General features: G+C 72.0%; 49 protein-coding genes, 4 pseudogenes and 1 riboswitch (2 of these 54 only partly in view). Of the genes and pseudogenes, 26 read left to right on the plus strand and 27 right to left on the minus strand.

The features are described 5' to 3' along the window. A protein-coding gene (locus tag IEZ19_RS14185; RefSeq protein ID WP_189311499.1) for a helix-turn-helix domain-containing protein crosses the window boundary here: on the plus strand, nt 1-845 show its 3' portion. Its footprint begins 499 nt before the window's first position; only the last 845 of its 1,344 coding nucleotides appear in the window; its start codon lies beyond the left edge, outside the window; it ends in the stop codon at nt 843-845. A gap of 6 nt (nt 846-851) precedes the next feature. Here the strand turns inward: IEZ19_RS14185 and IEZ19_RS14190 are convergent, their stop codons facing one another. After that, on the minus strand, nt 852-1,619 hold the full coding sequence (locus IEZ19_RS14190; protein WP_189311500.1) for a hypothetical protein: 768 nt from the start codon (nt 1,617-1,619) through the stop codon (nt 852-854). A 350-nt stretch (nt 1,620-1,969) separates the two neighbouring features. Here IEZ19_RS14190 and thrS point away from each other — a divergent pair, with 350 nt between their 5' ends. Next, nucleotides 1,970-3,184, plus strand: coding sequence for a threonine--tRNA ligase (thrS, locus tag IEZ19_RS14195; protein WP_189311501.1), 1,215 nt, complete (start codon nt 1,970-1,972; stop codon nt 3,182-3,184). 58 nt (nt 3,185-3,242) lie between these two features. Further along, entirely contained in the window at nt 3,243-4,223 is a 981-nt protein-coding gene (locus IEZ19_RS14200; RefSeq protein ID WP_189311502.1) for a nucleoside hydrolase, read from the plus strand. Here the strand turns inward: IEZ19_RS14200 and nicT are convergent. Further along, nucleotides 4,220-5,317, minus strand: coding sequence for a Nickel transporter NicT (gene nicT, locus IEZ19_RS14205; RefSeq protein WP_189311578.1), 1,098 nt, complete (start codon nt 5,315-5,317; stop codon nt 4,220-4,222). The two genes, IEZ19_RS14200 and nicT, sit on opposite strands and share 4 nt — an antisense overlap. A 29-nt stretch (nt 5,318-5,346) precedes the next feature. Further along, nucleotides 5,347-5,539, minus strand: a riboswitch (cobalamin riboswitch). An 83-nt stretch (nt 5,540-5,622) separates the two neighbouring features. Further along, a complete protein-coding gene (locus tag IEZ19_RS14210; protein ID WP_229840312.1) occupies nt 5,623-6,390 on the minus strand; it encodes a DUF4142 domain-containing protein in 768 nt (255 codons plus the stop codon). A 185-nt stretch (nt 6,391-6,575) separates the two neighbouring features. On the opposite strand from IEZ19_RS14210, the pseudogene IEZ19_RS14215 reads away from it, so the two are divergent. Next, nucleotides 6,576-7,047 (plus strand): annotated as a pseudogene (locus IEZ19_RS14215) (DUF6445 family protein). Here IEZ19_RS14215 and IEZ19_RS14220 read toward each other — a convergent pair. Beyond that, on the minus strand, nt 6,987-7,556 hold the full coding sequence (locus IEZ19_RS14220) for an SDR family NAD(P)-dependent oxidoreductase (protein ID WP_189311503.1): 570 nt from the start codon (nt 7,554-7,556) through the stop codon (nt 6,987-6,989). The pseudogene IEZ19_RS14215 and the gene IEZ19_RS14220 sit on opposite strands and share 61 nt — an antisense overlap. A 370-nt stretch (nt 7,557-7,926) precedes the next feature. On the opposite strand from IEZ19_RS14220, the gene IEZ19_RS14225 reads away from it, so the two are divergent. The 5 genes from IEZ19_RS14225 (at nt 7,927) to IEZ19_RS14245 (ending at nt 12,256) form a co-directional block, all read left to right on the plus strand. After that, entirely contained in the window at nt 7,927-9,384 is a 1,458-nt protein-coding gene (locus IEZ19_RS14225; RefSeq protein ID WP_189311504.1) for a dihydrolipoyl dehydrogenase family protein, read from the plus strand. 91 nt (nt 9,385-9,475) lie between these two features. Continuing rightward, nucleotides 9,476-10,177, plus strand: coding sequence for a DUF4328 domain-containing protein (locus IEZ19_RS14230; RefSeq protein WP_229840314.1), 702 nt, complete (start codon nt 9,476-9,478; stop codon nt 10,175-10,177). Nucleotides 10,178-10,225: 48 nt separating this feature from the next. Further along, on the plus strand, nt 10,226-10,891 hold the full coding sequence (locus IEZ19_RS14235; protein ID WP_189311505.1) for an SDR family NAD(P)-dependent oxidoreductase: 666 nt from the start codon (nt 10,226-10,228) through the stop codon (nt 10,889-10,891). Nucleotides 10,892-10,900: 9 nt separating this feature from the next. Beyond that, on the plus strand, nt 10,901-11,215 hold the full coding sequence (locus IEZ19_RS14240; RefSeq protein WP_189311506.1) for a hypothetical protein: 315 nt from the start codon (nt 10,901-10,903) through the stop codon (nt 11,213-11,215). A gap of 93 nt (nt 11,216-11,308) precedes the next feature. Next, on the plus strand, nt 11,309-12,256 hold the full coding sequence (locus tag IEZ19_RS14245) for an MIP/aquaporin family protein (protein ID WP_189311507.1): 948 nt from the start codon (nt 11,309-11,311) through the stop codon (nt 12,254-12,256). A gap of 17 nt (nt 12,257-12,273) precedes the next feature. Here IEZ19_RS14245 and IEZ19_RS14250 read toward each other — a convergent pair whose 3' ends face one another. Both IEZ19_RS14250 and IEZ19_RS14255 read right to left on the minus strand, forming a co-directional pair. Continuing rightward, complete coding sequence (locus tag IEZ19_RS14250) at nt 12,274-13,827, minus strand: LCP family protein (protein ID WP_189311508.1); 1,554 nt, start codon at nt 13,825-13,827, stop codon at nt 12,274-12,276. Between the two features lie 188 nt (nt 13,828-14,015). Beyond that, nucleotides 14,016-14,249, minus strand: coding sequence for a hypothetical protein (locus tag IEZ19_RS14255; protein WP_229840315.1), 234 nt, complete (start codon nt 14,247-14,249; stop codon nt 14,016-14,018). Nucleotides 14,250-14,446: 197 nt separating this feature from the next. Here IEZ19_RS14255 and IEZ19_RS14260 point away from each other — a divergent pair, with 197 nt between their 5' ends. Next, complete coding sequence (locus IEZ19_RS14260) at nt 14,447-17,089, plus strand: beta propeller repeat protein (RefSeq protein ID WP_189311509.1); 2,643 nt, start codon at nt 14,447-14,449, stop codon at nt 17,087-17,089. A gap of 38 nt (nt 17,090-17,127) precedes the next feature. Here the strand turns inward: IEZ19_RS14260 and IEZ19_RS14265 are convergent, their stop codons facing one another. Both IEZ19_RS14265 and IEZ19_RS14270 read right to left on the minus strand, forming a co-directional pair. Continuing rightward, complete coding sequence (locus IEZ19_RS14265) at nt 17,128-17,553, minus strand: acetyl-CoA synthetase (RefSeq protein ID WP_229840317.1); 426 nt, start codon at nt 17,551-17,553, stop codon at nt 17,128-17,130. 47 nt (nt 17,554-17,600) lie between these two features. Beyond that, on the minus strand, nt 17,601-18,992 hold the full coding sequence (locus tag IEZ19_RS14270) for a glycosyltransferase family protein (protein WP_189311510.1): 1,392 nt from the start codon (nt 18,990-18,992) through the stop codon (nt 17,601-17,603). Nucleotides 18,993-19,105: 113 nt separating this feature from the next. Here IEZ19_RS14270 and IEZ19_RS14275 point away from each other — a divergent pair, with 113 nt between their 5' ends. Together IEZ19_RS14275 and IEZ19_RS50635 are read left to right on the plus strand one after the other, a co-directional pair. Next, the gene (locus IEZ19_RS14275) at nt 19,106-20,341 is read left to right on the plus strand and encodes a molybdopterin-dependent oxidoreductase (RefSeq protein ID WP_229840319.1); all 1,236 of its coding nucleotides are present in this window, start codon (nt 19,106-19,108) and stop codon (nt 20,339-20,341) included. Between the two features lie 2 nt (nt 20,342-20,343). Further along, nucleotides 20,344-20,841 carry a hypothetical protein gene (locus IEZ19_RS50635; RefSeq protein WP_373296970.1) on the plus strand — a complete coding sequence of 166 codons (498 nt, stop codon included), beginning with the start codon at nt 20,344-20,346 and terminating at the stop codon, nt 20,839-20,841. 140 nt (nt 20,842-20,981) lie between these two features. On the opposite strand, the pseudogene IEZ19_RS50640 reads toward IEZ19_RS50635, so the two are convergent. The 3 genes and pseudogenes from IEZ19_RS50640 to IEZ19_RS14290 all read right to left on the minus strand — a co-directional run. Further along, a pseudogene (locus IEZ19_RS50640) lies at nt 20,982-21,554 on the minus strand (class I SAM-dependent methyltransferase); the annotation flags it as partial. Beyond that, complete coding sequence (locus tag IEZ19_RS14285; RefSeq protein ID WP_189311513.1) at nt 21,551-22,168, minus strand: TIGR04282 family arsenosugar biosynthesis glycosyltransferase; 618 nt, start codon at nt 22,166-22,168, stop codon at nt 21,551-21,553. The gene IEZ19_RS14285 and the pseudogene IEZ19_RS50640, both read right to left, overlap by 4 nt. After that, nucleotides 22,165-22,863 (minus strand): glycosyltransferase family 2 protein, encoded by a 699-nt coding sequence (locus tag IEZ19_RS14290; RefSeq protein WP_189311514.1) that lies wholly within the window; start codon nt 22,861-22,863, stop codon nt 22,165-22,167. Before IEZ19_RS14290 ends, IEZ19_RS14285 begins: the two co-directional genes overlap by 4 nt. Before the next feature lie 160 nt (nt 22,864-23,023). Here IEZ19_RS14290 and IEZ19_RS14295 point away from each other — a divergent pair, with 160 nt between their 5' ends. After that, complete coding sequence (locus IEZ19_RS14295) at nt 23,024-23,746, plus strand: response regulator transcription factor (protein ID WP_189311515.1); 723 nt, start codon at nt 23,024-23,026, stop codon at nt 23,744-23,746. 5 nt (nt 23,747-23,751) lie between these two features. After that, nucleotides 23,752-24,852 carry a sensor histidine kinase gene (locus tag IEZ19_RS14300; protein WP_373296972.1) on the plus strand — a complete coding sequence of 367 codons (1,101 nt, stop codon included), beginning with the start codon at nt 23,752-23,754 and terminating at the stop codon, nt 24,850-24,852. 5 nt (nt 24,853-24,857) lie between these two features. On the opposite strand, the gene IEZ19_RS14305 is transcribed toward IEZ19_RS14300, so the two are convergent. The 4 genes from IEZ19_RS14305 to IEZ19_RS14320 all read right to left on the minus strand — a co-directional run bounded on the left by IEZ19_RS14305 (nt 24,858) and on the right by IEZ19_RS14320 (nt 31,038). Continuing rightward, entirely contained in the window at nt 24,858-25,847 is a 990-nt protein-coding gene (locus tag IEZ19_RS14305; protein WP_189311517.1) for an NAD-dependent epimerase/dehydratase family protein, read from the minus strand. Between the two features lie 77 nt (nt 25,848-25,924). Continuing rightward, complete coding sequence (locus IEZ19_RS14310) at nt 25,925-27,907, minus strand: N-acetylmuramoyl-L-alanine amidase (protein WP_444545191.1); 1,983 nt, start codon at nt 27,905-27,907, stop codon at nt 25,925-25,927. 195 nt (nt 27,908-28,102) lie between these two features. Then, nucleotides 28,103-29,662, minus strand: a complete 1,560-nt coding sequence (locus IEZ19_RS14315) for a M1 family metallopeptidase (RefSeq protein ID WP_229840322.1) — start codon at nt 29,660-29,662, stop codon at nt 28,103-28,105. A 95-nt stretch (nt 29,663-29,757) separates the two neighbouring features. Then, nucleotides 29,758-31,038 carry an SCO2400 family protein gene (locus IEZ19_RS14320; protein WP_189311591.1) on the minus strand — a complete coding sequence of 427 codons (1,281 nt, stop codon included), beginning with the start codon at nt 31,036-31,038 and terminating at the stop codon, nt 29,758-29,760. Between the two features lie 297 nt (nt 31,039-31,335). On the opposite strand from IEZ19_RS14320, the gene IEZ19_RS14325 reads away from it, so the two are divergent. From IEZ19_RS14325 to IEZ19_RS14335, 3 genes are all read left to right on the plus strand, one after another. After that, nucleotides 31,336-32,109 carry a VOC family protein gene (locus tag IEZ19_RS14325; protein WP_189311518.1) on the plus strand — a complete coding sequence of 258 codons (774 nt, stop codon included), beginning with the start codon at nt 31,336-31,338 and terminating at the stop codon, nt 32,107-32,109. 272 nt (nt 32,110-32,381) lie between these two features. Continuing rightward, nucleotides 32,382-33,842: an FG-GAP-like repeat-containing protein gene (locus IEZ19_RS14330; RefSeq protein WP_189311519.1), complete on the plus strand. Its 1,461-nt coding sequence runs from the start codon at nt 32,382-32,384 to the stop codon at nt 33,840-33,842. A gap of 239 nt (nt 33,843-34,081) precedes the next feature. Further along, on the plus strand, nt 34,082-36,343 hold the full coding sequence (locus IEZ19_RS14335) for a peptidoglycan recognition protein family protein (RefSeq protein WP_189311585.1): 2,262 nt from the start codon (nt 34,082-34,084) through the stop codon (nt 36,341-36,343). Between the two features lie 84 nt (nt 36,344-36,427). Here IEZ19_RS14335 and IEZ19_RS14340 read toward each other — a convergent pair. Then, a pseudogene (locus IEZ19_RS14340) lies at nt 36,428-36,574 on the minus strand (ATP-binding cassette domain-containing protein); the annotation flags it as partial. A gap of 15 nt (nt 36,575-36,589) precedes the next feature. Next, nucleotides 36,590-37,609, minus strand: a complete 1,020-nt coding sequence (locus IEZ19_RS14345; RefSeq protein ID WP_189311520.1) for a hypothetical protein — start codon at nt 37,607-37,609, stop codon at nt 36,590-36,592. Nucleotides 37,610-37,749: 140 nt separating this feature from the next. Between IEZ19_RS14345 and IEZ19_RS14350 the strand changes: the two genes are divergently transcribed. Beyond that, nucleotides 37,750-39,105: an FG-GAP-like repeat-containing protein gene (locus IEZ19_RS14350; RefSeq protein ID WP_189311521.1), complete on the plus strand. Its 1,356-nt coding sequence runs from the start codon at nt 37,750-37,752 to the stop codon at nt 39,103-39,105. Between the two features lie 58 nt (nt 39,106-39,163). On the opposite strand, the gene IEZ19_RS14355 is transcribed toward IEZ19_RS14350, so the two are convergent. The 3 genes from IEZ19_RS14355 to IEZ19_RS53045 all read right to left on the minus strand — a co-directional run bounded on the left by IEZ19_RS14355 (nt 39,164) and on the right by IEZ19_RS53045 (nt 40,748). Then, entirely contained in the window at nt 39,164-40,132 is a 969-nt protein-coding gene (locus IEZ19_RS14355) for an alpha/beta hydrolase (RefSeq protein ID WP_189311522.1), read from the minus strand. 299 nt (nt 40,133-40,431) lie between these two features. Next, nucleotides 40,432-40,560 (minus strand): hypothetical protein, encoded by a 129-nt coding sequence (locus IEZ19_RS53040; protein ID WP_308428963.1) that lies wholly within the window; start codon nt 40,558-40,560, stop codon nt 40,432-40,434. Further along, on the minus strand, nt 40,560-40,748 hold the full coding sequence (locus IEZ19_RS53045) for a hypothetical protein (RefSeq protein ID WP_189311523.1): 189 nt from the start codon (nt 40,746-40,748) through the stop codon (nt 40,560-40,562). The genes IEZ19_RS53040 and IEZ19_RS53045 overlap by 1 nt, the downstream gene beginning before the upstream one ends. A gap of 352 nt (nt 40,749-41,100) precedes the next feature. On the opposite strand from IEZ19_RS53045, the gene IEZ19_RS14365 reads away from it, so the two are divergent. Then, complete coding sequence (locus IEZ19_RS14365; protein ID WP_189311524.1) at nt 41,101-42,300, plus strand: acyltransferase family protein; 1,200 nt, start codon at nt 41,101-41,103, stop codon at nt 42,298-42,300. A 4-nt stretch (nt 42,301-42,304) separates the two neighbouring features. On the opposite strand, the gene IEZ19_RS14370 is transcribed toward IEZ19_RS14365, so the two are convergent. The 6 genes from IEZ19_RS14370 to IEZ19_RS14395 all read right to left on the minus strand — a co-directional run bounded on the left by IEZ19_RS14370 (nt 42,305) and on the right by IEZ19_RS14395 (nt 47,037). After that, complete coding sequence (locus IEZ19_RS14370; RefSeq protein ID WP_189311525.1) at nt 42,305-42,592, minus strand: SCO5918 family protein; 288 nt, start codon at nt 42,590-42,592, stop codon at nt 42,305-42,307. A gap of 260 nt (nt 42,593-42,852) precedes the next feature. Next, nucleotides 42,853-44,475 (minus strand): DEAD/DEAH box helicase, encoded by a 1,623-nt coding sequence (locus IEZ19_RS14375; RefSeq protein ID WP_189311526.1) that lies wholly within the window; start codon nt 44,473-44,475, stop codon nt 42,853-42,855. A gap of 245 nt (nt 44,476-44,720) precedes the next feature. Further along, nucleotides 44,721-44,924 (minus strand): cold-shock protein, encoded by a 204-nt coding sequence (locus IEZ19_RS14380; RefSeq protein WP_007383480.1) that lies wholly within the window; start codon nt 44,922-44,924, stop codon nt 44,721-44,723. 230 nt (nt 44,925-45,154) lie between these two features. Beyond that, nucleotides 45,155-45,493, minus strand: coding sequence for a MerR family transcriptional regulator (locus IEZ19_RS14385; protein WP_189311527.1), 339 nt, complete (start codon nt 45,491-45,493; stop codon nt 45,155-45,157). Nucleotides 45,494-45,714: 221 nt separating this feature from the next. Continuing rightward, complete coding sequence (locus IEZ19_RS14390) at nt 45,715-46,647, minus strand: M56 family metallopeptidase (protein WP_189311528.1); 933 nt, start codon at nt 46,645-46,647, stop codon at nt 45,715-45,717. A gap of 6 nt (nt 46,648-46,653) precedes the next feature. Next, complete coding sequence (locus IEZ19_RS14395) at nt 46,654-47,037, minus strand: BlaI/MecI/CopY family transcriptional regulator (RefSeq protein ID WP_189311529.1); 384 nt, start codon at nt 47,035-47,037, stop codon at nt 46,654-46,656. Nucleotides 47,038-47,222: 185 nt separating this feature from the next. Between IEZ19_RS14395 and IEZ19_RS14400 the strand changes: the two genes are divergently transcribed. The 5 genes and pseudogenes from IEZ19_RS14400 (at nt 47,223) to IEZ19_RS14420 (ending at nt 53,499) form a co-directional block, all read left to right on the plus strand. Continuing rightward, nucleotides 47,223-47,585 (plus strand): ArsR/SmtB family transcription factor, encoded by a 363-nt coding sequence (locus IEZ19_RS14400; protein WP_189311530.1) that lies wholly within the window; start codon nt 47,223-47,225, stop codon nt 47,583-47,585. Further along, complete coding sequence (gene mgtA / locus IEZ19_RS14405; RefSeq protein WP_229840325.1) at nt 47,578-50,280, plus strand: magnesium-translocating P-type ATPase; 2,703 nt, start codon at nt 47,578-47,580, stop codon at nt 50,278-50,280. The genes IEZ19_RS14400 and mgtA overlap by 8 nt, the downstream gene beginning before the upstream one ends. Nucleotides 50,281-50,388: 108 nt before the next feature. Continuing rightward, on the plus strand, nt 50,389-52,101 hold the full coding sequence (locus tag IEZ19_RS14410) for an LCP family protein (protein WP_229840327.1): 1,713 nt from the start codon (nt 50,389-50,391) through the stop codon (nt 52,099-52,101). 61 nt (nt 52,102-52,162) lie between these two features. Then, nucleotides 52,163-52,324 (plus strand): annotated as a pseudogene (tatA, locus tag IEZ19_RS14415) (Sec-independent protein translocase subunit TatA); the annotation flags it as partial. 68 nt (nt 52,325-52,392) lie between these two features. Further along, the gene (locus IEZ19_RS14420) at nt 52,393-53,499 is read left to right on the plus strand and encodes an acyltransferase family protein (protein ID WP_189311531.1); all 1,107 of its coding nucleotides are present in this window, start codon (nt 52,393-52,395) and stop codon (nt 53,497-53,499) included. Here IEZ19_RS14420 and IEZ19_RS14425 read toward each other — a convergent pair. Further along, the gene (locus IEZ19_RS14425) at nt 53,483-54,862 is read right to left on the minus strand and encodes a helix-turn-helix domain-containing protein (protein WP_189311532.1); all 1,380 of its coding nucleotides are present in this window, start codon (nt 54,860-54,862) and stop codon (nt 53,483-53,485) included. The genes IEZ19_RS14420 and IEZ19_RS14425 overlap by 17 nt on opposite strands. A 186-nt stretch (nt 54,863-55,048) precedes the next feature. Between IEZ19_RS14425 and IEZ19_RS14430 the strand changes: the two genes are divergently transcribed. Further along, a complete protein-coding gene (locus tag IEZ19_RS14430) occupies nt 55,049-55,753 on the plus strand; it encodes a DUF4232 domain-containing protein (protein ID WP_189311533.1) in 705 nt (234 codons plus the stop codon). Between the two features lie 200 nt (nt 55,754-55,953). Next, on the plus strand, nt 55,954-56,275 hold the beginning of the coding sequence (locus IEZ19_RS14435) for an ABC transporter ATP-binding protein (RefSeq protein WP_189311534.1). It continues 617 nt past the right edge of the window; 322 of the gene's 939 nt are visible here — the first part of the coding sequence; its start codon is at nt 55,954-55,956; its stop codon lies off the right edge, out of view.

The following is a 56,275-nucleotide window of genomic DNA, read 5'->3' on the forward strand; positions in this document are numbered from 1 at the left end:
CGCACTATCTCGCGGGTGAACTCCGGTACGCCGTCTACCTGCTGGAGTCCACGCTCGACGAGCTGAACCGCGGCGGGCTGCACGACCCCGACGCCCTCCTGCTGCTCTACGCCAGCATCATCGGCCCCTACATGGACATGGGTGCCCACGCCCGCGCCGCCCAGGCCGCCGAGTTCGCACTGGCCCTCGCCCCGCAGGCCGGCGACCCCGCGCTGATCGCCCGCATGCACCGGTCCGTCGCCCGCACCCTGCTCGCCGAGGGCCGGGTCGCCGAGGCCGACGCCTCGCTCGCCAAGGCCGCCGAGCTGTACCGCCAGCTCCAGCTGCGCACCGAACTCGCCAACTGCCACTGGATGCGCGGCTACGTCTACGCCCAGGACGGCGAACTGGAGCGCGCCGAGGCCGAGATGCGCGAGGCCCTCGCCATGCTCTCCGCGACCCGCGCCGCCCTCTACAGCAGTCAGGTCGCCGTCGAGCTCGCCGACGTGCTGCACCGGCGCGGCAAGTCCGGGGAGGCCGCCGAGCTGCTGCAGGGTGTCCTCGGGGACCTCTCCTCCGAGCGCGGCGCCGTCCACTCGGCCGCCGCGCACCGCCTCCTCGGGATCATCGCCGAGGACGCCCGGGACACGGAGGCCGCCGAGGAGCACTATGTCCGCGCGCTGAGCCTGCTGGAGCGGGCCGGTGCCGCCGGCGACCTCGCCGACCTGTGCCGGCTGCTCGGCGACCTGCTGCGCCGTACCGGGCGGGTGGAGGCGGCGCTGGATGCCTACCGCACGGGCCTCGGACACCGTACGGCCCCCGGCACGACGACCCTCGGACCGGCGCCCGCACAGCCCCCGCTGTGACGCCTGTCAGGCCTGCACCCGGGTCTGCCGGCGGACCTGTGTGAGGCGCTGGACGCCGACTTCCAGGGCCTGGCGGGTGACGTCCGAGGGTTCCGTGCCGAGGGCTCCGTTGGTGAGGGCGATCGTGTCGTCGCCGACGCGGACGGCGGCGACGTCCAGGGTGAGCGTGACGGGGTCGTAGCCGTCGTTCGTGGTCTGCCCGGTGAGCGTGACGCGCAGGCCCTGGCGGGCGTCGCCGACCACGGGCAGTTCGGCGTTGGTGACCTGCACGTACTGCAGTCCCGCCGCGGTGGTGGCCGCCGTGAACTGCTCGCACCTCTGCGGGAGCGTGCGCATCCAGGCCAGCGTGCGGTCCACGTCCGCCGGGTGCCGGGTGGCGACCTGGTAGCGGAGCTGAGCCTGGTCGTCGCCGTCGTCGAGGGCGACCACGGCGGGCGTCGTCGACTGGTCGCCGAGCAGCTCGTCGGAGTAGAGGACGTCCAGGAGACGCTGGCAGTCGGGCACGTTCGTGGTCGCCTTCAGCAGCCCGTCCCGCCAGGTCGCGGTGCCCTCCGTCGGTGTCCACGGTCCCCCCAGATCCGTCTCGGTGATCAGCGCGGACTGGGCCTGCGCGGCGGTGAGGGCGGGTGCGGCGGCGGAGCCGGGGCCGGTCGAGGGCGCGTCGGTGCCGGTGCCGTTCGCGCGGTCCGGCTCCCGGCTCAGACAGCCGGAGACGGTGAGCAGCGCGGCGGCGGCCAGGGCGGCGGCCAGGAGGCGGGCCGGTGGGAGGGGCATGGCGGGGCTCCTGGGAGGTGCCGTGACGGACACGGATACGGATAGCGACACGTGCCTCTCACGGCACCACCGCCCCGGCGGGTCCACCAGCGAGACGAGCCGTACGGGTGAGGGGTCGTAGGCGAAACGGCGGACCCCTGGCCGGCCGTGTGCCGAAAAAGCGTCGCCCGCCGCACCACCCCCCTGTTACGGTCGCCCCATGCAGCGCGCCCAGTCGTACCCCTTCCTCACGACGACGCCGGAGAGTGTCCCGGCGCGCTGACAGCTGATGCAGTCCGAAGCCCCGGGGCGAGTGCCCCGGGGCTTCTGCGTGCTGCGGGGTGTTCGCCTCCCTCCCCGAGGAGACCACCATGTACGACCACCGCAGGCTCGGCCGTGAGCTCGACCTGTTCGACACCGACCCGCTGATGGGCGCGGGGCTGCCGTACTGGCTGCCCGACGGGGCCGTCGTACGGCACACCCTGGAGGAGTACGTCCGGGACGCGGAGCGCGCGGCCGGGTACCGGCACGTGTACTCGCCCGTGCTCGGCAAGCGCGAGCTGTACGAGATCTCGGGACACTGGGACCACTACAGCGACGACATGTACCCGCCCATGGACATGGGCGCGGAGCAGGTCGTCCTGCGTCCCAGCCTGTGCCCCCACCATGCCCTCATCTACCGCTCCCGCTCCCACAGCTACCGCGAACTGCCGCTTCGGATGGCCGAGTTGGGCGCGATGTACCGCTCCGAACTCTCCGGTGTGCTCGGCGGACTGACCCGTGTACGGGCCATCCAGCTCAACGACGCGCACATCTTCTGCACCCTGGAGCAGGCCGTCGACGAGGCCCGCGGCGCCCTGGAGCTGATCGCCCGCGCCTACGCCGACCTCGGCATCCGCGCCGCCCGCTACCGCCTCTCCCTGCCCGGCGAGGGCGGCAAGTACGTGGCCGACCCGGGGCTGTGGCAGCGGGCCACCGCGCTGCTGAAGGAAGTGCTGGCGGAGTCCGGCGTCGCGTACGAGGAGGCGGCGGGCGAGGCCGCCTTCTACGGCCCCAAGATCGACGTGCAGATCGCGGACGGGGCCGGTCGCGAGGCCACCCTGTCCACCGTCCAGATCGACTTCCACCAACCGGAGCGCTTCGACCTGCACTACGTCGGCGCCGACGGGGCGAAACACCGGCCGGTGATGGTGCACCGCAGCGTCATCGGCAGCGTGGAACGGGCCGTGGCCCATCTCGTGGAGGAGCACGGCGGCGCGTTCCCGGCCTGGCTGGCGCCCGTGCACCTCGTCGTCCTGCCGGTCGCCGAGGAGCAGTACGAGCGTGCCCGGGCCGTGGTGGACGCGGCCCGCGGACGCGGGCTGCGGGCCGAACTCGCCGGTCCCGAACAGGGCAGCCTCGGCGCCCGGATCCGCGCGGCACGCCTCGTGCCGTACCAGGCGGTCGTGGGCGCGCGCGAGGCCGAGGGCGGGCTGGTGGCGGTACGACTGCGGGACGGCCGCAGGCCCGGCACCCTGAAGGCAGACGACCTGCTGCGGCGCATCGCGGACCGGGTCGCCGCCCGGGGCACCGCGCTGTGGGAATGACGGCCGCATAGGGTCGTCACCCCGTGGACTTCTACGGCCCCGTGAAAGGAGCCCCGCAGTGACCGACGCTCCGGCCACCCGCATCCCCGTCATCATCGACTGCGACACCGGTGTCGACGACGCCCTCGCCCTGCTGTTCGCCGTCCGGCACCCGGGGCTCGACCTGCGCGCGGTCACCTGCGTCGCCGGGAACACCGACGTGGACGGCGTGGTCCGCAACACGCTGACCGTGCTGGAGCGGGCGGGCGCGGGCGACATTCCGGTCGCGCGCGGGGCCGAGCGGCCGCTGATCGAGCCCGCCCGCTCGGCCCGGCACGTGCACGGCGCGGACGGGATGGGTGACCTCGGTCTGCCCGCGCCGATCCGTACCCCGGCCGACGTGGACGCGGTGACCCTGCTGCGCCGCGAGATCCTCGCCTCCCCGCGGCCGGTCACCCTGATCCCCACCGCGCCTTTGACCAACATCGCCCTGCTGCTGCGCACCCACCCGGAGGTGACCGGCAACATCGAGCGGATCGTGTTCATGGGCGGCGCGGTGGCCACCGGGAACGCCACGGCGGTGGCCGAGTTCAACGTCTGGCACGACCCGGAGGCCGCCGCGATCCTGCTCACCGCCGGGGTGCCGGTCACCATGTACGGCCTCGACGTGTTCACCCGGGTCGTCGTCCCGGGCCCGGACATACGGCGGCTGCGCGCGAGCGCGGAACCCGGCGCACGTCTCGCCGGCGACCTGCTGGCCCACCGCCCGGCCTCCCCCGACACCGACGGCGACGACCCGGCGGGCGGTCTCGGCGACGCGGGCGCGGTGTGCGCGGTCGCCGACCCGGCGGGCATCAGCACCCGCCTGCTGCCCGTCGAGGTCTCGCTGGCCCCCGGTCCGGCGCGCGGCCAGACGGTCGTGGACCGCCGTCCTCGCCCCGGCGAGTCCGAGATCCACGACGGCGCACGCGAACAGGCCCTGGTGGACGTGGCGTTGGACGTGGACGTGGAGCGGTACGTGAAGCTGTACCTGGAGACGGTCGAGGCAGGCAGGGGCTAGTCGGCGGCGTCGGCGGGACGTACCGTCCAGCGCTGCTCCACCTTCGCGACCTTCCAGTACACGACCGCCGCCGCCCACACCACCACGAACAGGCCGACGATCACGTACCCCACGTGGTCGAGATCGAGACCGGCGATCCAGCCGGTGACGTCGTCGCGCAGGTCGAGCTTGTCGTGCAGGACGCCGACCAGTTCGATCGTGCCGATGAAGAAGGCGACCGCGATGGACAGTCCGGTGATGGTGAGGTTGTAGAACACCTTGCGCACCGGGTGGGAGAACGCCCACTGGTAGGCGAAGTTCATGAAGGTGCCGTCGAGTGTGTCGAACAGGCTCATCCCGGCCGCGAACAGGAGCGGCAGGCACAGGATCGCGTACCAGGGCAGGCCCGCCGCCGCGCCCGAGCCCGCCATCACCATCAGGGTCACTTCGGTCGCCGTGTCGAAGCCGAGGCCGAACAGGAAGCCCAGCGGGTACATCTGGCCGGGCCGGCTGACCGACCTGGTGAGCCGGCCCAGGATCTGGTTCATGAACCCCCGGGAATCCAGGTGCTGTTCGAGCTCCCGCTCGTCGTACGTCCCCGCCCGCATCGCCCGGAAGACCCTCAGGATGCCGAACAGGGCGACCAGGTTGAGGGCGGCGATGAGGTAGAGGAACGTACCGGAGATCGTCGTCCCCATGAAGCCGAGCACCTGGTGGGTCGTCGACTCCTCGTTCATCACCTTTCCGGCGAGCCGGGTGCCGCCCGCGATCAGCAGGGCGAGCAGGACGACCACGCTGGAGTGGCCCAGCGCGAACCAGAAGCCCACCGACACCGGGCGCTTGCCGTCGGCCATCAGCTTGCGGGTGGTGTTGTCGATCGCGGCGATGTGGTCGGCGTCGAAGGCGTGCCGCATGCCGAGGGTGTACGCGGTGACGCCGAGGCCGATACCGAAGGCCTTGGAGCCGATCTCGTAGTGCTCGGGGACGACGAGCAGGAACAGGATCCCGAAGGCGACGACGTGCAGAGCGACGATCACCACCAACAGCCCCGCGGTCCTGAGAGTGTCCTCGCGCCGCCATGCGAAGGGGGTTCGGGCAGGGGTGGGCAGGGCCATCCGGTTCACGCTCCAGCACCTCGTGGATCACTTCGTGAGATGCCGTGGCCGGTCTCCTGGCTTACGGGTCGTACGTCCCCGGATTCCGCCTTCCCGGCCTTCCGGCCAGTGGCTGTCCCGTGCGGAACGACGGGACGTGGAACGGGAACTCCCCGGTCACAGTGGCGAGGGCCGCGTCGACTTCGCATCGACTTCCCGAGCACCACGGCCTGTTCACCCTAGGCGGGTGGGTGGGGTGCTGCACAGCCGGGCACAGCCGCAGGTAGCGAAGATCACGTACGGCGAAGTCCCGCGCAGGTGTCGCCTCACCCGATGGTGGGACTGGGACTGGGAACCGGACTGGAGCCGGGGGTGTCCGCCGGCGGATCACCAGGGTCACCACCCGCCGGCGGGGTGAGAACCACCTGTGGCCGGCCGGGGGCCGGTGCGGGCGGGGTCATGTCCTTGGCGGACAGCTTCGGCGGGGTGGTCTCCTGGAACAGCACCTGGCCGAAGTCGACCAGACCCGTCTTCTCCATGACCGTGATGTGGTCGAGGACGGTGGTGTTGGCTTGGTCGGCCAGGGCCCGCACCAGCGTGTTCTGCGTGGTGGAGCGGATCTTCGCGACGGTGTTGAAGATCTGCCCGTGCGTGACGCGCAGGATGTTGGCGAAGTCGGTGTCGAACTTCTTGCCGCTGTCCGCGTTCAGCGTGCTGATGAACCCCTGCTGCTGCGGGCTGGGCTGGTTCGGGATGGCAATGTTCAGCTGCGGGGCGATCTTCCGGCAGGTGGCGTCGAGGGCGGCGTGCCCCGAGACCAGATGCTGCCCGGCGACGAGAACGCCCTTGCTGGTCCCCTTCTTGAGGGCCATCTGCCCCACCGGGTACTCCCACAGCCCGGCCGCCCGCACCTTCACCACGAAGTCCCGGTCCGCCTCCGTCAACGGCCCCCACCGCGTCTGGGCGATGACCCGCGAGGGTGAACTCGAAACGGTGGTCAGCCCCAGCATGCTCGGGTAGGCGAGCGATGCGAGGGTCAGCGTCAGGGCACCGCCGACGAACAGAGTCCCCGCAACGTTCCGCGAAAACCGCACTGTGCCTCCTGCCCGGTCGTACATCCCGCCCGAGAGCGGTTCGGCCACCGACAGGTACGGACGGGGAAGCGGGAGTTGTCTCTGGTTTTGGTAAAGAACTGCAACGACTGCGGTCTGGGGGTTCGTTGGGGAAACGTCGACCGGTTCGCGGGAGAGTTCCCCCCAGAGGTTCTGCCGCGCTGCCCGTGTTGCCGTATCGCAAGCCCACCAAGGGGCGGGACTACTGGGTGTTCGATGGCGTCCTGGGCGACGAGAAGGAGCCGGGCGGCGGCACCCTCACTCACAACTGCGTGCAGGCCGTGGGTGAGGGGGAGAGCGAGCCCCGGCCGCACCGACCCGCGCGCCCGGTGCCGGTACGCCGCCGTGCTCTACCTCGACCCCGCCGTACCCAAGGACTGCGGGACCAGCTTCTACCGGCAGTCCCTGCCCGGCGGGCGGCTCGGCGGCAACGTCGTCCAGGCCCCGCACGACAACCTCGTCGACGCCCTCGGGACGCGGTTCGTGGTGCCCGACGCCTTCGAGGAGGACGTACGGGTTCCGCACAGGTACAGCCGGCTCCTCCTCTGCAACGCCAACCTCGTGCACAGCGCCACCGGTTACTCAGGTACGACGCTGGAGGAGAAGCGGATGACCGCCGTCTTCTTCTGGATGACGTGATCGGGCTCCGGGTTCAGCGCGGCCTTGCTGGAGGCGTACAGGGCCATCCCGGCGACGCCGTACGTCGCGACCATCGTGCTGACGTTCACGATCGCCCCGTGCCCGCGCTCGGCCATGCCCGGCGCCAGCTCGGCCACCAGGTGGAACGGGGCCTTCACGGTCAGGTCGTAGACGGCGTCCACGTCACCCTGCGGCGTCTCCTCCGTCGGCCCGAACGGGAAGACACCCGCGTTGTTGACGAGGATGTCCACGTGGCCGCCGCCCGGTGCGACGGCCTCCCGGGCCAGCCGCCGCACCGACTCCGCCTCACTCAGGTCGGCGGCGACGAAGTCCGCCTTGCCGCCGCGCTCGCGGACGACGGAGACCACCGCCTCGCCGCGGTCGGCGTCGCGCCCCGCGACCAGGACGTGCGCGCCCCGCTCGGCGAGCAGCGTCGCGGTCGCGGAGCCGATGCCGCTGGTCGCTCCGGTCACCAGGGCCACGCGTCCGGTCAGGTCGACAGAAGTCATGAGGATCGTCCTCCAGGTCGAAAGATCTTGAGAGATGCCGAAAGATGTTGAGAGGTGTCGATCGGTATCCAGATGGGTGGTGACGTCACCTCGTTCGCGAGGTGACGGATGTCCGAAGAGCCGTCGGCGGGCCGGGATTCCGGTCGCGCCATAGGCGGTTCCGAGGGCCGCCATAAGCGCGGGGGCGTCTGGTACTCGGGGGCGCGCGGTCGGGGCGTGCCGCGTGGACACACAGGCCGTGGCGGGTGCGCGGCGGAAGGCCGCGCTTATGGCCGACTTCCGGGAAACGAATGGCTGGACCGCGATCCACGGCGGGAGTCCTGCGGTTGTACGACACGGACCGCACGTCGATCACGAGGTGAGGGAAACGATGAGCGAAGCACACGAAACACACGAGAACGGCGTCTACGACCTGATCGTCCTCGGCGCGGGCCCGGTCGGCCAGAACGTCGCCGACCGCGCCCGCGCGGCCGGTCTCTCCGTCGCCGTCGTGGAGCGGGAGCTGGTGGGCGGCGAGTGCTCCTACTGGGCCTGCGTCCCCAGCAAGGCCCTGCTCCGCCCGGTCATCGCGGCCTCCGAGGCCCGCCGGGTGGACGGCGCCCGGCAGGCCGTCACCGGTCCGCTCGACGCGGAGGCGGTCTTCGCCCGCCGCGACCGGTACGTCACCGAGTGGGACGACAGCGGCCAGGCCCTGTGGGTGAAGGGCATCGGCGCCGACCTGTACCGCGGGCACGGCCGGATCGACGGTCCCCGCACGGTCACCGTCACCCGGGACGACGGCGGCCGGCAGACCCTCACCGCCCGGCACGCGGTGGCCCTCGCCACGGGCAGCAAGCCGGTGCTGCCCGATGTGCCAGGCATCGAGGAGGCCCGTCCCTGGACGAACCGGCACGGCACCGACTCCTCCGCCGTGCCCGCCCGGCTCGCGGTCGTCGGCGGCGGAGGGGTCGGCGTCGAGATGGCCACCCTCTGGCAGGGCCTCGGCTCGCACGTCACGCTGCTCGCCCGCCGCGCCCTGCTGCCCCGCATGGAACCCTTCGCCGGCGAACTGGTCGCCCAGGGTCTGACCGAGGCGGGCGCGGACGTGCGTACCGGTGTACGGGTGACCGCCGTACGCCGCCCGGACCCCGCCGGGCCGGTCACCCTCACCCTCGACGACGGCGGCGAACTGGAGGCCGACGAGGCGCTGTTCGCCACCGGCCGCAGGCCCGCCACCGACGACCTCGGCCTCGACACGGTCGGCCTCACGCCAGGCGCCTGGCTGGACGTGGACACCACCGGCCTGGTCCAGGGCGTCGACGGCGACTGGCTGTACGCCCTCGGCGACATCAACCACCGCGCCCTGCTCACCCACCAGGGCAAGTACCAGGCGCGGACGGCGGGCGACGCCATCGCCGCGCGGGCCGCCGGCCGGCCCCTGGACGACGGGCCCTGGGGCGACCACGCCACCACCGCCGACCAGCACGCCGTACCGCAGGTCTTCTTCACCGACCCCGAGGCGGCCGCCGTGGGCCTGAGCGCTGAGCAGGCCGAGGCCGCCGGGCACCGCGTGCGGACCGTCGACCTCGACATGAACGCGGCCCAGGGTGCCAACCTCTTCGCCGACGGCTACCCGGGCCACGCCCGCCTGGTGATCGACAGCGACCGGGACGTCCTGCTCGGGGCGACGTTCGTCGGACCGGGGGTGGGAGATCTGCTGCACTCGGCGACGATCGCGGTCGTCGGCGAGGTGCCGATCAAGCGGCTGCGGCACGCGGTCGCCTCGTTCCCGACGGTCAGCGAGATCTGGGTGTTCCTCGTGGCGGCGGCACGGGGCGCCGGGCACTGAGCGCGGCGCCGGTGTCCTGACTTCCGTGATGCGACCATGACACGGCGTGGCTCTCTGGCGCGGGCGGCGCCAGGTGGGTGAGGATGCGTGGGTGAACGATCACATAGCGCGCAACGTCACCCTCCGCCCGGTCGCGTCGGCCGCCCGGATCGCTGTCGTCATGCTGCTGCTCGCCGGCGCTGTCTGGGTCGTGCGGGCGGTGTGGGAGATCCGGCTCGCGGTGGCCGGGGAACCGGCCTCCGGCCCGCCCGACCAGGGCGGCGGCACGTACCGGCCACCGACCGCGCTGGAGGACTCGTACGACCTGGTCCTGTCCATCGGCGGCGGCGTGGTGCTGCTCTGCGCGGTCGCGTTCCTGTCGTGGCTGTGGCGGGTCCGGGACAACGCGCGTGTGCTGTCGGGGCAGAAGCCGAAGTACCTCGGCTTCTGGGTCTACCTCGGCTGGATCGTGCCGATCGCGAACCTGTGGGTGCCGCGCGGACTCGTCGTGGACGTCCACCGGGCGAGCGACCCGGAGCGGCCCGCGCCCCTCCTGCTGAACGTGTGGTGGGTCCTGTGGCTCATCGGCACGTTCAGCGGCGTCGGCATGATCTACGAAGACGGCAAGGACCAGGTCATCGCGCGCGCCTACTCCGACATCGGGACCCTGCTCGCCTCCGACGCGGCCCTGATCGGCGCCGCCGTCGCCGGTGCCCTCATGGTCCGCAGGGTCACCGAGGCCCAGCGGCGTCGGGCGGCGACCTGGACTCCGCCCGCGGCCGACGTCCGGGCGTCGGAGCCGGTGCGACCGTAACGTGCGGGGGGACAGCCGGCGGCAGACGGACGAGGTACGGGACCCATCATGACCACCATCGCCATCATCGGGGCGGGTCCCGGCCTGGGGTCCGCCGTCGCGCGCCGGTTCGGGCGGGAGGGGTACGACGTCGCCCTCGTCGCCCGTGACCGGGCGCGGCTCGACGCGCTGGCCGCGGAGCTGGCCGCGGAGGGTGTCACGGCGCGCGGGTTCAGCGCCGACGTGCGCGACCCGGAGTCGCTGGGGGCCGCGCTGGACGAGGCGGCCGCCGCCCTCGGCACGATCGAAGTGCTGCAGTACAGTCCGGTCCCGCACCGGGACTTCATGCGCCCGGTCCTTCGGACCACGCACCGGGACCTGGTCGGACCGGTCGAGTTCTCGGTCTACGGCCCCGTCGTCGCCGTACAGCGGGTCCTGCCCGGTATGCGCGAGCTGGGCCGCGGCACGATCCTGTTCGTCAACGGCGGCACCGCCGTCGTCCCGCACCCCGATCGCGCGGGCACGTCGATCGCGTTCGCCGCCGAGAGCGCGTACGGCCACCTGCTGCACGACGCGCTCGCCGCCGAGGGCATCCACGTCGCCCAGCTCGTCATCCCCGGCGCGATCGTCCCCGGGCACGTGCGCAAGGATCCCGCCGTGCTCGCGGACACCCTGTGGGACCTGCACCGCACCCGGCACGGCTTCCGCCACTACGCCGACGACCTCGACGGCTGAGGGCGCGGCATGACGTCCGAGGGGGGCCTGGAGGAGGGGCTGGGGGACATACCGCGTGGGAAGGAACTCGCCGTCTGGTTCGGCGGGGCGTCCGTCGGGGTCTGGTTGTGCTGTCCGTTCTGGACGCTGACCTGCTTCGTCGCGCTGCCGCTCGGCCTGATCGGCCTGGTGTGCGCCCGGATCGAGTACCTGGAGGCGCTGGACGGCCGCGCGCACCGGCGCCGGGCCGTCACCGGAGGCGTGCTGTCCCTGGTGGGTACCGCGGCCGCCATCGTCTACCTGGTCTTCCTCGTCTCACACCCGGACCTGCCCGCCCAGGGCTGAGACCCCGGCCCCCACGGCACTCGCGGTGGCGGAACGCCGGTTCTGCGTCACGATGGTGATGTTGACCGGAATGCACCCTGCAAGGGGGTCAAGATGGCTGTGGAAATACCTCCCCTGGTCAAGCCCTCCGTGCTGAGGCGTCGCGCCGGTCTCCTGGGGGAATGCCTGGCGGAGTTCCTGGGGACGTTCGTTCTCATCTCCTTCGGCTGCGGTTCGGTCGCGATGGCGGTGGCGGCGCTGCCGGGATCGGGCCGTACGGCGGGACCCACGACGTTCTTCCTCGGCGCGGGCGACTGGCTGCTGATCACCTGGGGCTGGGCCATGGCCGTCGTCTTCGGCGTCTACGTGGCAGGCGGCGTCAGCGGGGCGCACATCAACCCCGCGGTCACGCTGGCGTTCGCGGCGCGCCGCAAGTTCCCGTGGATCAAGGTCCTCCCTTACTGGATCTCGCAGGTCATCGGCGCGTTCGCGGGCGCGGCACTCGTGTACCTCGTCTACCACGACGCGATCAACACCTTCGACGCGGCGATGAAGGGACCGAAGACGGGCGGGCACACGGTCGCGTCGTTCTCGATCTTCGCGACGTTCCCGGCGGCGTACTTCCACGGCGGGATCTGGGGCCCGCTCATCGACCAGATCGTCGGCACCGCGTTCCTGCTGATGTTCATCGTGGCCGTCATCGACCTGCGCAACACGGCGGTGAAGGCGAACCTCGGCCCGCTGGTCGTCGGCTTCGCGGTCGCCGCGATCGGCATGTCGTACGGGGCGAACGCGGGGTATGCCGTCAACCCGGCCCGTGACTTCGGGCCGCGTCTGCTCACGTATGCCGCCGGCTGGAAGGAACTGGCGTTCCCCGGCAGCTCACCGGGGGCGTACAGCGGCTACTTCTGGGTCCCCATCGTCGGCCCGCTGATCGGCGGCGTGATCGGCGTGCTGATCTACGACCTGCTCATCGGTGACATCCTGCATCAGCGCGCCGCGATGGGCCTGCGCCCGGAACTGGGCCGGGCCCGGCCGGAGAAGACGTCCGACGAGGAGTAGCGCGGGCCTCCCGCGTGTCAACCGCCCGCGCCGTACGTCAGGTTGGAGCACAGGTCGTCGTCGGCGGAGCGGGCGTCCGACGCCACCGAGCTGGGCACGGTGGTCGGGGCAGGGGAGGCGCTGGATTCCTTGGCGTAGTCGGCGCCGACGACCACGTTGAGCACGGCGCCGCCGATGGACTCGAGCTGGGCGCCCGGGAACAGTTCGGCGAGCGTGTCGGCCCGGGTGCGCAGTCCTGGCCCGTACTGGACGACGGTCGTGGTGTGCTGCTTGTTGAGCGCGTTCGCGGTACTGGTGACGGTGAAGCCGTGCGCGGTGAGCATCCGGGCCGTGTCGGAGGCGAGGCCGTCGGTGGTGGTGCCGTTGTAGACGGCGACGTCGATACCGGCGCCGGAGACGGTCTCGGTGGGAGACGCGGAGGCTGACGCACTCGCCTTCGTCTTCTTCTTGCCGCTGGCGTCCTTGCCGTCGATCGTGCGGTCGTCCTTGAGCGCCGCCCACAGGTCGGAGGCGTCCGGCTCGACGACGGCGATGCGTGAACCCTCGTAACGCCAGGGGATCTTCACGAACTTGGTGTTGTGCAGGTCGACGTTCTTCAGGGACATCGCGAAGGAGATCAGCTTGTTCGCGGTGCCGAGGCCCGGGTCGACCGTCATGGACTTGGTGGCGGCGGTGGCCAGCGGCAGCAGCTTGGTCGGGGTGAGTCCGTCGCTCTTGATCTTCTTCATGAGGCTGGAGACGAACGCCTGCTGGCGCTGGATGCGGCCTATGTCGGAGCCGTCGCCGATGCCGTGCCTGAGCCGGACGTAGTCGAGGGCCTGCTGCCCCTCGACCTTCTGCTCGCCCTTCTTGAAGATGCGGCTGCCGCGGGTGGGGCGCTTGGGGTTGAGGTCGTTCTGGTACACGTCATCGGGCAGGCACACCTCCACGCCGCCGACGACGTCCGTCAGCGCCGCGAAGCCCTTGAAGTCGATGACCACGGTGTGGTCCACGCGCAGCCCGGTCAGCTGCTCGACCGTGTTCTGGGTGCAGGCCGGGTTGCCCTTCTCCGTCTGACCGACCGAGAAGGCCGCGTTGAACATGGTGTCGGTCTGGGTCTTCGTCCAGCTGCCGTCCGGGAGTTTGCAGGGCGGGATCGTCACCAGGGTGTCGCGGGGGATGGAGACGGCCAGGGCGTTCTTGTGGTCGGCGTAGACGTGCAGCAGGAACGCGGTGTCGGAGCGGCCGATGTCGGTCTTGTCGCCGCCGCCCAGCGCGTCGTTGCCGTCGTTGCGCGCGTCGGAGCCGATGACCAGGACATTCTCGCCCTTGGAGGCGGCGGCGTCGGGGCGGTTCTTGGACAGCCCGTCGCCGTCGAAGGTGTTGATGTCGCCGTTGAGTTTGAGATAGATCCAGCCGAGGCCGGCGGTGCCGAGCACCACCAGGGCCAGCACGACGAGGAGAAAGGTCCGCCAGGGCCGGCGCCTGCGCTCACGCTCCGCACGCCGCCCGTGCCCCGCGCCACCACCGGCCGGCGCAGTCCGGCGCCGATGACGCGAGGGTGTCTCGAGGTCGTCCCTGATGCCGGTCATCCGCGCGCCCTCATCCGTCCGTACCGGTCCGGTTCATACAGAGGGGACGCCTGGCCCCGCCCTGTGGTTGTGCAGTTGCGCAAGGGGGCGAGGGTGGCGACGAAACCGGGCACCGCAGGCGCCCACCGGCACCCCCGCCCCGGCCGGCAGCCGTCGTTCCGTCCACCGAGTCCCGCACGCCGCGCCCGTCAGGGACTCGCGACGTCGAAGCCGTACCGCAGCGGCTCGCTCTTCACCTGGAAGTCGCGGCGGTAGACGAACACGGCGTCGGCGCGCACTCCGGCCTCGGGCGGCGCCTCCACCCGGCAGGGATACGTCACCTGGATCACGCGCGGCCGGTCGGAGACCTTCATCCGCAGCCCGTCGGCGGGCCCGCCGTCGAGCACGGCGGTCTCCCAACCCGTCACGTCACTGGATTCCACGCACGAAAGTTTAATTCTCGCGCAAGTTTTACGGATGGTGATGCCTGTCACGCGGGCCGCGGTGATCCCCGGCCCGTGACAGGCCCGGTGTCGGTGGCAGGTTCGGGTCAAGATCTGGCCAAAGGGGTGGATGGGTCCGTGTGTGCGTGATCGGGTCTCCTGCGACGGCTCACACAGGCCCGTTCGGGAGGTTTCTGTTGTCAGCAACAACCCGCAAGAGACGATGGCTCACGATCTGTGCCATCACCGCGTCCGCCGGACTGATCGCGATACCCGCGGGCGCCGCGCCCGCCCGTCACGGCAGTCCCTTCGGGGCGCGCGTACAAGACCAACTCGCCGCTGAGCGCGCGCAGTCGGCCGGCGTCATGGCCCCCAGCCTGGCGGGCGAGGACGACGACGGCGGTGAGGCAGAGGAGATAGCCGAGGGCGCGGCCCAGTACGCCGAGGCCCGCACCTCGCCGGGCGTCGTCGCCCCCGGCGCCTACGGGGCCGCCTGGAGCAGCCTCGCCAAGCTGTCCAGTACCGGCGGCAGTTGGCGTGATATCACCGATCTGCCGTACGACTCCGACGACCCCCGCTACCGCGACTTCGACTCCAACTCCAGCGGTGGATCGGGCTACGTGACGGGCCGTATGGCCGCCATGGCCGCCGACGACGACGGATACGTGTACGCGGGCAGCGCCGGTGGTGGTGTGTGGCGGTCGCGCAGCGGCGGTGGGCACTGGCAGGCCATCAGTGACTCGCTGCCCTCGCAGTCCACCGGTGCGCTCGCGCTCGACGGGTCCGACCGGCTGTGGCTCGGCACCGGTGAGGCGACCACCAACGCGGACGCCTACCTCGGCAGCGGCGTCTACGTGTTGTCCGACCCGCACCACGGCACGTTCTCCACCCGCAGCCGGGTCGGCGGCGACGAGCTGGAGAGCACCACCGTGCACGCGCTGCGTTTCGGCGGCGGCAAGGTGTGGGCCGCGACCAGCGAGGGCGTGTGGAGTCACTCGACGAAGACGCTCAAGGGCTCCTGGAAGCAGGAGTTCGCGCCCAACCCCGAGTATCTGCCGGGTGGTTCGAAGGCGCACGACCCCGACTCCGCCTACAAGAACATCGCCAACGACATCGCGATCGACCCGAAGGACCCCTCCAAGGTGGTCCTCGCGATCGGCTGGCGCAGCGGTGACGACTACAACGGCTTCTACACCAAGGACGCGGGCGGTTCCTGGAAGCGGATCACCAGCGGGCTCGGGGATCTTCCCGCCGATCCCGACGGCGTCGGCAACGTCACCTTCGCCCGTTCCGCCGACGGCTCCCGCTACTACGCCATCGACCAGTCCCCGGAACAGCTCAACACCAACCCGGACAGCGGGCTCGAGGGCTTCTACGTCTCCAAGTCCGGCTCGCCGACAGGTCCCTGGACCAAGATCGCCGACTACGAAGGCCTCGCGGCCAGCGGCTCCGCGCTGAACTCCGAGGGCTACATGCCCGGCGTCCAGGCCTGGTACAACCAGTTCCTCACCGTCGACCCGAGCGACCCGAACCATGTGTACGCCGGGCTCGAGGAGGTCTACGAGTCCAAGGACGGCGGCGCCACCTGGTCGACCGTCGGGCCGTACTGGAACTTCGGCTTCGACTGCTGGAGCATCGACCCGGCCAAGCAGACCGGCGACTGCAACGCGACCACGCACTCCGACCAGCACGGCGTCGCCATCGGCCGCTACCACGGCAAGAGCTGGGTGTACGTCGGCAACGACGGCGGCGTCTACAAGCGCCCGCTGCGCGGCTCCCAGGACGCCGACGGGCACGCCACCGACTGGACGTCCCTCAACGACGGCACGATCGACACCCTCCAGTACTACTCGGTGGGCATCGGCCGCGACCTCGACCACGGCGGCGTCTCCGTCACCGGCGGCCTGCAGGACAACGGCCAGTCCCTGCTGCGCAGCAACGACAAGGTGATGGGCTCCAACTTCGGTGGCGACGGCGGCGACACCCTCACCGACCCGGCCAACGGGTGCAACATCGCCCAGGAGTACGTCTACCTTGCGATCCAGGTGACACAGAACTGCGCCGTGAACGACGGCAGTTGGGTCACCGACCCCAGCAAGATCACGTCGTACGGCATTGCCCCCGCCGACAACGCCACCGGCGAGGCCCGCTTCATCGCCCCGCTCGCGGCCGACCTGAAGAACAGCTCGACCTGGATCGCGGGTGGCCGGCACGTCTGGGTGCAGACCCATGGGTACGCCATCCGCAGCGGCTCGGAGTGGACCAGCCTGCGCGACCTCGGCGCCGGCCGCACCGCGACCGCCGTCGCGGCCTCGGGCGGCAAGGTGTACGCGGCCTGGTGCGGCCCCTGCAACGACCAGGGCTTCGCCCGCGGCATCGCCGTCGGCAACGCGGACGGCACCGGCTGGCACGACATCAACCTGCCGGTCGACGGGACGGTACCCAACCGCTACCTCAGCGGCTTCGCGATCGACCCGCAGAACGCCGACCACGTGTACCTCGCGGTCAACGGCTTCTCCCGGCACTGGACCGAGGGCCCCGGCGCAGGCCTCGGGCACGTCTTCGAGTCCAAGGACGGCGGCACGACCTGGAAGGACATCTCGGCGAACCTTCCCGACGTGCCGACGAACTCCGCGGTCGTCACGCCGAACGGCGGCCTCGCCGTGGCCACCGACCTGGGCGTCGTCTACCGCGCCCCGGGCCGCACCACCTGGCAGCGCGTCGGCCGGCTCCCCGCCGTCGCCGTGCTCCAGCTGAAGCTGAGCCCCGACGGCCGCACGCTGTACGCGGCCACGCACGGACGCGGCATCTCCACCATCGGGGTGCGCGAACTCGGCTGACCTGAAGGCTGGTCGGGGGGTGATCCCGGGTGCCGGGGTCACCCCTCCCGCGTATACGGCACCACGGTCACGTCCAGCGTGAAGGCGACGCTCGGCGCTCCCGCCACGTCCGGTGCCTTCGCCGACGCGCTGACCACGGCCGCGCCCGCCCGCGTCCCGGCACACCGCAGCGAGGCGTGCCCGGTGCCGTCCGGCTCCAGCCGCCAGCCCTCGGGCAGCACGAGGACCGGTGCCGAACTGTGTACGGCCGTCCACCGCTTGTCGTCGGTGCGGGGCGCGAGGACCAGTGACACCACGGTCCCCGGCCGTACGCACAGCCGCCGCGTCGCCGGATCACCTGGCGAGACCGTGACCCGTACCTGTCCGGCGGCGCAGTCCGAACCAGCCGAAGGCGCGTGGTCCCGGCCGCAGGCCACCAGCACCATCACCCCGGCGGCGAGCCACACCGCGGTCCAGCACCGCATACCGGCACCTCCCGACCCGATCGTCCCCCACCAGCATGCCCCTCTTCTCACCAACCGGTCAGCAGCAGGTGGTTGAGGAGGAGGGCGAGTGCCGCCTGAGCGGTGAGCCAGGCGCGGGGGCGGGTCAGGAGCGCGCAGGCCGGGAGCAGCCACATCGCGAAGGGCAGCCAGATGCGCTCGGTCTCCGCCTTGCTCAGCCCGGACAGGTCGGCGGCCAGCACGGCAAGCGCGGCGGCCGCCACGAGCAGGGCGAGCCGCACCGACGCCGGCCACGCGTCGGCCCGCGGCACCGACCGGCGTCCGCACGAGCCGCTGTCCCGCCGTCCCGCCGAGCCGGCGCCCCACCTTCGTACCTGACCCACCAGCGCACCGCCCACCCGCCCCAGCCCCGCCGCCGTGGCCGGCCCCGTCACCAGGACCAGGCAGGCCAGGTTCGCCCACACCCAGTAGCCGTACGGCCGGATGCCGCCCACACCCTGGTAGTAGCGCACCTCCAGCAGCCGGTACGCCTCCCACCAGTCGAACCCGGCGAGCGTGAACACCAGCGGGACGACGACGGTCCCGGCGAGCAGGAAGGGCAGCATGCGCAGCCGGTTCCGGCCCGGCAGCAGTGCCGCCGCGCCGATCAGCGCGAACAGCGTGAGGCCGTACGACAGATAGCAGGTCAGCCCGAACAGCAGCCCGGCGCCCGCCGCCCACCAGCGCGAGCGTCCCGTCACCGCGAGTGCGAGAAGGGCCACGGACCAGGCGGCGACGGCCGCGAAGTATCCGTCGGCCGATGCGCCCACCCACACCGCGGCCGGGGCCAGCACCAGGAACGGCGCCGCCCGCCGGGCCAGGTCCTCCCCGGCCAGCGCCCGCACCGCCACCAGCACGGCCGCGCCCGCACTCGCGCCGACGGTGATGCACCAGGCCCCGGCCCAGCCACCCCCGCCCAGGCCCACCCGGTCGAGCAGCACGAAGGTGAGTGTGGCCGCTGGCGGGTGCCCTGCGATGTGCGCGGGCCAGCTGTCGGGCGACCGGCTCAGGATGTGCCCGGTGAAGTCCCGCAGGGTGGCCGGGATGTCGTGGAAGCGGTCGATGACCTGGAGGTACTCGTTGCGGGTGGTGAGCCGGCCCGCGACGCCCCGCTGCCAGCCGTCGACCAGGGCGAGGGACCAGGTCCAGGACATGGCGGCGCCCCATGCGGCGGCGAGGAGCGCCCGCCAGGGCAGCCGGGCGGCGAGTGCGGGACCGTACGCGATCACGGCGGCCGCGACGATCAGCGCGGCCGGGGTGCCGGGGCCGACGTGCGGGTCCCAGTCCGCGAACAGCGGCGGCCAGTGGACGAAGAGGTTGCGGTAGGAGTCCTGGAGGTGGCGGCCGATCAGTACCGCCCCCAGGACGAGCAGGGCGGCGGCAGTGGCGGCGGACAGATCGCGGACGAGGGCGCGGTTCACACCGGAACGCTAGGCCGGACGGCCGCGCGCGAGGACATGCGCAGCGCGGACATCAGGGTTTCGTCATGGGTTGCGCACCCGTTCTTGGCGGTCACGCGGCCTACGGTCGAATCATGCGCGACTCACGGCTTCCCTCCTCCCCCGGCTTCTGGCGCAGCCCGCTGCGCGGTCCCTGGTTCACCTCCGTGCTCGGCGTCGTGCTGCTCGGGGGGATCACGGTGCTGTTCGTGACCGGGCTCGTGTCCTACGCCGCGTACAACCCGGGCCTGTCCCCGGTGAACGACCAGACCCCGGGCAAGGGCCTCCTCGGCTTCTATCTGTTCGCCTGGCCGACGAACCCGCACTGGCTGTACCGCTTCACCCAGGGCGTCCATGTCACGCTCGGCATCACGCTGATCCCGGTGCTGCTGGCCAAGCTCTGGTCGGTGGTGCCGAAGCTGTTCGCACTGCCTCCGGCGCGCTCGCTCGCCCACGCCCTGGAGCGGCTCTCCCTGCTGCTGCTCGTCGGAGGCGCGCTCTTCGAGTTCGTGACGGGCGTGCTCAACATCCAGCTCGACTACATCTTCCCGGGCTCCTTCTACCCGCTGCACTTCTACGGCGCCTGGGTGTTCTTCGCCGCGTTCCTCGCCCACACGGTCCTGAAGCTGCCGGTGGCCGTACGCACTCTGCGTGACCGGCGGGGGGAGAAGGACGAGCGCGACGACCTGACCTCCCCCCGGCCCGGCCGGCCCACCCTCTCCCGGCGGGGCGCGCTCCGGCTGGTCGGCGGCGGCTCGCTGCTGCTGTTCGTCACCACGGTGGGGCAGAGCCTCGGCGGCGCGCTGCGCTCGACCGCCCTGCTCGCCCCGCACGGCGGCAGCGATCCGGGATCCGGGCCCGGCGGCTTCCAGATCAACAAGACGGCCGCCTACGCCGGCATCGACGCGAAGGAGACGACCGACGACGCCTGGCGGCTGGTCGTCACCGGCCGCACCGGCGCCGTCCGGCTCAGCCGCGCCGACCTGCTGAAGATGGACCTGCACAGCTCGGCGCTGCCCATCGCCTGCGTGGAGGGCTGGTCCACGGACGACCAGTGGTGGCGGGGCGTACGGCTGCGGGACCTGGCCGCGCTCGTCGGGTACGACGATCCGCCGGACCTGCTCGTCGAGTCGCTCCAGCGGCGCGGCGGCTTCCGTCGCGCCGCCCTGCGCGCCGACCAGGTGGCCGACTCGCGCTCCCTGCTCGCCCTGTTCGCCAACGGCGAGGACCTGACCCCCGACCACGGCCACCCGGCCCGGGTCATCGTGCCCGCGGCGCCCGGCGTGCTCAACACCAAGTGGGTGGCCCGGATGACGTTCGGAGACCTGTGACGATGCGACGCATGCCGCCCACCAAGCGCCGGATGCCGGTGGCGCTGCACCGCCTCCCGCTCGGCAGCCCCCTGCAGATCCTGCTGCTGGCCTGCTCGTTCGCGCTGGCCGGTTACGCGGGCGTACGGCTCCTCGCGGACGACTGGTTCGGGGTCGCGCTGTGGTTCGTCGGCGCGGCCCTGCTGCACGACCTGGTGCTGGTGCCGCTGTACACGGTCGCCGACCGTGCGGTGATCCGAGGGTCGGACGCCGTAGGGCGCCGGGCGTGGACGCCGTACGTACGGGTGCCCGCCGTGCTGTCCGGGCTGCTCCTGCTCGTGTGGTTCCCGCTGATCAGCGGGAGGGTGGCGGAGCGCTACCGGTTGGGCACCGGCCTGTCGTCCGACGTGTTCCTCGGCCGCTGGCTGCTGATCACGGCCGTCCTCTTCGGCGGCTCGGCGCTGCTGCTGGTGCTGCGGCTGCGCAGGGCGACGAAGCTGCGCCCGCCGGCCGACCACTGAGCGACGGTACGCCAGCCGAGGGGGCGGGCGTACCGCAGCAGCGCCGGAGTGCCGAGCCGGGCCCAGGGGAACGGGGTACCGGTGGCGCCCCAGGCGTCGGTGGCCCGCACGATCCGCACGCTGAGCCGTTCGTCCACGTCGAGGGGGACGGTCTCGGCGATCAACAGGCCGCCGGGACACAGGAGCCGGGTCAGCCGGTCGAGCAGCGTGCGGGGGTCGCCGCCGATGCCGAGGTTTCCGTCGACGAGGAGCGCGGTGCCCCAGCGGCCCTCGCCGGGCAGCGGCTCGAACACGGAGCTGCGCAGTGCCTGCCCGCCGAGCCGCACGGTGTGCGCGACGGCGGCCTCGCTGACGTCGACACCGAGAGCGGTACGGCCCCGGGCGGCCAACTCGGCCACCAGCCGCCCCGGCCCGCAGCCGACGTCGATCACGGCACCCTCGCAGCGCCGCAGCACATCGAGATCGACGGCGTCGGCGGCCCCGCACCAGCGCTCCACCTCCAGGGGGAGCAGCCATCCGTCGGCACGGGAGAGAAAGAGCGGGCCACGCCCCGTCCGCAGGGCTTCGGAGTAGGGATCGGCGGACCAGGAGGGCCGGGCGGCCTCACGCTGTGCGGTGGTCCTGGGTCTCCGGGCGCCGGCGGTGGGAGCGATCGGCGTCGGGCTGTCCGTGGCCGTGGTCGTCGGCCCGTGGCCGCCCGCGGTCGTGCTCATCGGCGTCCCGCCGCCCGCAGCCGGGCCAGTTCCGCGGCGAAGCGGCCGTGCGGGGCCAGGGCGGCGACCGCCTCCGCGTCGGCCGCCGTGTCGACGTCCCGCAGGGGTGGCAGGTCGCTCACCCGCAGGCCCGCCCCGGTCAGCCGCTCGCGCTGGACGGCCCCGGTGACCGGTGTCGACATCGGGACGCCGCGCAGCAGTGCGGGATCCGGCTCGGCGAGGCCCAGGGCCCAGAAGCCGCCGTCCTCGGCGGGGCCGAAGTACGCCTCGCACCCGGCGAAGTCCACGGTGAGCAGGTCCGGCGTGATCTGCGGGGTGTCCATGCCCACCAGCAGGGCGGGCCCGTCGCAGCCGGCGAAGGCGGCCGCGAGGCGTTCGTCGAGGCCGCCCGCGCACTGCGGTACGACCTCGAAGCCGGGCGGGAGCCAGTCGCCCGGCCGTCCGTCGAGCACCAGGACCCGGCGGCGGGCGGGGGCCGCGGCCACCGCGTGGAGGGTGTCGGTGAGGGACGCCTCGGCCAGCAGCGCGGCCTCGGCGGGGGAGAACGGCGGGGTGAGCCGCGTCTTGACCCGGCCGGGGCGCGGTTCCTTGGCGATGACGAGCAGTGTGGTCACCGCGGGGTCCCCTCCGCCACGGGCGCCTCGGCCAGGACGCGGCTCATGTCCCGTACCGCCTGCCAGGTGCCCCGCCAGGTGCCGGTCACCTTGGAGGCGCCGGTGCGCGGCAGATACGACACGTCGTGCTCGGCGATGCGCCAGCCCGCGTCGGCCGCGCGCACGACCATCTGCAGCGGGTAGCCGCTGCGCCGGTCGGTGAGGCCGAGGGCGAGCAGCGCCTCGCGGCGGGCGGCGCGCAGCGGGCCGAGGTCGTGCAGGCGCAGGCCGGTGCGGCGGCGCAGTATGCGGGTGAGCGCGAGGTTCCCGGCGCGGGCGTGCGCCGGCCAGGTACCCCGGCGCTGCGGGCGGCGCCGGCCGAGCACCAGGTCGGCGCCGCCGGCGCGCACCTCGTTCACGAACGGCACGAGCTGTGCGGGGTCGAGGGAGGCGTCGCAGTCGCAGAAGCAGACGACGTCGGCGGTGGCGGCGGTGAGTCCCGCGTGGCAGGCGGCGCCGAACCCGCGGCGCGGCTCGTGGACCACGGTCGCGCCGAGCGCGCGGGCGATGTCGGCGGAGCCGTCGGTGGAGCCGTTGTCCACGACGAGGGCGCGCCAGCCCGCGGGAACGCGGGCCAGCACCCAGGGCAGGGCGTCGGCCTCGTTCAGGCAGGGGAGCACGACGTCGGCGTCCGCTGGTGTGGGAGAGGTCGTCACGGCTTCACCCTACGAGTGCAAAACGGTTATAACGGGCTTCGGCTCCTTACGGAACATGGACGTCCGAGGCGGGCCGTGAGTCCTTACGAAACGCGGACGCCCGCGTCCGGGTGCGCCCTCGGGGGCCGCGCACGGACGGGCGGGGTGCGACGCTGGCCGTATGGAGCAGCAGGCGGAAGAACCGGCGGCCGGAGCCCGGGTCCTGGTCGTCGACGACGATCCGACGGTCGCCGAGGTGGTCGCCGGATACCTCGACCGGGCCGGGTACGTCGTGGACCGCGCCGAGGACGGCCCGGCCGCGCTCGCCCGCGCCACCGCCCACTGGCCCGACCTGGTGGTCCTCGACCTGATGCTGCCCGGTATGGACGGCCTCGAGGTGTGCCGCCGGATGCGCGGCCGGGCGCCCGTGCCGGTCATCATGCTCACCGCCCGTGGCGACGAGGACGACCGCATCCTCGGCCTCGAGGTGGGCGCGGACGACTACGTCACCAAGCCGTTCAGCCCCCGCGAACTCGTCCTGCGCGTGGAGTCCGTGCTGCGCCGCACCCGCCCGCGCTCCGACACCGGCCAGCTGGCCGCGGCCGGGCTCAGTGTCGATCCGGCGGCCCGCCGCGCCCTCAAGAACGGCTACGAACTCGCGCTCACCATCCGGGAGTTCGACCTGCTCGCCTTCTTCCTGCGGCACCCCGGGCGGGTGTTCAGCCGGCAGGACCTGATGAAGGAGGTGTGGGGCTGGGACTTCGGCGACCTGTCCACGGTCACCGTGCATGTCCGCCGGCTGCGCGGCAAGGTCGAGGACGACCCGGCCCGGCCCCGGCTCATCCAGACGGTGTGGGGCGTCGGCTACCGCTTCGAGGCCGTCGCCGGGGAGGAGCGGCCGTGAACGACATGCTGCGGATGGCGCTGTACGCGTTCCTGGGCGCGGTGGCCGCCGGTGCGCTCGGCGCGGGCGCACTGTGGCTGCTGCGCCGGCGCTCGCTCACCGCGTCGCTCACCGTGGTGGCGTCCGTCGCCGTGACCGCGATGCTCGCGGGCACCCTCGCGGTCGCGTGGGCGATGTTCCTGTCCCCGCACGATCTGAAGGTCGTCACGACGGTGGTCGCGATGGCCACCGTGGTGTCGCTGGCCACGGCCCTGATGCTCGGCCGCTGGGTCGTCGCCCGCAGTCGTGAACTCCAGCGCGCCGCCCGCTCGTTCGGCTACGGCGGCTCCTTCGCTGCGCCCGACGGTCCGGTTACCGCCGAACTCGCCGATCTCAGCCGCGAGTTGGCGGCCACCAGTGCCCGGCTCGCCGAGTCCCGGAACCGCGAGCGCGCCCTGGAGACCTCCCGGCGTGAGCTGGTCGCCTGGATCTCGCACGACCTGCGCACCCCGCTCGCCGGGCTGCGCGCCATGGCCGAGGCGCTGGAGGACGGTGTCGCCGCCGACCCCGAGCGCTACCTCAAGCAGATCCGGACCGAGGTCGAGCGCCTCAACGACATGGTCGGCGACCTCTTCGAGCTCTCCCGCATCCACGCGGGCGCCCTCGCCCTGTCCCCGTCCCGCATGTCCCTGTACGACCTGGTGGGCGACGCGTTGGCGGGAGCCGACCCGCTCGCCCGCGAACTCGGCGTACGGCTGGTGGGGGACCGTATCGAGCCGGTGCCCGTCGAGGTGGACGGCAAGGAGATGAGCCGGGTCCTGGGCAACCTGCTGGTCAACGCGATCCGGCGGACACCGGCCGACGGAACGGTGGCCGTCGCCGCCGAACGCTGCCCCGAGGGCGTCGTGCTGTCGGTGACCGACGGCTGCGGCGGCATCCCCGAGGAGGACCTGCCCCGCGTCTTCGACACCGGCTGGCGCGGCACCCACGCCCGCACACCCCCGGCCGGCGCGGGCCTGGGCCTGGCCATCGTCCGAGGCATCGTCGAGGCCCACCGCGGCAGCGCATCGGTACACAACATCCCGGGCGGCTGCCGCTTCGAGGTGACTTTGCCGACGGCGCTGTAGCAGCCCTATGCCGACGCCGCGAACTCCCGCATCCCCGCCTCGAAGCCGACCTCCGGTTTCCAGTCCAGTTCCGTGCGCAGGCGGGTCGAGTCCGCGGTGATGTGGCGGACGTCGCCCAGGCGGTACTCGCCGGTGACCACCGGCTCGGGGCCGCCGTACGCCGCCGCCAGGGCGTGGGCCATCTCGCCGACCGTGTGCGGGTCGCCGCTGCCCGTGTTGTACGGCGTGAGCGCGCCCGGCGCGGAAGACGCCTCCAGCGCCGCCAGGTTGGCCGCCGCCACGTCCCGTACGTGCACGAAGTCCCGGCGCTGGCGGCCGTCCTCGAACACCCGCGGGGCCTCGCCCCGGGCGAGGGCGGAGCGGAAGAAGGAGGCGACCCCGGCGTACGGGGTGTCGCGGGGCATCCGGGGGCCGTACACGTTGTGGTAGCGCAGCGACACCGCCGAGCCGCCGGTGGCCCGCGCCCACGCGGCCGCCAGATGCTCCTGGGCGAGCTTGGTCGCGGCGTACACGTTGCGCGGGTCGGCCGGAGCGTCCTCGCCGACCAGACCCGGCGTCAGGTCGGCCCCGCAGACGGGGCAGCCGGGCTCGAACCGCCCCGCCGCGAGCCGCCCGGGCTCCCGAGGTCCCGGCCGGACCACTCCGTGCCGCGCGCACTCGTACCGCCCCTCCCCGTACACCACCATCGACCCGGCGAGCACCAGCCGCCGTACCCCCGTCCGGGCCATCGCGGCCAGCAGCACCGCCGTACCGAGGTCGTTGCGCGAGACGTACTCCGGCGCGTCGGCGAAGCCGGTGCCGAGACCGACCATGGCCGCCTGGTGGCAGACGGCGTCCACTCCGGCCAGGGCGCGGGCGACGGCGTCCCGGTCCCGGACGTCGGCGGCCGGGTCGGCGCGCACGTCGTACGCGACTGGTTCGTGCCCGTGCGCCGACAGCGCCTCGACGACATGTGATCCGATGAACCCGGCCGAGCCGGTGACCAGTACGCGCATGCTCCGCACGCTAGGCGGCGCGGCCCCCCGTACCGAAGGACCACGCCCGCCACGTCACCACTCCGCAAGACCCCGCGTCACTGCTGCGCGAGCCCCGCCGCCCCGGCCGACGGGTTCACCACGTCCACGTCGCTCGCGCGGACGTAGGCGAGCCGGTGGCCGAGCTGGATCTCGTAGTACTTCTCGTTGCCCTTGATCACCTCGCCGGGACCCTGTCCGAAGGCCGACCGGTCGACGTACGCCCCGGACACGACGGACCCCGCCACGTACCGCTGGCCCTCCTGGATGCTGTACGGCAGCGGCGACTCCGTCTGCGGCTCCATCCCGTACGGATACGCAGACTTCTCCGGCAGCGGACGGCCGTACACCGGGATCTCGCCCGTGCCGTCCTTGGGCGTGACCATCTTGCCGGACGAGCCGACGGCAGTCGGATGGTCCTCCGGGTTCTTGAACCACGCCTTGTGGCCCTGGAACCAGATCGCCGTCCAGTCGCCGTTGCGGCCTGCGACCGCGAACTTCTGCCCGGCCGAGATCCGTGAGCCCAGGTCGCTGACGTCCTCGGTGGACTCCGCGCCGTCCGGGTGCCGGCCCGGGTCCTGGATCAGCGGGGCGTCGTCGAAGGGCTCGGTGTGCAGCCGTACGGCGCTGGAGCCGTGCGGCGGACACAGTACGCCGTGCCCATTGCAGCCGTAGTAGCGCGGCTTGTGGGTGGCGTAGTCCGGCAGCGCCATCAGCACCGGGCTGTCCGGCCCCGCCGTCGCCTTCAGCGGCGCGCCGAGCAGGTCGAAGTAGTGCCGCCAGTCCCAGAACGGGCCGGGGTCCTCGTGCATCTGGGGGATGGTGCCGGCGGTCGGGGACGGCACGTTGTCGTGGCCGATGATGTGCTGCCGGTCCAGCGGGATGCCGTACTTCTTCGCGAGGAAGCGCACCAGCCGGGCCGAGGAGCGGTACATCTGCTCCGAGTACCAGGTGTCGGGCTGGGTGAGGAAACCTTCATGCTCGACGCCGATCGAGCTGGCGTTCACGAACTGGTTGCCCGAGTGCCAGGCCTCGTCCTTGGTCCGCACGTGCTGCGTGATGTGGCCGTCGCTGGAGCGCACCGAGTAGTTCCAGGACGCCTCCGTCGGATCCTGCACGGTCAGCAGCATCGACTTCAGCGAGGCCTCGGTGTCGTGGATGACGATGTACTCGATCTTCTGGTCCCGGGGCCGGTCCGCCGGGTCGTAGTTGCCGTACGTCGCGCCGCCGTTGACCTCGGTGTACGGCGCGCCCAGCCAGGAACAGGTCAGCTCCGGTGGGCACTCGACCTGTTCCCGCCGGTTCGGGTCCCGCACCGTCGGGTGCGGGCGCACGTTCGGGTTCGGCGGGAGGGTGACGTCCTGTCCGGTGTCGGTGGTGCGCTTCGCGCCCTTGCGGATCACCGTGAAGACGTCGTCGGCGTATGTCGCCGCCGACGCCTCGTCACTCGTGCCCGAGAGCCCCGAGAACGCGGCGACCGCGTCCCACCAGTCGCCCGGATTCTCGCTGAGCGGCTTGCCGAGCTGCTTCTGCGTCGCCGCCAGCAAGGCCGCGCCGCCGCGCACGTTCGCCGCCGCGTCCGTCCGCAGCCGCCTGGCCGGCTCGCCGATCAGCCGGGCGGCGCGGCGCAGGTCCGTCAGCTGTCCGGCGGCGCCCGGGGCGTTCGCGGCGGCCCCGTCGGGCGCTCCCGCGAGCGGTGGCGGGCTGCCGTGCGGCGGCACCGACGGCGCCGGGACCGGGCGGACGGGGCGGACGTCCACCAGGTGCATCGGGCCGTAGCCGCCGCCGACGCTTGGCGTGCCGGGATGGGAGTCCCAGCGTGTCTGCTGGTAGGACACACCCATCAGAACGCTGCGCGGCACGTGGTACTTCTGCGCCGCGGCCGCGAACTCGTTCTGCAGACTCAGATCCGCCGCCACGTCGACGTCATCGTCCGGACCGGCCAGCAGCGGCACGAGAAGCGCCGCCAGCGCCGTCACACAGATCAACGGGCGATACCCCCGGACGGCGTCGGGGAGACGGGGGACGACGCGTCTTCTCATCACGGGTGTCTCCAACCATGCTCGTCTGGGCCAGGACAAACGCAGCAGGGACAACGGAGTTGCCCGTCTCGCCACCCCTCGTACGTTTCCGTGCCTCGCGCGCCACGGCACGCCGACCGTCAACCGCGTGGACCAGCGACCCGCCGCAGGCCACCCGGTCGGCGGCAGTGTCCTCACGCCCCGCTTACAGCCCGCTCACTCCTCGACGGGGCCGACCGCCCAGTCCGGGTGCCCCGGCATGGGCGGGGTGTGCGGGCCGTACAGCCAGGCCGTCAGAAAGGGCGTCAGGTCCCGGCCGGCCACCTCGGAGGCGAGCCGGATGAAGTCCCGGGTGCCGGCGGCGCGGCCCTGATACCGAGTCACCCAGGTGCGCTCGATCCGCTCGAAGGTCTTCTCGCCGGCCTTCTCCCGCAGGGCGTACAGCACCAGTGCCGAGCCGTCGTACCGCATCGCCTTGAACAGGGTCGGCTCGGTGGGCTCCGCGGGCGCGCCGTCGTCGTGGCGCCACTGGTCGTGCTGCTCGTACGCCGCCCGCATCGCCTCCTCCAGGTCCGGGCCGCCGTGCTCGTCGGAGTACAGGCGCTCGTAGAAACGGGCGTGACCCTCGCTCAGCCACAGATCGGACCAGCGCTTGATGGCCACGCTGTCGCCGGTCCAGTGGTGCGTCAGCTCGTGGACCAGGTTCCGCTCGGCGTCGACTCGGTCACCGAGGAGGTCGGCGCTCGGTACGACGGACAGCGACTGTGTCTCCAGCGCCACGGGCAGATCGGTGTCCCCGACGAGGACGCCGTAGCGGCGGAACGGGTACGGCCCGAGCCGTCGCTCCAGCCAGGCGAGGTGATCCGGGGTCAGCGCGCGGTAGTCCTCGGTGTCGCCGACCAGGCCCCGCGGGACGGCGTCGCGCACGGGCAGCCCGCGCGGCCCGGTGCCGTCGACGAACGTGAACCTCCCGATCGCCAGCTGCACGAGCTGCGCGGCGACCGGCTCCTCCGAGTCGTACGTCCACCGGACACGTCCGTCGGGCCGCTCCACCTTCTCGACCAGTCGCCCGCCCGCGACCGCGCTCAGCCCCGGTGGGGTGGTGACGTGGAAGGTGACAGGCGCGCGCAGGCTCGGGTGGTCGTTCGCCGGGAAGACCATCCGGGCGCCGTCGGGCTGCGCGTACAGCAGGGTGCCGTCGGCCGTGGGCACCCAGCCGTACGTCCGGATCGCGTCGCTGCGGTGCCGCTGCTGCGTCGGGTCGGCCGTGTAGCCGACCCGCACGGTGAAGGCGCGGCCGTCGGCGATCGGCTGCGCCGGCGTCACGACCAGCTCGTCACCGTCGCGCTCGGTCCGCGCCGGTACGCCGTCCACGGTGACCGTGTGCAGCGTGTTGCCCGCGAAGTCGAGGTCGAAGCGGGAGAGGGCCTGGGTGGCGGTCGCCTGGATGGTGGCCGTGGCCGGGAACGGAGTCCGGGGTGCCCGCCAGTCGAAGTCGAGGACGTAACGGCGCACCGTGTACCCGCCGTTGCCTGCGAGCGGCATCAGCGGATCCCCGATGCCGCGGGCACCGGGGGAAGGAACGGCGGCGGGCGCGTGACTGCCCTGCCCGCCATGACCGACCTGGCGGGGGGCGGTGGGGTGAGCGCCGCCGGGCAGCACACCGGCGAGCACGACGAGGCCGATGATCCCGGCGGCACCCGTGAGGGCGAGGAGGGTGCGGCGGGTACGGGGGGCCGGACGTTCCCTCACGACGGTGCGGGGTGTGCGGATCATGGCCGCACTATCGCAACGTGGGAGGGATTCGGCGACTTATGTCCGTGTATATGGGGCTGGCTGACTGGCTGCCAGCTGTCCGTCATACGGCTGAGTCACCCGAGGCAGAGCACCAGCACGCATATCTGGGACGGGGATGACGACGCCGGGGCCGGGGCGGTCTGGGGGGTGCTCGGGGCGGTGGCGGGGGGCGTCGTGGGGGTGGTCGCCGCCGGCTGCTGTGCAGCCGCGGCCGTGTGGGTGGGGGCCGGAGCCGGGACGACGGTCCTCTGCTGGGGAACCGTCGTCGCCGGGACGGGGGAGGCGGCGTCGGTGTGGGCCGGCGCCGGTGCCGCGTGCCGCGGTGCGGGGGCGGACCGGTACTGCGGGGACGTCGTCGCCGGTGCGGGTGTGTGGAGGGCGGCGTGCCTGGGGTGTCCGGTGGTGGGCGGCGCGGCGGGGAGGGTGGGGTCCGGGTCCGTCGCGGTCTCGGCCACGCCCACGCCCATGCTCCGGTTGTCCGGGGCCGACGCGGCCTGTGCGCGGTCGCCGGAGTGCCGGTCCAGCGAGGCGACGGTGAGCCCACCACCGACGAGCGCGACGGCGGTCGCGACCACGGCCCGCCGCTGGTTCCTCTTCCACCGAGCGAGCTGCCGCCGCCGCGCAGCACGTCCCTGCGGGGCGGGCAGGGCGCCTTCCGCGTCGCCGGAGGAGTCGGTGTGCGGCTCGTCGTGGGCGCCGGTGGTCGCTGAGGGTGCCGAGGCTGCGGAAGAAGCGGCGGGCCGCGACGCAGCGTCGAACCACGACTCCACGCCGGTGGCTTCCCAGGCGGCCGTCATACCGGGTGCCGCCCCGGCCCGGCGCCGGTCACTACGAGCAGCGGGACCCGCGGGGCCCTGGGCACGCCGGGGCGCGAGATCCGCCTGCCCGTGATCGGGGCGCGAGGTGGGTCCCATCGGGTTCTGGCCCTGGTTCGAGGTGGGTCCCATCGGGCTTGGGGCGTGGCGGGGAGCGAACACCGACGGGCCCTCGCCGGGCCGCGGGCCGGTGTCCGTGGGGCCTTCTCCGTGGCGCGGAGCCAATTCCGCGCGGCCCTCGCCCGGCCGCAGGCCGGCTCCCGCCGTTCCCTGCGCGTGGCGCGGGACGGCCCCCGACGGGCCCTCGCCCAGCCGCGGGTTCGACCCCATCGGGCCCTCACCACCAGGTGGCCGGCCGGCTCCCGCCGCTCCCTGCCCATGTCGAGGAGCAGGCCCCGAGGGGCCGGTCCGCGTGCGGCGCGGGGTGAATTCCGTCGGCCCCTGGCCGTGGCGGGGCGCGATGTCCGGGGCGTAGGCGCCGCAGCCGGGACACACCAGGGCGCCGTTGAGATAGCGACGGCACGAGGAGCAGTAGTCCATGACGGTCTTCCTGGGTCGCTTGCGCCGTCGGCCCGTGCGGGCCCGGCATGGTCGCGCTCGCACAGGGTCTCGAGCGGCAGCAACGCTAACGACGGTTCCGGACTCCTGTGTGCAGTCTGTGTGGCACTCCTGCGCAGATTCCCCGCACACCTCACGCACATCATCCGCCATGTCCGGTCACCGGTGTTCCCCAGCGCGGGTGAAACCCCCGCCCGATCCGGCCCTTCACGGCGAACCGCATCGCCGGGCTCGGCATATTGACCAGGGCCCCGCACCGGACTGGCAGGAGGAAACCCCATGCTCGGCACCGACTTCCGCACCGGCTCGCCCATCTGGCTCGACCTCGGCAGCCCCGACACCGACGCGTCCGCCGCCTTCTACGGCGCCGTCTTCGGCTGGCAGTACGTCTCCGCGGGCCCCGACGCGGGCGGTTACGGCCTCTTCCAGCAGGACGGAAAGACCGTCGCCGCGCTCGGCCGGCTGACCGAGGAAGGTGCCGAGCCCGCCTGGACGACGTACTTCCGCACCGCCGACGCCGCGGCGACCACCGCTGCCGTGACCGCCGGCGGAGGCATCGTCCGCGTCGAGCCCATGGACATGGGCCCGGCCAGGATCGCCCAGTTCACCGACGCGCAGGGCGCCGACTTCGCCGTGCTCCAGTCCGGGAAGGGCCTGGAGCGGGCCTCCGAGGACAACACGCTGGTGTGGGTGGAACTCCACGTCGCCGCCCCCGAGGCGGCGGTCGGCTTCTACCGCGAGCTGTTCGGCTGGCGTTCCGAGGAGATGAAGGCGCCCGGCATGACGTACCGGGTCCTCAGCATCGCCGAGGGCGACCAGCAGGAGGGCTCGTTCGGCGGTGTGGCCCCGCTCTCCGGCGACGCCGAGGAGGCGCGCTGGGTGCCGTACTTCGCCGTCGCCGACGCGGACGCTCTCACCGCGGCGGTCCGCGCCAACGGCGGCACGGTGCTGATGCCGGCCGCTGACGTCCCGGACGTCGGCCGCATCGCCTGGCTCGCGGACCCGGCCGGGGCGGTCTTCGCGGTGCTGAAGCCGAACCCGCGCCAGGCGTGAAGCGGCGGGCACCGGCCCCTGCCGGCGGGTCCACCTGACCGGGCCTCGACGCCGTTCGGTGCCGGCCCGTCCAGTCGTCGTGTCCTCGAAGTCGCCCCGAAGAAACCTGTGGTTCATGTACAACCCAGGAACCCCTCCAGTTGTCTGGGATACGCCACCGCGGTCCCGTGCCGTGATCAAGGGATGACAAACCAGGTCGACGCGGACCCCGTGGCGCTCCCAATGGCCTGGGGCGCCGTCAGGTGTCCCCGCATGCACTGGAGAACGTCCGCATGCACAGACGCATACGCCACGCCCTGGCGACGGCCGCCGCCGCGGCTCTGACAGGTGCGGCGCTCACCGCCGCCGCCGGCACCGCAGCCGCGGCGGGTTCCGGCCTGCCGGGCGACTTCAACGGCGACGGCTACCGCGACGTCGCCGTCTCCGCGCCACTCGCCACCGTCGGCGGCAAGTCCAACGCCGGGCAGATCGCGGTGATGTACGGCTCGGCGAGCGGCCTCAAGGCCACGAGCCGCACCCTCATCAGCCAGAACTCCACCGGAGTCCCGGGCAGCGCCGAGAAGAACGACCTCTTCGGCGAGGCCACCGCCGCCGGCGACTTCAACGGCGACGGATACGCCGACCTCGCCGTGGGCGCCCCCGGCGAGGACGTCGGCAGCGACACCGACGGCGGCATGGTCGAGATCATCTGGGGCTCCGCCTCCGGCCTCTCGGGCGGCACCACGGTCGCCGACCCGAACCCCAGCGGCCAGGACAAGTTCGGCCAGGCCCTCGCCGTCGGCGACTTCGACCCGGACGGCAAGGCCGACCTGGCGGCCGGCGGCACGTCCGCCAAGGTGTGGATCTTCCGCGGCGGCTTCACCAAGTCCGCCGGTGCGAGCTCGTCGTACTACGTGCCGTTCCAGATCCACAGCGGCAACGGCGCCGGTGCCCTGCATCTGGTCACCGGGGACTTCAACGGCGGCGGCGGAGACGACCTGATCGTCAACGGGTACAGCTCCGAGACCGACTACAACACCAACATCATCATCTACGCCTCCCCCACCGGCACCAAGCTGGAGGGCGGCTCCCAGGAGAACCTCGCGGCCGGCCTCGTCACCGCGACGGGCGACCTCAACGGTGACGGCAAGGCCGACCTCGTCATCGGCGAGCACTGGGACGACGGTATCTCCGGTGCCGCCAAGGGCGGCAAGATCAGCGTCATCTACGGCAACGACTACAGCAGTTACGCCCCCGTCTCCATCAGCCAGGGGACCGCGAGCGTGCCCAGCGACCCGGAGTCCGGCGACGCCTTCGGCTGGGAGGTGTCCACCGGCGACATCAACGGCGACGGCTACGCCGACCTCGCCATCGGCGCCCCCGGCGAGAACCTCACCACCGGCAGCACCACCTCGATCACCGACGCGGGCGCGGTCACCGTGCTGTACGGCTCGGCGTCCGGGGTGTCCGGCACGGGCAGCCAGTACTTCCACCAGAACACCCCGGGTGTCCCCGGCGGCAACGAGAAGTACGACGGCTTCGGCGGCGAGGTCCACCTCTCCGACGTCACCGGCGACGGCAGGGCGGACCTGACGGTCGGCGTCAACGGCGAGAACGACTACAACGGCAACGTCGTCGCCTTCCGGTCCGACGGCCAGAAGATCACCACCACCGGCATCACCTCCTTCGGCCCGTCCGCCGTGGGTGTCTCCACCAGCGGCCGGCCGCAGTTCGGCAGCGTCATGGCGGACTGAGAACGCCCCGGGCGTGCACGGTGACCCGTGCCGCCATGGCCGTGGAAACCGTGACGTATGTCACTTGGGAAGGCCTTTCTGTGATGTTCGCCGGCCATGGAACGCTGTAGGCAAGGGCACACGCGAGTGACGGATGTGCCGAGTGTGACCAACTTCTAACGTCTGCGGTCCTGTTGTGACCGACTTTGGGGTGGGGAAACGTCGTGAGCCGACGTACGCATGCGTATAGACCGTTGAGCCTGAAAGGCCGGGTGTGGCTGACGCTCGGTGCCGTGGTGCTGGGCGGTGGTGGCGTGGTGACCTACGCCGTCGCCAGTCCCTCCCACGACGCCGGCGCCCACGGCCGGGCCAAGCGGCCGGTGAAGGTCTTCGACCTCGCCCTCAAGGGCGACGCGAGCGGCAAGCGGGAGCTGCCACGCACGGAGACCAAGCAGTTCTCGCTGCTCGGCGTCTCCTGGACGGGCGCCACCAAGCCTCTCGACGGCAAGGCGCAGGTGCGCACCCGCAGCATGGAGACCGGCGAGTGGAGCGCCTGGCACGACCTCGAGGTCGACGCGGACCCGCTGGAGAAGCCGGATCAGGGTGTGCGCGGCGCGTCCGAGCCCCTCTGGGTCGGCCCCTCCGACGGTGTCGAGGCGCAGGTCGTCCACGCGGACGGCACAACAGGCGTGCTGCCCAAGGGACTCGAGGTCAATCTCGTCGACCCGGGTGTGGTGACCGACGCCGAGACCAAGACGGACGGAACCGGCACGGATCCGGCCGCCTTCGCCGTGGCCGAGAGCACGGACACCCCGACCGACTCGCCCGCGCCGACCGACGGCACGACGGTGACTCCGGACCCGACGGACACCGCGACGACGACCGCTCCGACCGAGTCGGCGAGCGCATCTCCCTCGACGCCCGCCTCGACGCCCGCCTCGGTGACCCCGACGACGAGCGCTCCCGCGAGCCCGACGGCCACCACGCCCACCGCGCCGCCCTCCACCGCCCCGAAGCCGCCGATCACCTCGCGCGCCGGCTGGGGCGCCGACGAGTCGATCAGCCCCGATCCGTCCGAGTACAACGCGGACGTGAAGGCCGTCTTCGTCCACCACACGGCCGAGACCAACGACTACTCGTGCGCCGACTCGGCCGCGATCGTGCGCGGCATCTACACGTACCACGTCAAGACCAACGGCTGGAACGACATCGGCTACAACTTCCTGGTCGACAAGTGCGGCACGATCTTCGAGGGCCGCAAGGGCGGTGTCGGCCTCCCGGTCCTCGGTGCCCACACCTACGGCTGGAACCGTGAGTCCACCGGCATCGCCGTGCTCGGCGAGTACACTTCCACCAGTGCCTCCAACGCCGCGCTCGCCTCGGTCGCCCGGATCGCGGCCTGGAAGCTCGGCCAGTACGGCGCCGACCCGGCCGGGACCGTCGCGCTCAACGCGGGTGCCACGCAGACGAACTGGTTCAAGAAGAGCTTCACCGCCGGCACCAAGTACACCTTCAACCGCATCTCCGGCCACCGTGACGGCTACGCCACCGAGTGCCCCGGCGACAAGCTCTACGCCCAGCTCGCCACCATCCGCGCCTGGGCGGCCGGCCCGGTCCAGGGCCTGAAGACGACCACGGTCGACGGCGCAGGCCTGTCGGGCACGACGTACTACACCAAGGGCGCGATCACGCTTCACTGGTCGGCGACCACGCCGTCCTCGCTCATCAAGAGCTACCAGCTGCTGGTCGACGGCAAGGCCGTCACCACCGTGTCCGGCAGCACCACCTCGGCCGCCACGACCCTGGCTCTGGGCAACCACACCGTCGCCGTCAAGGCCGTACACCAGTCGGGCAAGACGACCACGACGGCCGCGCTGAACTTCGTGGCCGAGACGACGGCGCCCACCTTCAGCACCAACCCGAAGCTCACCCTGCGTACTGGCACCGTCAACACCACCGCCGTCCCGGTGACCCTCGGCTGGAAGGCCACCGACGACAAGGCCCTGCGCTATGTGAAGCTGCTGGCCCCGGCCACGGCCACCTACGGCCCGACCACCACCAGCTCGAGCCGCACCGCCGCGTCCGGCAAGGCCACGACCTGGTCGATGCGCGCCTACGACTGGGCCGGCAACTACCGCACGTCCTCGCCCGCCTTCACCCCGATGATCCTGCAGGAGAGCTCGGCCACCAAGTCCGGCAGCTGGACGACTCGTTCGTCCTCCAGCTACCTCGGCGGCAAGTCGTACTCCAGCGCCTCCAAGAACGCGAGCCTGACCTGGACGTTCACCGGCCGCTCGGCCTCCTGGGTGGTCTCCCGGGCGTCCAGCTCCGGCCAGGTGTACGTGTACGTCGACGGCACCAAGGTCTCGACGGTCGACCTGAAGTCGTCCTCGACCCTGTACCGCCAGGCGATCTGGACCAAGTCCTGGTCCACCAGCGCAAAGCACACGGTCAAGATCGTGGTCGTCGGCACCAGCGGCCGCCCGACCATCACCACGGACGGCCTGGTGTACATCAAGTAGCCCCTGAGGGCTCCTGAATCACCTGACTGCACGACGGCGCAGCCCCGGACCACTGGTCCGGGGCTGCGCCGTTCTCGTACCGGCCGCGGTCAGCAGGTCGAGGACCTGGCGGGTGCCGCGCAGATCGAGCGCGCCGGTCGGTTCGCCGGCGAACACGACCGTGGGCTTCGCCGCCAACGCCCTTACGACGGCGGCGCGTTGCTGTCGGCCGCCGGACAGCTCCGCCGGGCGGCGGCCCGTGCCGCGCTACTGCATGATCGTCACGGGCAGATGGGCCGGGTCGCCGACGCAGTAGTAGAACTGCAGGGTGTAGCCGCGTCCCACGGTCACCATGGTCGGGGCGTGCGCCGTTCGGTAGGGATGGCCGGCCGGCTTCTCGGCGTCCTCGCCGTCCTCGAGGGGACGCCAGCTGCCGGTCGCCCCGTCCCACTCGCTGCTGTCGACCGTGAGCAGCGCCTCCACAGGCCCGCCGCACTGCCCGCAGCGCAGTTCGTCGGAGCCGGCCGGGTCACGGAAGGTGAAGCGGGCCGGCCAGCCGCCCGCCTTCCAGCCGGGCGCGACCGACAGATCCGACGTGTAGTCCGCCGACCGCTCCTTCGCCCATGTGCCGAGGCGTTGCTCCAGCGGCTCGTCCAGAAGGTGATGCGGCGGGAACTCGCGGACCTGCTCAGGATGCAGGACGCACGGCTCGGGCACATGGTCGCTCTGCTCGGCGTACGGCGGCACGGGCGGCCGCTCCAGCACCTCACCCACGTCCGATGCCCGCCGCCACCTCAGCTGCACGGCCGCGGAGGCCCCCTCGATCTCGTCGAACGGCAGCCACAGCACCTGGAGCAGGTCCGTCCCCTCCGGGAACGGGAGCGTGGGCACGTCACGGGCGTGGAGCTGGGCCAGGGGGATCAGCGGGAGCGGTCCTCGGGGCAGCAACTCGGGTGCGTAGCCCGCCTGGATGCGGTCCACGATCTCCTGCTCCGGCTTGGTCAGCAGGTTCTCGCGGGGCCCGCGGGGGCGCTGCCAGGCCATGGTGAGCAGACCGCGCCGGGTGCGGATGTCGTCGAGCGTGCTCAGGGGCCCGCACGGACGGTGCGGCGCGTGGACCGGCCAGGGCTCGTCCGCCGGCCACAGCAGTGGCCCGCCCACCGAGCTGTCGTGGACGCCGGGAGCACCCGGCCGCGGGTGCAGTCGCGTGGCCGTCCGGGCGTACGCCGCCAACTCGGCGAGTTCCGCGGCCACGTCCCATGGCCGCGGCGGTGTCGTACGTGTCACTGGGTCCCCTCCCCTGAGCCGGTGCCGGCACCCCATCCAAACAAACACCCGTCCCAGAAGTTCACCGAACTCCCGTACAACCCCCGCCTCCCGCCGCGGGTCTTTCCATCGCGAACCGAACCCCAGGATCCGCCCCGACCATGGGAGACACCTTGCGCAAGCGCACCTGGCTGCTGTCCGCCGTGCTCCTCGCCTCCGGCCTCACCCCGCTGGCGCTCACCGCGCCCGCGTCCGCTGCCACCGTGGCCGGCAAGAAGCAGGCGGGCGCCGTGGTGGTCGTCTGGGGTACGGCCCACGGCCCCGACTTCGCCAAGCGTTCGGTGATCACGCAGAACACGCCGTACATCGCGGGCACGGCCGAGACGGACGACTTCTTCGGCCAGAAGATCACGCCGGCGGACATGAACAAGGACGGCTACGGCGACCTCGTCGTCACCGCCCCCGGCGAGGACGACGGCTCCTACCACGGCACCTTCACCATCCTGTGGGGTTCCAAGTCGGGCCTGACCAACGGGACGTCCTTCAAGAGCCCCGACTGCAAGGCCTGCGGCTTCGCCAAGGACGTCGCCGTGGGGGACTTCACGGCCGACGGCAAGCCGGACGTCGTCGCGATCACCGACGACTACGTCTACGTCGAACGCGGCCCGTTCACCAAGACGGGCGGGCACGGCAAGGCCACCAACCTCGATCCGGTCAACGGCGAGGACATCAAGCCGGACCTCGTGGTCTCCGGCAAGGTCACCAAGGACGGCACGGCCGACTTCGCGGTCCTCGGCTACGACGTGGACACCCGTACGAACCGCGTCTGGTTCTACCGGGGCCGCAGCGGCGGTCCGGCCGCTCCGCCGCGGAAGATCGGTCTGCCCAGCTCGGGCGACGACACCCACGCGAGTGCCGCGATCGCCGACTTCGACCGGGACGGCTACGGAGACCTCGCGATCGGCGTTCCCCGCTCCGGCAAGGGCGGCGCCGTGCACGTCCTCAAGGGCACCTCGGCCGGTCCCAGCACCTCGGTCAGGTCGATCACCCAGAACACCACCGGCGTTCCGGGCACATCCGAGTACCCCGACTACTTCGGGTACGACGTGTCGGCGGGCGACGTGAACAACGACGGCTTTGCGGACCTCGCGGTGGGCATCCCGATGGAGTCGATGGAGGGATCCGTCAGCGCCGGGATCTACCCCGGCGCGGTCACCGTCCTGCGCGGCGGTACGGGCGGCCTCACCGGGAAGGCCTCCCGCCAGTACGACGTCAGGACACCCGGCGTCGAGGGCGATCTCGGGGAGCACTCCGACTGGCTCGGCTCGTCGGTCCTGCTGCGCGACTTCACCCACGACGGACGCGCCGAACTGGTCGCCTCCGCCGATGGGATCGGCCGCCTCCACTACCTCCCCGGCACGGCCTCCGGCCCCACGGGCACCGGCTCCTCGCTGCATACCGTCCAGTCCCTGGGCCTCGGCGCGCGCCCGTGGTTCGGCGCCGCTCTGGCGGACTGATGATCAACGGCGATGGCTCCCGGGACGTGGCGATCGCATGGGAACGGCCGGATCCCTCTCAGTCGTCCGTGCCCAGAGCAGCGCGGAGCATCGCGCCGGCCTGCGCGACCGCCGCCCGGGTGGCGTGCGTGGCGGCGAGCGGGGTGAGCATCATGAAGTCGTGGGTGACGCCGTCGTAGCGGACCGCCGTCACGGGTACGCCCGCGGCCCGCAGCTTGGCGGCGTACGCCTCGCCCTCGTCACGCAGCACGTCGGCCTCGTCCACTATCACGAAGGCGGGCGGCAGACCGGCCAGTTGGTCGAGGGACGCGTGCAGGGGCGAGGCCGTGATGGCCGTACGGCGTGAGACGTCGGGCAGATAGGCGTCCCAGAACCACTCCATCGCCTTGGCCGTCAGGAAGTAGCCGGTGGCGAACTGTGTGTAGGAGCCGGTGTCCATGGCGGCGTCGGTGACCGGATAGAACAGCGACTGGTGGACGAAGTCCACGGTCCCGCGTTCCTTGGCCAGCAGGGCGAGGGCGGCGGCCATGTTCCCGCCGGCCGAGTCGCCGGCGACCGCGATGCGGGCCGGATCGATGCCGTGATCTGCGCCGTGGCGGGCGACCCAGCGGGCGGTCGCGTAGCCCTGCTCGAGCGCGACCGGGTAATGCGCCTCGGGCGAGCGGGTGTACTCGACGAACACGACGGCGGCCCGCGCCTCGACCGCGAGTTCGCGTACGAGCCGGTCGTGGGTGCCTGCGTTGCCGAGGACCCAGCCGCCACCGTGCAGGTAGACCACGGCCGGCAGCGGCAGAAGGGCGTGCGGCGGCTTGACGATGCGCACACGGACGTCACCGGCGTCGACCGGGACGGTGACCCACTCCTCGTCGACCGGAAGCTTCCCGATCGGTGCCGCCTGCAGATCGTCGAGCGTCTTGCGTGCCTCCTCGGGCGACAGCTCGTACACGAAGGGCGGCTTGGAGGTGGCGTCGGCGAGTTGCTGGGCGGCGGGCTCCAGAACGACGGTATCGGTGGCCTGGTCGGTCATGACACATCCCGCAGGTGGTGGCAGATGACGGTCGTCCTGCCAGGGTCCTCCGCCCAGGACACGACCGCATCCGTCGTGCCCGGGCGGAGGACCTCGGTCCGGTTCAGCCCGCGGAACCGGGGAGCCGGCTGCCCCGCGGGTCCGTAGCCGGTGTGGCGTACGAGTTCGGCTACGCCTCGGAGAGCGCCTTCAGCCACGCCTTCCGGCGCGTGGTGGGCGAGTTCCCCACGGCCTACCGCCACCGCCCCCCGGTGTACACGCTGCCGGAGACGTACGCACCGAAGGAACCCCGAGAACCTTCAGGACTCGTCGAAGCAGTGATCGTCCTCGAGGTCCTCGAGCAGGGTGGGACGCGTCGGCTCCCAGCTCAGCAGCTCACGGGTGATCGTGTTGGAGGAGGGTGCGTCGAGCCCGATGAACGGACCCATCAGGCGAAGTGCTCGCCGGCGTCCTCGGGCGCGAGCGACGCCGTGGGCACACCGAGCCCGCGGCCGATGACCTCGGCGACGTCACATGTCGAGCGGCCCGGGCTCGCTCTGGGCGTCACCGATCCCGAGCGCCACGAGTCGCGGGTCCCCGCCGTCGTGTGTGCGGCGACGAAGGCGGCGGTCTCCATGCTCGGATCTCACGGCGTGGGTAGGCGGGGGCGCGCCGGACCGTCGAGGTGGTCGTGCGTCTGGCGTCGCTCGATGAGACCGGCCCGACGGGCACGTTCTGGGAGAACGCGGGAGAGTTGCCGTGGTGACGGCGGGACGACGGTGTGCCGGAGGGTTGCATGCTCGGCGAGTGAAGTGAAGGAGAACGTCGGGTGGCGTGCCCGCAAGAGTCTCTGAAAGGTCACCTGACAGGCGGCCGAATTACGACTCTCTGTCCGAACTGGTCCGATTCCGTGGGACGTAGCGTGAGGCGTCCGTGTCCGTCGGGTCCAGGCTTCCGTCGGCTCGCCGCGTGAGGATGGCGTACTTCTGATGCAGGGCAGATTTCAGCAGCCGCTCCCCCCGACCACCGAGACGCTCGCGCACGGTGGAGGCGTCGCCGTGGCGGAACCACCGCCGAGCACGGCGCCGGAGCGGACCGCTGTCACCGCCGGCCGGACCCGCCCCCGCCCCCGCCTCTATGTCATCGACGGTATACGCCTGGTCGCCGCGCTCATGGTCGCCCTGCACCACTACGCGGGCACCAAGCGGGTCGACCAGCCGGGCAATGTGATCTGGGGCCGCCCGGCGTCCGAGATCATGCCGACGGTGTTCCGTTTCGCGTCGTTCGGCTGGATCGGCGTGGAGATCTTCTTCGTGATCAGCGGCTTCGTGATCTGCATGTCGTGCTGGGGCCGTGCGCCGAAGGACTTCTTCGTGTCCCGGGTGATCCGCCTCTACCCGGCGTACTGGGTCGGGGTGGCCTTCACGACGGCCGTCCTGCTCGTGCTGCCGGGCGTGTGGCACCGCCCGCAGGGCCGCGACATCCTCCTCAACCTGACGATGCTGCAGTCGGGTTCCGGCGTGTCGAACGTCGACATGGTGTACTGGACCCTCTGGTCGGAGCTGCGCTTCTACCTGCTCTTCATGGTCGTGGTGGCGATGGGTCTGACGTACCGCAGGGTCGTCGTCTTCTGCTGCGTGTGGGGCGCGGCGGCGATGCTCGCGCCGGTGTCCAAGTTCCCGCTGCTGGTGCTGGCGGCGGACCCGAGCGGCGCCTGGTACTTCATCGCGGGCCTGGCCCTCTACCTCATGCACCGCTTTGGCCAGGACCTGCTGCTCTGGGGCGTCCTCGCGATGGCCTGGCTGATGGGCCAGCGGGAACTGGGCCTGCGGGTCGAGTACGAAGGCGTCTCCAGCTGGCGTGGTTCCGTGCTGATCTTCACGGTCTTCCTGCTGGTCATGGTGGCGGTCGCGCTGGGCTTCACGGACCGCATCCGCTGGAAGTGGCTGGTGACGGCGGGCTGCCTGACCTACCCGCTGTACCTGATGCACTACGTGGCCGGCACGACGCTGATCAACCGCCTCCACGACACGATGGACCCGCGCCTGCTCCTGGCGGTGCTCGTCACGGGCTTCCTGCTCCTGAGCTGGCTGGTCCACCGTCTGGTGGAACGGCCGGCGGCCCGCTTGATGAAACGGGGCCTGGAATCGTCGTTCGTCCGCCTGCGCTCCTTCGGCAGGGCGGCGTGAACGGTCACCAGCCCAGCGCGCCCTCGTCGGCTCGCCCGTCCCGGGCCGGCGCGGCCGGGGGCGCGTCGTGGCAGGTGAAGCCGAGCCGTGTCAGCGCCCGGCGCATCTCACCCACCGTGAAGTCGCGGCGGTTCTGCCCGGTGATCACTTCCCCGACCTGCATCACGGGGTAGACACGGCGGTCGATGGTCACACTCACGCTGGTGACGGGTTCGGGGGTGATGCCGCTCATCGACTGCTCGACCTCGCTCTTGGTCAGGTCGAAGGGGTAACGGGCGATGACACAGCGCATGTCTGGCTCCACAGGGTCGGGGGAGAAACGCCGGAGGGGTGGACCGCGCGACGCGGTCAGCGGGTCCTACGTCGTTGGTGGGTCGGACGGGCTGTCGTGAGGTTCCGGAGATCCGGAGTCGCCGGGTACGGCGCAGGGCGGACGCGGCGTCAAGGGCTTCTCCTCTTCGGCGGGGCGGGCAGGGCGGGCGAAGGGTCCTCCCGGCCAGGACGGGCGGCGAGGCTCGCCCCGACCGCCGGGAGCGCGTCCCGGTGCCCGGGCTATGGGTTGTTCCTCGGGGCGGAGCGACGGGCTCGGGCGGTGGCCCGTCCCCTCTCGTCGCGACCGGTGGTTCGTCCCCTCTCGTCGCGACCGGTGGCGGCCCGTCCCCCGTCGTCACGGCCGGCGGTGGCTCGTCCACTCGCGCCGCGGCCGGCGGTCCGTCCCCTGCGGCTCCGGGAGGCGGATCCCGTGCGTGCGCTCTGTTCGGGGACCGGCGCGGTGACGGTGACGGGCACGCCGGAGGGGGTCCGGGCGCCGGTGATGCGATGCAGTTCGGCCTCGCCCGGGCGGATCCGGACGCTCTGTGGAGTGATGCCGGCGTCGGCCATCAGCCGGTCCATCGCGCGACGCTGGTGCGGCAGGACGAGCGTGACGACGGTGCCGGACTCGCCGGCGCGGGCGGTACGGCCGCCGCGGTGCAGGTAGTCCTTGTGGTCGGTGGGCGGGTCCACGTTCACGACGAGGTCGAGGTCGTCGACGTGGATCCCGCGGGCGGCGACATTGGTGGCCACCAGGACCGTGACGTGGCCTTCCTTGAACTGGGCGAGCGTCCGGTTGCGCTGCGGCTGGGACTTGCCGCCGTGCAGGGCCGAGGCACGCACACCGACCGAGAGCAGGTGCTTGGCCAGCCGGTCGACCGCGTGCTTGGTGTCCAGGAACATGATCACTCGCCCGTCGCGGGCGGCGATCTCGGTCGCGGTGGTGTGTTTGTCGGCGTCGTGCACGTGCAGCAGATGGTGGTCCATGGTGGTGACGGCTCCCGCGGACGGGTCGACCGAGTGCACCACGGGGTCGTGGAGGTAGCGGCGTACGAGGAGATCGATGTTGCGATCCAGGGTGGCCGAGAACAGCAACCGCTGGCCACCAGCAGGGACTTGGTCGAGCAGCGCGGTCACCTGCGGCATGAAGCCCATGTCGGCCATCTGGTCGGCTTCGTCCAGGACGGTGACGGCGACCCGGTCCAGCCGGCAGTCACCCCGCTCGATGAGGTCCTTGAGACGGCCGGGCGTCGCCACCACGACCTCGGCGCCGCCGCGCAGCGCACTCGCCTGACGGCCGATCGACATGCCGCCCACCACCGTGGTGAGCCGCAGACGCAGGGCGCGGGCGTAGGGGGCGAGCGCGTCGGTGACCTGCTGGGCCAGTTCCCGGGTGGGTGCGAGGACGAGGCCGAGCGGCTGCCGGGGCTGGGCCCGCTGTCCGTCCAGACGGGCCAGCAGAGGCAGTCCGAAGGCGAGCGTCTTGCCCGAGCCCGTGCGCCCGCGGCCCAGGACGTCCCGCCCGGCCAGCGCGTTGGGCATGGTGGCCGCCTGGATCGGGAAGGGCACGGTGAGACCCTCGGTGCCGAGCGCGGCCACCAGACGTGCGGGCATCTCCAGTTCGGCGAACGTCTCGACCGCCGGGAGCGGCTCCGTGAGAGTGACCGGCAGGGCGAACTCCTGCCGGCGTGCGGAGGAGCGTGCTCCTTGGCCGCTGCGGCGTCCGGTGACGGGACGAGGGCTCTGCCGGCCGGTCTCCTGCGCACGGAAGCGGCTGCCACGCGTGCTGCCTGCCGAGCGTGTCGGATTCTTGTCCGCGTGGAAACGGCCGGAGCGGCCGCCGGTACCACGGGTGCGGTTCATGGAGGAACCTTCCTCGATGCGGCGTATCGAGGAATTCCGTCCGGCGGCGTGGAGCCGCGCGAGGATTCACAAGAATGGGCCGAAGGAAATGCGAAAAGCCGGGCCTCTCCGTATGGTGAGGCCGGGACTGTCGGTCTGTCCGGGAAACCCGGGGAAACCTCGGGAAGCCGGGAAATCCGGGAAAGCAATGAGCTGGGGCCCGCACCCCAAGAGCGCGGGCCCCAGCCACATGGTTCGTGTCAGCGTCAGGCGGGAACGATGTTCTCGGCCTGGGGGCCCTTCTGGCCCTGGGTGACATCGAAGGTAACCTTCTGGCCTTCCTGAAGCTCGCGGAAGCCGGAGGTGGCGATGTTCGAGTAGTGGGCGAACACGTCGGCGCCGCCGCCGTCCTGCTCGATGAAGCCGAAGCCCTTTTCCGCGTTGAACCACTTCACGGTGCCAGATGCCATATTGAATCTCCCTTTGGGGCAGTGCCGGATTCCGCACTTTGCGGATCCGAGTCGCCGCGATGATCACCCCTCCGGAAAGATCCGGAAAGCTCTGCTAAAGAAACAAATCTCTGGCAACCAAAACTGCAACTGTTATCACGTTAACACAGGTCGGGGGGAAGCCCCGTGTGTTTTCGGGATCGTTCGGTGATCCTTGCCCCGGGGGAGTCCGTATTTCTGTACCGGCGGGATTAGATATCCGCGCCGTGCTCGCCCAGCTTCCGGCGCATGTCCCGGTTCAGGCGGAGGGCGTCCTCCAGCTGGTCCTCGAGAGAGATGATGCGGCACGCGGCCTCGATGGGGGTGCCCTGGTCGACGAGCTCACGGGCGCGGGCGGCGATGCGCAATTGACGGCGGGAGTACCGGCGGTGGCCGCCTTCCGAACGCAGGGGAGTGATCAGCTCGGCTTCGCCGACGGCCCGGAGGAAAGCGGGAGTGGTGCCGAGGACGTCCGCGGCACGTCCCATGGTGTAGGCGGGATAGTCGTCGTCGTCGAGGTTGCCGGCGACAGGGGCGTTCTCAGCAGGCATGGCACCTTCGTTTCGGGGACGGCGAGGGCTCGGACGCGCGTGGCACCCGTGCTCCGAAGGATTCAGCACCGTCTGCCTCGTGCGACAACCCTAACGCCGGCGGGCACGGATATGTGTCTCCGCCGTGACAGCCTTTCCCCCCGCCGCCGGGGCCGGGTCACGATGGCCCGCGGACTCGCTTCCCCAGGGGGTCACCAGTTCGACCGGTGATCGAACTGGTGTCAGAGGCGTGTGGCCGCGTGCAGCAGGAGCAGCAGGGTGACCGCCGAGTCGGCCGAGAACATCGCCGACAGGAGGGCTCCGGCGGTGGCGGTCCACAGGGCCAGGCCCACGGTGGTGAAGACCGGCGGCCAGGCGCGGGCGGCAGGTGCCGGCCCGAGGAGGGCTGCCACCCGGCGGGGGAGCGGGCCCGTGGCGGCGAGGCCGGCGAGCGTGGGCGCGGGGGTGCCGCGTGGGCCGAGGGCCGCCTTGCCGATCGCGCGGGCGACCGTCCTGCGGCTGCCGACGGCCCGGGCGGCTTCCTCGTCCGCCCAGCGTTCCGCCGTGTAGGCGACGGCGGTCCGCAGGGGCCGTAGGAACGGATTGGCGCAGGCGGCCAGTTGGACGAGCAGCAGGTGGCGGTGGTGCCGGGCGGTGAGGTGGGCGCGCTCGTGGGCGAACAGGGCGCGGCGCTCCCGGGAGCCGAGGCCGGTGAGCATGGCCGTGGACACGACGACCCGGTCGCGCGGGCCGCCGGGCAGGGCGTAGGCGTAGGGCTGGGCGTCGGGGAGCACCGCCACCTCGGTCGGTGGCAGACCCGTCAGGGCCGCATGGGCTCGCCGCCGTACCCGGTGGTGGCGCAGCACGGCGTGAGCGCAGCTCGCCACGACCGCGATCAGCGCCGGGATGGCCGCCTTTCCGGCGATCTCGTGGCGCGGCACGCTCTCGCGCACCTCGGGATCCGACCAGCCGTCCGGCAGGGGATTGCCGGGCAGTTGAGCGGTGCCGACCACCATCAGCAGAGCCAGACACACCGTGCTGCACACGGCCATGACGGAGGAGACGCCGGTCAGCAGCACGGTGGCGGTGCGCGGGTGGAGGCGTTGTGCGGCCAGGCGCGCGATCGGCCAGGCGGTCAGCGGCAGCACCAGCGGGAGGAGCACGAAAATGCCCATGCGCTCTCAGTCCTCGTCGCCGGCCTGGTCCAACAGCTCGCGCAGCACCTGTTCGTCGCCCTCCGGCAGCGTGGTGATGAAGCTGGCCAGCACCGCTCTGCGGTCCTGCTCGCCGTCCAGGACCCGGTGCATCTTCAACGCGGCGAGCCCCGCCTCGTCCGCGGCGGGCAGCCACACGAACGAGCGCCCTTCGCGCCTGCGCGTGACGGCGCTCTTCGCCAGGAGGCGGGCCAGCACCGTCATCACGGTCGTGTACGCGAGGTCGGCGCCGAGGTACTCCTGCACCCAGCCCGCGGTCACCGGCTTCCCGGCCGTGTGCAGCGCCGAGAGCACCTGCGTCTCCAACGCGCCCTGCGCCCTGCGCCGACGGCGCGGATCCGGCTCCGCCACGCGCGGTCTCCCTTCCGACTCCCCGCCGGCTCGACACGCGGTGCCGGGGGTGCACATCGTACAAAGCGCTTGTCCACGGCCCGTTTTCGCCGCTCGTCCCGCACCGCCCGCACCCCGAGACCGCCCACCTACACTGGGTGGGCGCGTGTGCGGCGGACGTGATGTGGGCGGGACGGGAGAGGGCTGTGTCGGAGAACGTCGGTGGCTTCGAGGATCCGTCCGCCGAGGTTCTGTCGGAGGCGGCCGCTGCGTTCGGGCTGCTGGCGTCGTCGGCCCGGCTGCACCTGATGTGGGCGTTGTCCCAGGGCGAGAGCGACGTCACGCACCTCGCCGACCGGGTGGGCGGTGCACTGCCCGCGGTCAGCCAGCATCTGGCGAAGCTGAAGCTCGCCGGCCTCGTGCGCTCGCGTCGTGAGGGCCGGCGGCAGGTCTATTACGTCGACGACCCCGACGTCGTGACGGTGGTGCGGGTGATGGTCGGCCAGTTGAGCGCGCGCTCGCAGCGAGCCTCCGCACCGGTACGCCGGCTGAGCGGGACCGGTGGCTGAGACCACCGCGGCTCCGGGGCCGGACGCCGAGATGTCCGGGCCCGGAGCGGTATCGGCACCTGGCGAAGGCCCGGGTGCCGGCGCCGCGACGTCGAGTCCGGGACATGCGGCGCCGTCCGTGCTGGAGGTACTGCGCGGGCTCGGCAGCGGGCCGCGCGGCCTGACGGAGGCGCAGGCCGAGGAGCGGCTGGAGCGGCTGGGCGCGAACACGGTTCCGGACCGGCGTGCGGCGTCGTGGCCGCGGCTGTTCGTACGCAGTCTGCGGGACCCCTTCACCGCGGTCCTGTTGTGCCTGGGGCTGGTGTCGGCGGCCGTCCTCGCCTGGGGCACCGCCTCGGTGATCCTCCTCCTGGTCGTGGTCAGCTGTGTGCTGCGCGCGTCCGGCGAGCACCGCGCCGACCGGTCCATGGCCGGACTGCGCGAACTGGTCGCCACCACCACGACCGTGCTGCGCCGCACCGGCGAGCACGGGAAGGCGGCGTCCCGTGAAGTCCCCGTGGTGGAGCTGGTTCCCGGCGACGTGGTCCGGCTCGGGTCCGGCGACCTCGTTCCGGCGGACGTACGACTGCTGCGCGCCAGCGGCCTGACCGTGCACCAGGCCGCGCTGACGGGGGAGTCGGCCCCCGTCGCGAAGTACGCGGACGACCTCCCGCACCCGGCCGGTGGTGGCCTGTTCGAACAACCGCAGCTGTGTTTCCAGGGCAGCAGCGTCGTGTCCGGCAGCGCCACCGCGGTCATCACCGCGACCGGCGCGCACACCCGGTTCGCCGCCGCCCACGGCTCGATCTCCGGCCGGGCGGGGGCGAGCGCCTTCGACCGTTCCGTGCACGGCGTCTCCTGGATCCTGATCCGGTTCATGCTGCTCACCCCGCCGTTGGTCCTCATGGCCAACGCGGCGCTGCGCGGACGCGGCCTGGAGACGCTGCCGTTCGCCGTCGCGGTGGCGGTCGGGCTGACGCCGGAGATGCTGCCGGTCCTCGTCACCACCTGCCTGGCCCGCGGCGCCTCGCTGCTGGCCCGTACCCACGGCGTGATCGTGAAGCGGCTGCCCGCGCTGCACGACGTCGGAGCCGTCGACGTGCTGTGCCTGGACAAGACCGGCACCCTCACCCAGGACCGGCCGGTCGTCCACGGCACTCTCGCCCCGGACGGCCGGGACGACCCCGAGGTCCTGCACTGGGCCGCCGTCAACGCCTGGTGGACCCTGCAACTCGCCGACCTGCCGACACCCGACGCCCTCGACGAGGCCATCCTGGACGCGGCCGACGAGGACACGCTCATGGCGTACGACGGGACGGCCGCCGTCCCCTTCGACCCGCTCCGCCGCCTCGCCACCGCCGTCGTACGGACACCCGGACGCCTCGGCACCCACACCCTGGTCGTCAAGGGAGACGTCGAGGCCGTCCTGGAACGCTGCGTCCTCCCGGAGGACGAGCGCGAACGGCTCCGCGACCTCGCCGCCGGCCAGGCCGACGGGGGTCTGCGCGTCCTGGCGGTCGCCACCGCCGAACGCCCCGTCCGCGTCCGTGATCACACCCCGGCCGACGAACGCGGCTTGGCCTTCCTGGGGTTCATCACCTTCCAGGACGCCCTGGCGCCGAGTGCCGCCAATGCGCTGAAGGTCCTCACCGAGCGGGGCGTCGCCGTAAAGATCCTCACTGGCGACCACCCGGGAACGGCCGCCCGTGCCTGTCGCGACCTCGGCATCGCCGTCGCCGAGGACGACATGCTCACCACCGACCGCATCGACGGCCTCACCGACGCCGAACTCGCCGACCTGGCCCGTCGCACGACCGTCTTCGCCCGCTGTACCCCCGAGGACAAGGCCCGGATCGCGCACGCGCTGCGGACCGCCGGGCACACCGTGGGCTTCCTCGGCGACGGCGTCAACGACCTGCCGGCCCTGCGCGCGGCCGACGTCGGCATCGCCCCGCGCGACGCGGCCGACGTGACCCGTGAGGGCGCCGACGTGGTGCTCGCCGAGAAGGACCTCACCGCGGTCGCCCACGCCATCACCGCGGGGCGGCACGCGAGCGGCAACATCGCCACGTATCTGCGCATCACGCTGTCCTCGAACCTCGGCAACGTCGTCGCGATGCTCTTCGCGGGCCTGCTGCTGCCGTTCCTGCCGATGCTCCCGGCCCAGGTCCTCGTGCAGAACCTGTGCTTCGACGCGGCCCAGCTCGCCTTCGCCCACGACCGGCCGCATCCGTCGGTGCTGGGCCGTCCGACCGCGCTGCGGCCACGGGACCTGCTGCGCTTCATCACCGGCTTCGGCGTGCTCAACGCCGTCGCCGACCTCGCCACCTTCGGCGTCCTCGCGGTCGCCCTGCGCGGTCCGGGGAACGTCGACGACGAGGCGGTGTTCCACTCCGGCTGGTTCACCGAGAACCTGCTCACCCAGGCCCTGGTGATGCTGCTGCTGCGCGTCGGCCGCGGCACCGCGGAGCGGCGGGGGCCGGGCCCGGTCGCCCGGGCAGCGGCGGCGCTGGCCGCCATCGGCCTGCTGCTGCCACCGTCACTCCTCGGATCGTGGCTCGGCCTGACCGCGCTCCCGCCGATGTACTACCTGCTGCTCACGGCCGTCCTCGCGCTGTACGCCGTCGGCCTGTTGGCGGTGAGAGCGCGCTACGAGCGACGGTACGGTCCCGCGTCGCGCGAGCACCTCGCGGCCCATGAGATGTCTCACCTGTGAATTGCCACAGGATCTGTCCTCTGTGACACACGTGTTTGTTAGATTGCGCAACTACGCAACCGAGGTGGGGCTCCGCTCCGCCTGCCCCGACCGTCATGGGAGTGGGAGATGAGCGACCCCTGGGACGGTCACCGGGACAGTCCGGCCGGCCAGGCCACACGTGGCCGCACCGCTCGCGCGCCCCGACAGCGTACGGCCGACCCCGCCGCGCGTCCGTCGGGCGGCCGGGCGGCGGGGTCGGCCGTACGCTCACGTGGCGGTACGCGGTCGGGGCGCCGGGTCCGGCCGGTGCACCGCGGCAGGCGCGTGCTGAAGATCGCCGGGATATGCCTGTCCGTACTGATCATGGTCACCGCCGGTGCCGGATGGTGGTTCTACGCGCACCTGAACGGCAACATCCACAGCGTCTCGCTCGACGGCAAGGGCGGTACGGAGAAGGCCGACGCGTTCGGCCGTACGCCGATCAACATCCTGGTGATGGGTTCGGACGGCCGTACCAGCAAGGAGGACTGCAAGCTCGGCGGCGGCTGCTCGAAGACCGGGGTGCAGACCGGCAGCGGGAACGCGGACGTGCAGATGGTGGTGCACATCTCCGCGGACCGTTCCAACGCCACCGTGATGAGCATCCCCCGCGACACCATCGTCGACATTCCGGCCTGCAAGGACAGCGCGACCGGTGTCGCCACGGCCGGCTACCGCGGCCAGATCAACAGCGCGCTGCAGTACGGCCCCGCCTGCCAGGTGGCCACCATCCACCAGCTCACCGGCATCACCATCGACCACTTCGTCAAGCTCGACTTCTCCGGCGTGGTGAAGATGTCCGACGCGGTCGGCGGCGTCTCCGTCTGCGTCAGCGACGACGTCTACGACACCTACTCGCACCTGAAGCTGTCCAAGGGCACCCACACCCTCAAGGGCGAGGCGGCCCTGCAGTTCGTCCGCTCCCGGCACGGCTTCGGCGACGGCAGCGACCTCGGCCGTACGGTCTCCCAGCACATCTTCCTCAGCGCCATGATCCGTAAGTTCAAGAGCGCGGGTACGCTCACCGATCCCACTGCGGTCTACGCCCTCGCCGATGCCGCCACCAAGGCGCTGACCGTGGACGACGGTCTGGGCAGCGTCAAGAAGCTGATCGCGCTCGCGGACGACGTGAACAAGGTCCCCACCAAGCGGCTGACCTTCGCCACCATGCAGACCGCCCCCGACCCCGCCGACAGCAACCGCGTGGTGGTGGGTGCGGACGCGAAGACACTCTTCTCCACCATCGCGGACGACCAGTCCCTGACCACCGGTTCGGGCAAGAAGTCCGCGGCGGCCTCGGCGACGGCCACCGCAGCGCCGGTGCCCGCCGCCGGGATCGCCGTGACGGTCGAGAACGGCACCGGCGTCACCGGCCGCGCCTCCACCGTCGCGGCCGCTCTCACCGTCCAGGGCTTCGGTTCCGGTACGACCACGGCCAACGCCCCGAGCCCCGCGACGACCACCACCCTGACCTACGGCGCCGACCAGAAGGCCGAGGCGCGGACAGCGGCCCGGGCCCTGGGCCTGCCCACCTCGCACCTGAAGGCGGGCACCGGCAAGGGCCTGACGCTGGTGATCGGCAGCGACTGGCCGAGCGGCTCCGTCTACCCGGGTGGCACCACCTCGCCCGCGCCCGCCGACACGAAGGCCGCGGTCTCCAACGCCCATGCGCAGACCGCCGATCAGGCCAAGACCTGCGCCAAGGTCAGCCCGTACAAGACGGTCGCCCTGGGTGGTGTCCCCATGACGCCGGCCCAGGCGTACGCGGCGGCGAGCGGCAGGCCCGACTCCGACGAATGAGTCCGGTTGTACAGTTGCGCAAGGCAGCAACAAAGCCGACGGCAATCAAGAAGGGGGCGGGATGCTCCGCAACGGACTGGAACCCTGGCACCTGCTGATCGTGGCGATCGTGATCATCCTGCTGTTCGGCTCGAAGAAGCTGCCCGAGGCCGCCCGCGGGCTGGGGAAGTCGATGCGCATCCTCAAGAGTGAGGCGAAGGCCGTGAAGGAGGACGACGCCGCCTGAGTTCCTGGAACTCCGTTTCCGGGGCGCACTTACGGGGCGGGTGAGGGGTGACTACGGTGCTGTGAATGCCCCGCCGTTGTTTCCAGACGCAGGTTCGACCTCCCGTTCGGCCACCCGGATCCACCGGCGGACGGGACGCGTACTTCGACAACGCCAAGTACCTGGCGATCGTGCTGGTGGCGATCGGGCACGCCTGGGAGCCCCTGCGTGACGGCAGCCGTACGGTCACCGCGCTCTACACGCTCGTGTACGCCTTCCACATGCCGGCGTTCATCGTCATCTCGGGCTATTTCTCCCGGCGTTTCGACGCGAGCCCGCAGCGCGTCAGGCGCTTGATCACCGGCGTCGCCGTCCCGTACGTAGTCTTCGAGGTGGCCTACACCCTGTTCACCCGCTGGACCGACGACGCCCCGGACCGCGAGATCAGCCTGCTCGACCCCCTGTATCTGACCTGGTTCCTGGCGGCGTTGTTCATCTGGCGGCTGACCACCCCGATGTGGGAGCGCGTGCGTGGGCCGCTGCCGCTCGCGCTTGCCGTCGCGATGACGGCGACCGTGTCGCCGTCGATCGGCAACGACCTCGGCCTCCAACGCGTGCTGCAGTTCCTGCCGTACTTCGTGCTCGGCCTCTGCCTGAAGCCGGAGCACTTCCGGCTGGTGCGCCGATGGCAGGTGCGCATCCTGGCCGTGCCGGTGTTCGTCTGTGCGCTCGCCGTGGCCTACTGGGCGGTCCCGCGGATGAACTACGCCTGGTTCTTCCATCACGACAGCGCCGAGCAGTTGGCCGCGCCCGCCTGGTACGGGCCGGTCATGACCCTGGCGACCTTCGGCTGCTCGGTGGTGCTGGTCGCCTGCTTCCTGGCATGGGTGCCGGGGCGCCGGACGTGGTTCACCGTGCTGGGCGCCGGCACGCTGTACGGCTACCTGCTGCATGGCTTCGTCGCCCAGGGGTCGAAGTTCTGGGGATGGTACGACCCCGCCTGGGTGCACCGGCCCCTCGGCGAGGTCACGGTCACCTTCGTCGCCGCCGCGGTCATGACGGTACTGTGCACTCCGCCCGTCCGGCGGCTGTTCCGCTTCTCGATGGAACCCGGGATGGAATGGGCGTTCCGGAGGGATGCCGCCGAGGCGGCGCGCAACCGGTCACATCTCACCGTCAGTTCTCGCGTTTGATCCACTCGCCGCCGCCCAGTGGGTAGTCGTAGCCGGGGCGGCCGACGTCGGCGCTGGTGCGGAACGGGGTGCCGTCGTCGTCGATGTGGATGGTGCCGCGGCGGCTGCCGCTGGACCAGTCCAGGGTGAGGTCCCAGCGGACATCGTGTGCCGTGGTGTGGGCCGTGACGTAGAAGACCTCGGGGTCGGACTCGCTGACCTTGTACGGGAAGTCGCGCCGGCCGTTCTTGACGGTGACCCTGGGACTGCCGCTGTCGAGGCCGATGTCGAACGACCGGGTGTCCACGCCGCCGCCGCAGCCGACGCCCATCGAGTAGTCGTTCCAGGCGAGCGGCGCGCCCTTGGTGAGGACGCGTACGTGCAGCGCCTCAAGGACGACGGTGTCCGCGCCGGTGCCCTGGACGGTGAGGGCGACCCGCTGTTCGCCCGAGGAGACCGCACCGTATGCGGCTGCCCAGCGCGGGGCGTCCTGTTCGTTCGCGGGCGGGCCGACCTGCTCGGGTTCGCTGTCGACGAGGAAGTGCTGGCTGCACGGGTTGTCATAGACATACGGACGGGCGCCGACGGTGAGCGGGACGGCGCCGGTGGCACTGCCGCCGGCGGACTCGGCCGCGCCCTGCTTGCCGTCGCCGTTCGAGGTGCCGGACCCGGACCCGGAGCCCTCGGACCCGGTCGGGGAGGCGGAGGCCGGTGCGGACCCATGCCCCTCCGCACCGGGGGACGGGGCGGCGGAGGGCTTCCCGGCGTCCGCGGTACCGGTGATCGCGACGGTGCCACCGGCCACCTGCCGACCCTCCGTGTCGTTCCCGTCCCCGCCGAACGGCGAACGAACCATGAGCACCACGGCTCCCAGTGCGGCGGCCACCGCGACGCAGGCGACCAGCACAGTACGGCGGCGACGGAGCCCAGGGCGACGACGCGGCGGCGCGGGCGCGCCCGGCACGCCGACGACAACCGGCTCGCCGTCCTCGCCCTCGCCCTGTCCGTGCGACACCGCCGAGCCGGGTCCCGCCGCTTCCGGCGCATCAGCCGAACCGTCCGAACCAGTTTCCGGAGCCGGAGCCGGAGCCGGACCGGTTGCCGCGGCCTTGTCCGCCCTGCGCCGACGTGCCGCGTCCGCCAGGATCCAGTGTCGGTGCAGTTCGACCAGCTCCTGCGGAGTTGCCCGGCAGACCCTTGCGAGGCGCTCCACCGGCGCGTAATCGACCGGCACCGCGGTGCCGTTGCAGTAGCGGTGCAGCGTCGACGTGCTCATGTGCAGCCGCTCGGCAAGCGCCCCGTAGCTCAGTCCCGAGCGGTCCTTGAGCTCCCGCAGCAGCCGCGCGAACGCCTCCGTCTCCCCGGTCTCCGTTGCCCCCGACACCCGTTCCCCCTCGTCCCCGTATTCCAGTCGCGCGTTCCAGGGCTGTTGCTTTCTCTCTGGTCAGGGCGCGTTTCGGTGTTCCAGCGTCCCCAACTGCCCGCTGTGCGTGGCGGCTGGGACGGATCACCTCGCAAGCTTCGGTCATCCAATCACCACCGCCACCCGAACACCGAAGGGCACAGCCGCATGAACAACCTCCGCACCTCCCGGACCCGTCTCGCCGGCGCCGCCGCGACCGCCGTACTCGCCGCGCTCTGCCTGACCGCGTGCAACGACGGAACAGGCACCCACGACGAGGGTGCCGCCGCGACCGCCACCAAGAGCCCCTCTTCCGGCGCCCTTTCCTCGAGCTCCGGCCCCAACTCCTCCTCGAATGCCTCGGACTCCTCCGACGCCAAGCCCGCCGCCGATTCGAAGCCCGCCCCGCACACTCCCGCGTCGAAGGCACCCGCCTCCTCCGGCAAGCCGGTCAGCTGTGAGGGTTCCAACACCAGGACGGTCGCGGCCCCGCTGACCCGCCCCGTGAACCACATGCTGCTCACGGTGACCAACACCGGCGGCGCGAGCTGCTACCTCTACGGCTACCCGGCGGTCCGCTTCGGCGAGGCCCAGGCCGTGCCGCCGGTCGTCGAGGAGTCGCAGCCGCAGGCGGTCGTCACGCTCAGGCCGGGCGAGTCCGGGTACGCGTCCGTGAGCCTGTCCGCCACCGACGGCAGCGGCTCGAACGGCCACATCGTGAAGTCCCTGACCGTCTACTTCCACGGCCCCGCGGGCAACGAGAGCGTCGGCGCGGGCGCCCATCCGTCGCTGCCCGCGAAGGGCGTCTACGTCGACGACTCGCTCAAGGTCACGTACTGGCAGCAGTCGATGGACGACGCCGTCGACTGGTGACACCCGCGTGTGCGCTGGAGGAACTGCGGCCTCGGGCGGTGGGAAGCCGAGAGCCCGTCGCCCGTGCCGTAGTACCCCGGTACTACCCGCCCGCCACCTGTTCAGCCCCCGGTACCACCGGATCCGGCAGATCGCGGACTTAGCGTGGCGGAGGAGGCGTCAGGCGTTTCGGGCGCCGGAGTCCGAAAGAGAGAACGCGAATGATCGAGTCACAGCAGCTCACCAAGAGGTACGGGGAGAAAACAGCCGTCGACGGGCTGGACTTCACCGTGAAGCCGGGCACGGTGACCGGCTTCCTGGGGCCCAATGGTGCGGGCAAGTCCACGACGATGCGCATGATCGTCGGGCTGGACGCGCCGACCAGCGGCTCCGTCACGGTGAACGGACAGCGCTATGCCCGACACCAGGCGCCGCTGCAGGAGGTGGGGGCGCTGCTGGAGGCGAAGTCGATCCACCCGGGCCGCTCGGCCTACAACCACCTCCGGGCGCTCGCACTGACCCATGGCATCCCGCGCCGTCGGG

The organism is Streptomyces brasiliensis (genome assembly GCF_014647875.1).
GTDB lineage: Bacteria > Actinomycetota > Actinomycetes > Streptomycetales > Streptomycetaceae > Streptomyces > Streptomyces brasiliensis.

What these genes read in the sequence shown, in the direction of transcription:
- IEZ19_RS14190 (WP_189311500.1), bottom strand. Translation starts at nt 1,619, where the DNA reads ATGCCCCTCCCACCGGCCCGCCTCCTGGCCGCCGCCCTGGCCGCCGCC.
- thrS (WP_189311501.1), top strand. Translation starts at nt 1,970, where the DNA reads ATGTACGACCACCGCAGGCTCGGCCGTGAGCTCGACCTGTTCGACACC.
- nicT (WP_189311578.1), bottom strand. Translation starts at nt 5,317, where the DNA reads ATGGCCCTGCCCACCCCTGCCCGAACCCCCTTCGCATGGCGGCGCGAG.
- IEZ19_RS14220 (WP_189311503.1), bottom strand. Translation starts at nt 7,556, where the DNA reads ATGACTTCTGTCGACCTGACCGGACGCGTGGCCCTGGTGACCGGAGCG.
- IEZ19_RS14225 (WP_189311504.1), top strand. Translation starts at nt 7,927, where the DNA reads ATGAGCGAAGCACACGAAACACACGAGAACGGCGTCTACGACCTGATC.
- IEZ19_RS14235 (WP_189311505.1), top strand. Translation starts at nt 10,226, where the DNA reads ATGACCACCATCGCCATCATCGGGGCGGGTCCCGGCCTGGGGTCCGCC.
- IEZ19_RS14240 (WP_189311506.1), top strand. Translation starts at nt 10,901, where the DNA reads ATGACGTCCGAGGGGGGCCTGGAGGAGGGGCTGGGGGACATACCGCGT.
- IEZ19_RS14245 (WP_189311507.1), top strand. Translation starts at nt 11,309, where the DNA reads ATGGCTGTGGAAATACCTCCCCTGGTCAAGCCCTCCGTGCTGAGGCGT.
- IEZ19_RS14250 (WP_189311508.1), bottom strand. Translation starts at nt 13,827, where the DNA reads ATGACCGGCATCAGGGACGACCTCGAGACACCCTCGCGTCATCGGCGC.
- IEZ19_RS14265 (WP_229840317.1), bottom strand. Translation starts at nt 17,553, where the DNA reads ATGCGGTGCTGGACCGCGGTGTGGCTCGCCGCCGGGGTGATGGTGCTG.
- IEZ19_RS14275 (WP_229840319.1), top strand. Translation starts at nt 19,106, where the DNA reads ATGCGCGACTCACGGCTTCCCTCCTCCCCCGGCTTCTGGCGCAGCCCG.
- IEZ19_RS50635 (WP_373296970.1), top strand. Translation starts at nt 20,344, where the DNA reads ATGCGACGCATGCCGCCCACCAAGCGCCGGATGCCGGTGGCGCTGCAC.
- IEZ19_RS14295 (WP_189311515.1), top strand. Translation starts at nt 23,024, where the DNA reads ATGGAGCAGCAGGCGGAAGAACCGGCGGCCGGAGCCCGGGTCCTGGTC.
- IEZ19_RS14300 (WP_373296972.1), top strand. Translation starts at nt 23,752, where the DNA reads ATGCTGCGGATGGCGCTGTACGCGTTCCTGGGCGCGGTGGCCGCCGGT.
- IEZ19_RS14305 (WP_189311517.1), bottom strand. Translation starts at nt 25,847, where the DNA reads ATGCGCGTACTGGTCACCGGCTCGGCCGGGTTCATCGGATCACATGTC.
- IEZ19_RS14310 (WP_444545191.1), bottom strand. Translation starts at nt 27,907, where the DNA reads ATGAGAAGACGCGTCGTCCCCCGTCTCCCCGACGCCGTCCGGGGGTAT.
- IEZ19_RS14315 (WP_229840322.1), bottom strand. Translation starts at nt 29,662, where the DNA reads ATGATCCGCACACCCCGCACCGTCGTGAGGGAACGTCCGGCCCCCCGT.
- IEZ19_RS14320 (WP_189311591.1), bottom strand. Translation starts at nt 31,038, where the DNA reads ATGGACTACTGCTCCTCGTGCCGTCGCTATCTCAACGGCGCCCTGGTG.
- IEZ19_RS14325 (WP_189311518.1), top strand. Translation starts at nt 31,336, where the DNA reads ATGCTCGGCACCGACTTCCGCACCGGCTCGCCCATCTGGCTCGACCTC.
- IEZ19_RS14330 (WP_189311519.1), top strand. Translation starts at nt 32,382, where the DNA reads ATGCACAGACGCATACGCCACGCCCTGGCGACGGCCGCCGCCGCGGCT.
- IEZ19_RS14350 (WP_189311521.1), top strand. Translation starts at nt 37,750, where the DNA reads ATGGGAGACACCTTGCGCAAGCGCACCTGGCTGCTGTCCGCCGTGCTC.
- IEZ19_RS14355 (WP_189311522.1), bottom strand. Translation starts at nt 40,132, where the DNA reads ATGACCGACCAGGCCACCGATACCGTCGTTCTGGAGCCCGCCGCCCAG.
- IEZ19_RS53040 (WP_308428963.1), bottom strand. Translation starts at nt 40,560, where the DNA reads ATGGGTCCGTTCATCGGGCTCGACGCACCCTCCTCCAACACGATCACC.
- IEZ19_RS53045 (WP_189311523.1), bottom strand. Translation starts at nt 40,748, where the DNA reads ATGGAGACCGCCGCCTTCGTCGCCGCACACACGACGGCGGGGACCCGC.
- IEZ19_RS14365 (WP_189311524.1), top strand. Translation starts at nt 41,101, where the DNA reads ATGCAGGGCAGATTTCAGCAGCCGCTCCCCCCGACCACCGAGACGCTC.
- IEZ19_RS14370 (WP_189311525.1), bottom strand. Translation starts at nt 42,592, where the DNA reads ATGCGCTGTGTCATCGCCCGTTACCCCTTCGACCTGACCAAGAGCGAG.
- IEZ19_RS14375 (WP_189311526.1), bottom strand. Translation starts at nt 44,475, where the DNA reads ATGAACCGCACCCGTGGTACCGGCGGCCGCTCCGGCCGTTTCCACGCG.
- IEZ19_RS14380 (WP_007383480.1), bottom strand. Translation starts at nt 44,924, where the DNA reads ATGGCATCTGGCACCGTGAAGTGGTTCAACGCGGAAAAGGGCTTCGGC.
- IEZ19_RS14385 (WP_189311527.1), bottom strand. Translation starts at nt 45,493, where the DNA reads ATGCCTGCTGAGAACGCCCCTGTCGCCGGCAACCTCGACGACGACGAC.
- IEZ19_RS14390 (WP_189311528.1), bottom strand. Translation starts at nt 46,647, where the DNA reads ATGGGCATTTTCGTGCTCCTCCCGCTGGTGCTGCCGCTGACCGCCTGG.
- IEZ19_RS14410 (WP_229840327.1), top strand. Translation starts at nt 50,389, where the DNA reads ATGAGCGACCCCTGGGACGGTCACCGGGACAGTCCGGCCGGCCAGGCC.
- IEZ19_RS14420 (WP_189311531.1), top strand. Translation starts at nt 52,393, where the DNA reads ATGCCCCGCCGTTGTTTCCAGACGCAGGTTCGACCTCCCGTTCGGCCA.
- IEZ19_RS14430 (WP_189311533.1), top strand. Translation starts at nt 55,049, where the DNA reads ATGAACAACCTCCGCACCTCCCGGACCCGTCTCGCCGGCGCCGCCGCG.